General features: G+C 73.0%; 41 protein-coding genes and 1 pseudogene. 25 read left to right on the top strand and 17 right to left on the bottom strand.

Annotation, left to right across the window (positions count from 1 at the left end; all coding sequences use genetic code 11):
• Together BLT97_RS35300 and fdxA are read left to right on the top strand one after the other, a co-directional pair.
• A pseudogene (locus BLT97_RS35300) lies at window positions 1-640 on the top strand (2-oxoacid:ferredoxin oxidoreductase subunit beta); the annotation flags it as partial.
• Window positions 637-960 carry a ferredoxin gene (fdxA, locus tag BLT97_RS35295; RefSeq protein WP_093617811.1) on the top strand — a complete coding sequence of 108 codons (324 nt, stop codon included), beginning with the start codon at window positions 637-639 and terminating at the stop codon, window positions 958-960. The pseudogene BLT97_RS35300 and the gene fdxA, both read left to right, overlap by 4 nt.
• Before the next feature lie 647 nt (window positions 961-1,607).
• Here fdxA and BLT97_RS35290 read toward each other — a convergent pair.
• The gene (locus BLT97_RS35290) at window positions 1,608-2,768 is read right to left on the bottom strand and encodes a DegT/DnrJ/EryC1/StrS family aminotransferase (RefSeq protein WP_093617809.1); all 1,161 of its coding nucleotides are present in this window, start codon (window positions 2,766-2,768) and stop codon (window positions 1,608-1,610) included.
• Between the two features lie 390 nt (window positions 2,769-3,158).
• Between BLT97_RS35290 and BLT97_RS35285 the strand changes: the two genes are divergently transcribed.
• The 16 genes from BLT97_RS35285 to BLT97_RS35210 all read left to right on the top strand — a co-directional run bounded on the left by BLT97_RS35285 (window position 3,159) and on the right by BLT97_RS35210 (window position 19,209).
• Window positions 3,159-4,634, top strand: coding sequence for an MFS transporter (locus BLT97_RS35285; protein WP_093617806.1), 1,476 nt, complete (start codon window positions 3,159-3,161; stop codon window positions 4,632-4,634).
• A 56-nt stretch (window positions 4,635-4,690) separates the two neighbouring features.
• Window positions 4,691-5,233: an SRPBCC family protein gene (locus BLT97_RS35280; RefSeq protein ID WP_093617804.1), complete on the top strand. Its 543-nt coding sequence runs from the start codon at window positions 4,691-4,693 to the stop codon at window positions 5,231-5,233.
• The gene (locus BLT97_RS35275) at window positions 5,230-5,619 is read left to right on the top strand and encodes a YrdB family protein (RefSeq protein ID WP_093617802.1); all 390 of its coding nucleotides are present in this window, start codon (window positions 5,230-5,232) and stop codon (window positions 5,617-5,619) included. The genes BLT97_RS35280 and BLT97_RS35275 overlap by 4 nt, the downstream gene beginning before the upstream one ends.
• A gap of 143 nt (window positions 5,620-5,762) precedes the next feature.
• Window positions 5,763-6,434: a TetR/AcrR family transcriptional regulator gene (locus BLT97_RS35270; RefSeq protein WP_093617800.1), complete on the top strand. Its 672-nt coding sequence runs from the start codon at window positions 5,763-5,765 to the stop codon at window positions 6,432-6,434.
• 411 nt (window positions 6,435-6,845) lie between these two features.
• Complete coding sequence (locus BLT97_RS35265) at window positions 6,846-7,634, top strand: thioesterase II family protein (protein WP_245769725.1); 789 nt, start codon at window positions 6,846-6,848, stop codon at window positions 7,632-7,634.
• A gap of 15 nt (window positions 7,635-7,649) precedes the next feature.
• Window positions 7,650-9,452, top strand: coding sequence for a fatty acyl-AMP ligase (locus BLT97_RS35260; RefSeq protein WP_093617798.1), 1,803 nt, complete (start codon window positions 7,650-7,652; stop codon window positions 9,450-9,452).
• 363 nt (window positions 9,453-9,815) lie between these two features.
• Window positions 9,816-10,091 (top strand): acyl carrier protein, encoded by a 276-nt coding sequence (locus tag BLT97_RS37450; RefSeq protein WP_176954006.1) that lies wholly within the window; start codon window positions 9,816-9,818, stop codon window positions 10,089-10,091.
• Complete coding sequence (locus BLT97_RS35250; RefSeq protein ID WP_093617794.1) at window positions 10,088-11,278, top strand: acyl-CoA dehydrogenase family protein; 1,191 nt, start codon at window positions 10,088-10,090, stop codon at window positions 11,276-11,278. The genes BLT97_RS37450 and BLT97_RS35250 overlap by 4 nt, the downstream gene beginning before the upstream one ends.
• 5 nt (window positions 11,279-11,283) lie before the next feature.
• On the top strand, window positions 11,284-12,486 hold the full coding sequence (locus BLT97_RS35245) for an acyl-CoA dehydrogenase family protein (protein ID WP_093617792.1): 1,203 nt from the start codon (window positions 11,284-11,286) through the stop codon (window positions 12,484-12,486).
• On the top strand, window positions 12,486-13,247 hold the full coding sequence (ubiG, locus tag BLT97_RS35240; RefSeq protein ID WP_093617790.1) for a bifunctional 2-polyprenyl-6-hydroxyphenol methylase/3-demethylubiquinol 3-O-methyltransferase UbiG: 762 nt from the start codon (window positions 12,486-12,488) through the stop codon (window positions 13,245-13,247). Before BLT97_RS35245 ends, ubiG begins: the two co-directional genes overlap by 1 nt.
• Window positions 13,248-13,261: 14 nt before the next feature.
• The gene (locus BLT97_RS35235; RefSeq protein WP_093617788.1) at window positions 13,262-13,741 is read left to right on the top strand and encodes an SRPBCC family protein; all 480 of its coding nucleotides are present in this window, start codon (window positions 13,262-13,264) and stop codon (window positions 13,739-13,741) included.
• Window positions 13,738-14,850 (top strand): type III polyketide synthase, encoded by a 1,113-nt coding sequence (locus BLT97_RS35230; RefSeq protein ID WP_093617786.1) that lies wholly within the window; start codon window positions 13,738-13,740, stop codon window positions 14,848-14,850. The genes BLT97_RS35235 and BLT97_RS35230 overlap by 4 nt, the downstream gene beginning before the upstream one ends.
• 38 nt (window positions 14,851-14,888) lie before the next feature.
• Window positions 14,889-15,785, top strand: coding sequence for a methyltransferase domain-containing protein (locus BLT97_RS35225; protein ID WP_093617784.1), 897 nt, complete (start codon window positions 14,889-14,891; stop codon window positions 15,783-15,785).
• Between the two features lie 3 nt (window positions 15,786-15,788).
• Window positions 15,789-17,273: an aminotransferase class III-fold pyridoxal phosphate-dependent enzyme gene (locus tag BLT97_RS35220; RefSeq protein WP_093617782.1), complete on the top strand. Its 1,485-nt coding sequence runs from the start codon at window positions 15,789-15,791 to the stop codon at window positions 17,271-17,273.
• Window positions 17,270-18,544, top strand: a complete 1,275-nt coding sequence (locus BLT97_RS35215; RefSeq protein ID WP_093617780.1) for a phytoene desaturase family protein — start codon at window positions 17,270-17,272, stop codon at window positions 18,542-18,544. Before BLT97_RS35220 ends, BLT97_RS35215 begins: the two co-directional genes overlap by 4 nt.
• A gap of 62 nt (window positions 18,545-18,606) precedes the next feature.
• Window positions 18,607-19,209 carry an NADPH-dependent FMN reductase gene (locus BLT97_RS35210; RefSeq protein ID WP_093617778.1) on the top strand — a complete coding sequence of 201 codons (603 nt, stop codon included), beginning with the start codon at window positions 18,607-18,609 and terminating at the stop codon, window positions 19,207-19,209.
• Here the strand turns inward: BLT97_RS35210 and BLT97_RS35205 are convergent.
• On the bottom strand, window positions 19,171-19,380 hold the full coding sequence (locus BLT97_RS35205; RefSeq protein ID WP_093617776.1) for a DUF6059 family protein: 210 nt from the start codon (window positions 19,378-19,380) through the stop codon (window positions 19,171-19,173). The genes BLT97_RS35210 and BLT97_RS35205 overlap by 39 nt on opposite strands.
• A gap of 762 nt (window positions 19,381-20,142) precedes the next feature.
• Window positions 20,143-21,945, bottom strand: coding sequence for an acyl-CoA dehydrogenase family protein (locus BLT97_RS35200; RefSeq protein WP_245769724.1), 1,803 nt, complete (start codon window positions 21,943-21,945; stop codon window positions 20,143-20,145).
• Between the two features lie 527 nt (window positions 21,946-22,472).
• On the opposite strand from BLT97_RS35200, the gene BLT97_RS35195 reads away from it, so the two are divergent.
• From BLT97_RS35195 to BLT97_RS35175, 5 genes are all read left to right on the top strand, one after another.
• The gene (locus tag BLT97_RS35195; RefSeq protein WP_093617772.1) at window positions 22,473-23,153 is read left to right on the top strand and encodes a ScbR family autoregulator-binding transcription factor; all 681 of its coding nucleotides are present in this window, start codon (window positions 22,473-22,475) and stop codon (window positions 23,151-23,153) included.
• A 114-nt stretch (window positions 23,154-23,267) separates the two neighbouring features.
• Complete coding sequence (locus tag BLT97_RS35190) at window positions 23,268-24,506, top strand: cytochrome P450 family protein (RefSeq protein WP_093617770.1); 1,239 nt, start codon at window positions 23,268-23,270, stop codon at window positions 24,504-24,506.
• Window positions 24,507-24,959: 453 nt separating this feature from the next.
• The gene (locus tag BLT97_RS35185; protein WP_093617768.1) at window positions 24,960-25,616 is read left to right on the top strand and encodes a ScbR family autoregulator-binding transcription factor; all 657 of its coding nucleotides are present in this window, start codon (window positions 24,960-24,962) and stop codon (window positions 25,614-25,616) included.
• Between the two features lie 485 nt (window positions 25,617-26,101).
• The gene (locus tag BLT97_RS35180) at window positions 26,102-27,169 is read left to right on the top strand and encodes an AfsA-related hotdog domain-containing protein (RefSeq protein WP_093617766.1); all 1,068 of its coding nucleotides are present in this window, start codon (window positions 26,102-26,104) and stop codon (window positions 27,167-27,169) included.
• Between the two features lie 41 nt (window positions 27,170-27,210).
• A complete protein-coding gene (locus BLT97_RS35175; RefSeq protein ID WP_093617764.1) occupies window positions 27,211-29,901 on the top strand; it encodes an AfsR/SARP family transcriptional regulator in 2,691 nt (896 codons plus the stop codon).
• A gap of 69 nt (window positions 29,902-29,970) precedes the next feature.
• Here BLT97_RS35175 and BLT97_RS35170 read toward each other — a convergent pair whose 3' ends face one another.
• The 14 genes from BLT97_RS35170 to BLT97_RS35105 form a co-directional block, all read right to left on the bottom strand.
• Complete coding sequence (locus BLT97_RS35170) at window positions 29,971-30,984, bottom strand: alpha/beta fold hydrolase (RefSeq protein WP_093617762.1); 1,014 nt, start codon at window positions 30,982-30,984, stop codon at window positions 29,971-29,973.
• Complete coding sequence (locus BLT97_RS35165) at window positions 30,981-31,163, bottom strand: hypothetical protein (RefSeq protein WP_093617760.1); 183 nt, start codon at window positions 31,161-31,163, stop codon at window positions 30,981-30,983. The genes BLT97_RS35170 and BLT97_RS35165 overlap by 4 nt, the downstream gene beginning before the upstream one ends.
• 30 nt (window positions 31,164-31,193) lie before the next feature.
• The gene (locus BLT97_RS35160) at window positions 31,194-32,267 is read right to left on the bottom strand and encodes an alpha/beta fold hydrolase (RefSeq protein ID WP_093617758.1); all 1,074 of its coding nucleotides are present in this window, start codon (window positions 32,265-32,267) and stop codon (window positions 31,194-31,196) included.
• A 77-nt stretch (window positions 32,268-32,344) separates the two neighbouring features.
• Window positions 32,345-33,223 carry a 4'-phosphopantetheinyl transferase family protein gene (locus tag BLT97_RS35155; protein ID WP_176954005.1) on the bottom strand — a complete coding sequence of 293 codons (879 nt, stop codon included), beginning with the start codon at window positions 33,221-33,223 and terminating at the stop codon, window positions 32,345-32,347.
• Window positions 33,129-33,995 carry a 2-oxo acid dehydrogenase subunit E2 gene (locus BLT97_RS35150; protein WP_093617756.1) on the bottom strand — a complete coding sequence of 289 codons (867 nt, stop codon included), beginning with the start codon at window positions 33,993-33,995 and terminating at the stop codon, window positions 33,129-33,131. Before BLT97_RS35150 ends, BLT97_RS35155 begins: the two co-directional genes overlap by 95 nt.
• A complete protein-coding gene (locus tag BLT97_RS35145; RefSeq protein ID WP_093617754.1) occupies window positions 33,992-34,237 on the bottom strand; it encodes an acyl carrier protein in 246 nt (81 codons plus the stop codon). The genes BLT97_RS35150 and BLT97_RS35145 overlap by 4 nt, the downstream gene beginning before the upstream one ends.
• Window positions 34,234-35,268 (bottom strand): 3-oxoacyl-ACP synthase III family protein, encoded by a 1,035-nt coding sequence (locus tag BLT97_RS35140; protein WP_093617752.1) that lies wholly within the window; start codon window positions 35,266-35,268, stop codon window positions 34,234-34,236. Before BLT97_RS35140 ends, BLT97_RS35145 begins: the two co-directional genes overlap by 4 nt.
• On the bottom strand, window positions 35,265-38,273 hold the full coding sequence (locus tag BLT97_RS35135) for a type I polyketide synthase (protein ID WP_093617750.1): 3,009 nt from the start codon (window positions 38,271-38,273) through the stop codon (window positions 35,265-35,267). Before BLT97_RS35135 ends, BLT97_RS35140 begins: the two co-directional genes overlap by 4 nt.
• The gene (locus tag BLT97_RS35130) at window positions 38,273-38,548 is read right to left on the bottom strand and encodes an acyl carrier protein (RefSeq protein WP_093617748.1); all 276 of its coding nucleotides are present in this window, start codon (window positions 38,546-38,548) and stop codon (window positions 38,273-38,275) included. Before BLT97_RS35130 ends, BLT97_RS35135 begins: the two co-directional genes overlap by 1 nt.
• 57 nt (window positions 38,549-38,605) lie before the next feature.
• Window positions 38,606-40,390 (bottom strand): acyl-CoA dehydrogenase family protein, encoded by a 1,785-nt coding sequence (locus BLT97_RS35125; RefSeq protein WP_093617746.1) that lies wholly within the window; start codon window positions 40,388-40,390, stop codon window positions 38,606-38,608.
• A complete protein-coding gene (locus BLT97_RS39035; RefSeq protein WP_093617744.1) occupies window positions 40,384-42,174 on the bottom strand; it encodes an acyl-CoA dehydrogenase family protein in 1,791 nt (596 codons plus the stop codon). The genes BLT97_RS35125 and BLT97_RS39035 overlap by 7 nt, the downstream gene beginning before the upstream one ends.
• A 1-nt stretch (window position 42,175) precedes the next feature.
• On the bottom strand, window positions 42,176-43,960 hold the full coding sequence (locus tag BLT97_RS39030) for a fatty acyl-AMP ligase (RefSeq protein WP_093617742.1): 1,785 nt from the start codon (window positions 43,958-43,960) through the stop codon (window positions 42,176-42,178).
• Between the two features lie 362 nt (window positions 43,961-44,322).
• Window positions 44,323-46,260: an HAD-IIIC family phosphatase gene (locus BLT97_RS35110; RefSeq protein ID WP_245769723.1), complete on the bottom strand. Its 1,938-nt coding sequence runs from the start codon at window positions 46,258-46,260 to the stop codon at window positions 44,323-44,325.
• A gap of 56 nt (window positions 46,261-46,316) precedes the next feature.
• Window positions 46,317-47,006 (bottom strand): hemerythrin domain-containing protein, encoded by a 690-nt coding sequence (locus tag BLT97_RS35105; protein WP_093617740.1) that lies wholly within the window; start codon window positions 47,004-47,006, stop codon window positions 46,317-46,319.
• A 372-nt stretch (window positions 47,007-47,378) separates the two neighbouring features.
• On the opposite strand from BLT97_RS35105, the gene BLT97_RS35100 reads away from it, so the two are divergent.
• Together BLT97_RS35100 and BLT97_RS35095 are read left to right on the top strand one after the other, a co-directional pair.
• Window positions 47,379-48,638, top strand: coding sequence for an FAD-dependent oxidoreductase (locus BLT97_RS35100; protein ID WP_176954004.1), 1,260 nt, complete (start codon window positions 47,379-47,381; stop codon window positions 48,636-48,638).
• Between the two features lie 13 nt (window positions 48,639-48,651).
• Entirely contained in the window at window positions 48,652-49,926 is a 1,275-nt protein-coding gene (locus tag BLT97_RS35095; RefSeq protein WP_245769722.1) for a cytochrome P450, read from the top strand.
• The last annotated feature ends 104 nt before the right edge of the window (window positions 49,927-50,030 follow it).

The following is a 50,030-nucleotide window of genomic DNA, read 5'->3' as shown; positions in this document are numbered from 1 at the left end:
CCCCACCTCCGAAGTCGGCAAGATCACCAAGTCCACGCCGATGGGCTCACTCGACGCCCCCTTCAACCCGGTCTCCCTCGCCATCGGCGCGGAAGCCGGCTTCGTGGCCCGCACGGTCGACTCCGACCGCAAACACCTCACCGACGTCCTGCGCCAGGCCGCCGCCCACCCCGGCACCGCCCTGGTGGAGATCTACCAGAACTGCAACATCTTCAACGACGGCGCCTTCGAAGTCCTCAAGGACAAGCAGCAAGCCGAAGAAGCCGTGATCCGCCTCGAGCACGGGCAGCCGATCCGCTTCGGTGCCCCCCTGGACGACGGGCTGGGCCACAAGGGCGTCGTCCGCGACCCGGCCACCGGCGACCTCAAGGTCGTCGACGTCACGCCCGACAACGCATCGCACCTGCTCATCCACAACACCCGCACGGCGTCCCCCACCACGGCCTTCGCGCTCTCGCGGCTGGCCGACCCGGACACCCTGCACCACACCCCCATCGGCGTGCTGCGCAGCGTCGACCGCCCGGTCTACGACACCCTCATGGCCGGCCAACTCGACACGGCCATCGAGCAGAACGGCAAGGGCGACCTCGCCGCGCTGCTCGCCGGCAAGGACACCTGGACCGTGGAGACTTCCTCATGACCTACGTGATCGCTCAGCCCTGCGTCGACCTCAAGGACAAGGCGTGCATCGACGAGTGCCCCGTCGACTGCATCTACGAAGGACCACGCAAGATGTACATCAACCCCGACGAGTGCGTGGACTGCGGCGCCTGCGAACCGGTCTGCCCCGTCGAGGCCATCTTCTACGAGGACGCCGTGCCCGAGGAGTGGGCCGGCTACGGCTCAGCCGACCAGGAGGTGTTCGCCACAACCAAGGTGGCAGGCGGTGCGTCGGCGGCGGGGGTGCTGCCCGCCGACCACCCGGTGGTCCAGGCCGAACCGGTGAAGGAAGCCGGCTGAGCCTTGTCGCACACCGGCCGGGCCCTCCCCCGATACCGCGGAGGGCCCGGCCGGTGTGCGACGAGGCCGTGAGCACGGCACGGCCGCCGCTTTGCGGCAGCGGCGGCACAAGAGGGGGCCAGGGCGGCCCGCGCCGCCATCCGAAGGCTCGCGTCCGCCCTGCGCAGCGGGGGTGATGGGGCGTGCACCGGAGCTCCCACCCGGCAGCCGGCGCCGCATCACACCCCGCCGGGCAGTCGGCGCCGCATCGCGCCCCGCCGGGCAGTCGGCGCCGTATCACGCCCGGCCGGGGTGGGGAGGTCGCGGCCGCCGTCGGACTCGCCTCGCAGCGGGCGCGACTGCGGGGCGCGAACTCGCGCGGTACGGCGTGCACTTCGCTGTCGCTGCCGGCACCCGGGGCGGCACCGCAGCGTGCCGGCGACGGTGGAGTCGCCGCTCTCCACAGGGCATCGTGCCGGGCGGGTCGCGCGCGCCCGTCCGGCCTGGGGCGAGCGGGAGCCGCCGCGGCCGCGGGGCGCGGCGGCACGCGCTCCTCGCCGTCACCCGACGACGGCGAGGAGCAAACAAACGGCGCGCTGCGCGGTGGACAGCAAGCCCTTCTGCCGGAACCGCCGAGGAGGACGCCTCCTCTGCGCCCCCGCCGGTGGTCAGGGTGCGACGGGCGCGTCCGTCGCGTGCCGGTTCTCCACGACCTTGCGCACGGCCGCCGCGACCGTGTGCACGTCGCCGTCGCTCAGGCCGGGATGCAGGGGCAGGCACAGGGTGCGCTCCGCGGCCCAGTCCGAGTGGGGCAGCTGGAGGGCCTGGGACCCGAAGGCGGGCACCTTGTGCAGCGGTGCGTAACGGAAGGTCGTGTAGATGCCCTGCTTGTACAGGTCGCCGGCGAGGTCGTCCCGGATCTCCGGTGCCGTCTGCACCCAGTAGAAGTAGTGGGTGGACTCGTGGCCCTCCGGCAGGGCGGGGGGAAGCAACAGCCCGGGCACCTCGCCCAGTTCACGGTCGTAAAGTGCGCAGATCTCCTGGCGGCGGCGTACGAACTCGGGCAGCCGGCGCAGCTGTACGGCACCGATCGCGGCTGTGAGATCGTTGCCGATGACGCGGCGGCCGGGCTCGGGGATGTCCAACTCCCACCAGCGGGAGGAGACTTGCGCGTAGCCGAAGCCGCTGGGCTGGGCCAGCCCGTGGTAGGCCAGCCGCCTGGTCCGTGCGGCCCGCTGCGGGTCCTTGAGGTAGATCATTCCGCCGTCGCCGGTGACCATGACCTTCATGGCGTCGAAGCTCCACATGGCGATGTCGCCGAAGGACCCCGCAGCCCGGCCGTCCACCCGGGAGGCCACCGAGCAGGCCGCGTCCTCGATCAAGGTGAGGCCCAGCTCCCGGCACCGGTCCGCGATGCGCACGATGTCACCGGGCGAGCCCCCGTAGTGCAGGACGATGACCGCCTTGGTGCGAGGCGTGAGCGCCTGCTCGATGTCCTCGACCGTGGGGTTGAGGGTGCGGGGGTCGACGTCGCAGAAGACCGGCCGGGCGCCACAGCTGAGGACGGCGTTCGCGGCAGCGACGAAGCTGAGGGAGGGCAGTACCACCTCGTCGCCCTCCTGCAGGTCCATCGATTCCAGGGCGAGGAAGAGCCCTGAGGTACCCGAGTTGACGAAGATGACGTGTTCGGCGGGCACCTCGATGTGCTCCGCGAACGCGGCCTCGAAGGCCCGCGTACGAGGGCCGTGTCCCAGCCACTTGTCATCGAAGGTCTCGGCAACCGCGGCAAGTTCTTCCGCTCCGACTTGGGGCTGAAAGAGATTGATCATGACTACCTTTCGTGTCGCCGCCTGGCAGGTGGGGGCCGGCCGACGCCAGGACGATCCGCGTGGCTTCCCGGACGTGTTCACTCCTGACGAGCAGGGGACGGTGGCGGGGCTCCATCGTGTGCCCCGGCGCTAAAAGTTGGGCAAAGCGCCGGGGTGTGCCGGGCATCCGGGGCGAAGCGCAGGGACAGGTCCTGCGCGCCGGCGTCCGGCGGTGCGCGGGCGGCCGTCGCCCGGCGGCGGACCCAGGGCTCCCCCTCTCGCAGCCGTGTGCACGACGCGCGAGATGCGGAGGGCTGCTGCACAAGCGGGACTTCAGCGTGCGGGGGCACGCTCGCCCGGGGCGCGCACCGGCGCCGGCCCCTGCCCATGAGCGCGAGGAGAGGACCAGCGATGCAGCCGACGTACGACGAGGATGTGCGCACGTCCCGGCTCGCGGACCCGCCGGATCCGCGCCGTTGGGCGGTGCTCGCGGTCCTCTCCCTCGCCCTGTTCGTGATCATCCTCAACAACGGGCTGCTGAACGTCGCGTTGCCCAGTCTGATGCGGGACCTGGACATCGGCATCGGCACGACGCAGTGGATCGTCGACGGCTACGCGCTGGTCTTCGCGGCCTGCCTGCTCACCGCGGGCACCCTGTCCGACCGGTACGGCCGCAAGCGGGCCACGCTGCTCGGTGTCGTTCTGTTCGGTGCCGGCTCGCTGCTCGCCCTCACCGCTGACGGTGCGGGCCAGCTCATCGCCGCACGGGCCGTGATGGGGCTGGCCGCTTCCCTGGTCATGCCGGGCACCCTGTCCATCCTGGTGGACGTGTTCCCCGCGCACGAGCGGCCGCGGGCCCTCGCCATCTGGGGCAGCACGTCCGCACTGGGGGTGGCCGTGGGGCCGGCGCTCGGCGGGGCCCTGGCGGGCCACTTCTGGTGGGGCTCGGTGTTCCTGGTGAACCTGCTGCCGGTCGTGGTCGTCCTGGTCGCGGGGCTGCTGTTGCTGCCGGAGTCGGCGGCGCCCGTGCCCCGGCCGCTGGACCCGGTGGGTGCGCTGCTCGGCTCCGCGGTCATGGTGGGCCTGGTGTTCGGCGCCATCCACGCCTCGGGCGAGGGATGGACGTCGGCGGCCGTCCTGGGTGCGTTCGGCGCCGCCCTGGTGTGCGGCACCGGGTTCGTGGTGTGGGAACGGCGGCACCCCAGCCCGATGGTCGACTTCGCGCTGCTGCGCCATCCCGTCTTCCTCGGCGCGAGCGCCGGCATCATGCTGCTTTTCTGCGGCCTGGCCGGCACCCTGTTCGTCCTCACGCAGCACCTTCAATTCGGCTTCGGGTACGGGCCGTTGCAGGCCGGACTCGCTCTCGCCCCGATCGCGGTCGCGGTCGGGGCGGGATCGGCCGCCGCCCCGTGGCTGGCCCGCCGCCGCGGACCGCGCGGCGCGGTCGGCGCCGGTCTGGCGACGGCGGCGGCGGGCACCCTGGCACTCGCGGCGGCCGACGGCTACACGGGCGTGCTGGCCGGGCTCGCGGTGCTCGGCGTGGGCGTCGGCCTGGCCCTGGGGCCTGCGACGGACACCGCGCTGTCGCTGGTCGCACCCGAACGGTCGGGCAACGCGGCGGCCCTCAACGACACCATGATGGAACTCGGCAACGCCGTCGGTGTCGCCGTCATCGGCACCGTCCTCGCGCAGGGCGCGGCCGGCGCCCGTGTCGCGGCCGCCGCGCCGGCGGGTTTCGTCACCGCGGCCGTCATCGTCGCGGCCGGTGCGGTGCTCGCCGGGCTGCTGCTGCCCGGTCCCGCCGTGCGCGTGGCGCCCGTACACACGGGCGGGCCGGTCGTCCGTACCCCGCCCACGGCGCAGGATGTGCCCGCCCGGCCGACCTGACCCCCGGATCGAGATGACCGATGCACCGTTTCCGTCCCTCCCCACAAGGTGGCTCCATGCCCGTCGCCTCACGCTCATTACTCCGCCGCGTCTTCTACACCGGCCCGTCGCTGGCCGAGCTCCAGCAGCACTACGCCAAGGGGGGCCTCATCGACGACCGGGCGCCCGTGACCGCCCTCAGCCGGGTACGGATCGAGGCTCCCCCGGCCACCGTGTGGCGGCTGCTGCACGACCTGCCGGGCTGGCCCTCGTGGGTGCCGGGCGTCACCTCCGTGCGGCAGGGGCCCAAGGGCGCCGTGCCGGATGAGGAGTTCCGCTGGAAGCTGGGCGGGATGCCCATCAGGTCGACGCTGGCCGTGGTCGAGCCGCTGCGGGAACTGTGCTGGACCGGCGTGCTGGCCGGCACCCGCGCGGTGCACCGCTTCCGGCTCGCCTCCCTCGAGGACGGGCGCGCCACCGAGGTGTTGTCGGAGGAGTCCATCGGCGGCCCGTTCATCGCCCTGTACTTCCCCAGCGCCAAGCTGCGCACCGTCCTTGAGGACTGGCTGGCAGCCCTCAAGTCCACGGCTGAGACTGCTGAGAGGGAGGTTGTCCGGTGACGGGTACGACTGTGGCGCTCGCCAACAACGGCGTCCTGCTCGGCGTCCGCTTCCTGCTCGAGGTGGTCTCGCTGGTCTGCTTCGGCATCTGGGCCTGGCGCACCGTGCCACCGCCGTGGCGCTGGCTCGCGGTGGTCGCGCTGCCGGTGGCCGTCGGCTGGATGTGGGGCACCTTTGCCGTGCCGGACGATCCCTCGCGCTCGGGCGAGAGCGATGTCCACACGCCCGGCCCGCTGCGGCTGCTGCTCGAACTCGCTGTGTTCTTCGGCGCGGTGGCAGCCCTGTATGCGGCGGATCTGCGCCGGGCCGCCCGCTGGCTGCTGGCGGTCATGGTCCTCTACCAAATCCTCGCCTACGACCGCATCGGCTGGCTGCTCAGCCACTGAACGCCGGGCGGCGCGCCGGGCGTTCGCGCGTGCCGCTCCCGACGGGCGGCGGGACAAGGCCGCATCGTGGCCGGCCTCCGGCGCGGCGGGAGCGCACGCGCACCGGCCCGCAGCAGCTCGGACACATCAAGAGGGGGACGTCGATGCCCGGCCAGGAGCAGCCAAGCGGCGGCCCCGGCGCCCGCCGCCGCCAGGCCCGCGGCGAGCGCCGCGCGGCCCAGCTCCTGGACGCCGCGGCCGTGGTCTTCGCGCGGAGCGGATACGCGGGGGCCGGCACCAACGCGATCGCCCGCGAGGCCGGGGTGTCACCGGGCACGCTCTACCAGTTCTTCGCCAACAAGGAGGCCATCGCGATCAAGCTGGGCGACCGGCTGCTCGAGCAGTGGCGCACTTCGTACGGCCAGGCGCTGTCCTCCGCGCACCTCGGGCTGCCGCTCGCCGGCCTGCTGGACGCGGTGGTCGACCCGCTGCTCGACTTCAACGCCCGTAACCCGGCGTTCCACGTGCTCGTGCACGGCGCGGACAGCCCCGGCCACGTCACCGATGCCTTCGAGCACTTCCACGGCGTGGTGCTCGGCCGGATCGAGGAGATCCTCGCGCTCCACCTGCCCGGTGCAGCGCGGGCCGAGGTCACCCGCGTCGCCACCACCGTCCTCGCCCTGTTCACGGCGGGCCTCGACCTGATCGCGGCGCATCCCGGCGAACAGGACGTGTACCGGGCGGAGTTGAAGAAGGTGCTGTTGCGCTACCTGGAGCCGGTGCTCGGCGCCCGCCCGCCCGCTCGGGCCGGCCGTGCGCGGCGCCCCGGTGCCTGAGCCGCCGATCCGCCTCGTACACCCCGGGGGGCTTGCCCCTGCCGTGCCGGGGGTGGTCTCGGCGCAGCGCCAGAGCGCAGTCGGGGCACAAGACCCCCTTTTTTTGGGGGGGCCGTGTGCCCGCTGTGCCGCGCGACGTCGCTGCGGCCTCCGGCAGGTTCCCCCTTTGGTCTTCCACCGCATCCGATTTGGCTGTCTTTTAGCGGTCCACCGCATGCTCGCGGTGTGCCTGCCGGGAGCCGCGCCACCGTGCGTCGAGGTGTCCGGCCGGTCGGGCAGGTGCCCCGACGTGCGCGTCCGCACACCGGGACCCGGACGTCCGCCGCCCCACCGGTCCGTCCTCCTCGCCGCTCACGGTGACGCGGTCCCGGCGGGCATCCAGACAACCTGACGAGCCCGAGGCGGAACGGAATGACGCGTTACCTGTCCCACACCTTTCCGACGGACGACGCCCAGACCGGGGTGCGGCTGTTCTGCTTCCCCTACGCGGGCGGCGGGGCGTCGGCCTACCGGCGCTGGCAGCGCGGCCTCGACGTGCACGGAGCGGGCGCTCGGGTGCTGCCCGTCCAACTGCCCGGCCGCGAGGGCCGGATGACCGAACCGCGCTTCACCGACCTGCACGCGCTCGTCGCCGATCTCGACGAGCAGCTGGATGCGGAGCTGGAGCACCCGCACGTGTTCTACGGGCACAGCATGGGCGCCCTCGTGGCGTATGCGCTCACGGCCCGGCGCCAGCGCCGCGGTGCACCGCTGCCGCTGGCGCTGGCGCTGAGTTCGTACCGGGCGCCGCACCTTCCGGCGCCGAAGATCGCCGACCCGGGGGCCAGCGACGAGGAACTGGTGGCTTCGCTCGCCGCGTTGGGCGGTATCCCGCGGGTGATCCTCGAGCATCCCGACTTCCTGGCGGCGCTGCTGCCCGTCGCCCGCGATGACCTCCTGCTGTGCACGACGGCCTTCGCCCCGGACGAGGAGGCCGTGCGGGTGCCGCTGCACCTGTTCATCGGGGCCAGGGACCGGCTCGTGTCGGTGCCCGAGGTGGTGGCCTGGCGGCGCCACGCGGGCCGCGGCTGCGAGGTGCGGGTGGTGCCGGGCGGGCACTTCTTCATCCGCGCCCACGAGGACGTCTTCCTGCAGGAACTCGCGTCCGTGATCCGCCGGTACGACCGGGCCCCGGCGCTGGCCGGCGCGTTGTCCGCCTGAGCGACGGAGGTTGTGATGAGTCATCAGCAGACGTACACGGAACGGGTGCTGGCCCGGGTGCAGGAGCGGGGCGGGGCCGAGGCCTTCGCGTTCGTCCGTGACACGGGGGTGGAGCGGCTCGGCTACGCCGAGCTGGACGAGCGGGCCAGGGACATCGCCTCCTGGCTGTTGGATCGAGGCCTGTCCGGTCGGCAGGTGCTGCTGCTGTACCCGTCCGACCTGTCCTTCGTGACGGCCTTCGTGGGCTGTCTGTACGCGGGCGCGGTCGCGGTCCCGGCGCCGCTGCCCACCGACCGCACCCGTCACTTCGAGCGGCTCGCCCGGATCGCGGGCGACGCCCGGGTCGGCGCGGTGCTCACCACCGCGGCGGCCGCGCCGGACATCGAGGCCGGGCTGAGCGGCATCCGGTCCGTGCCCTGCGTGGCGACGGACGCCGGCCCCCTGGGCGACGCCGCCCAGTGGCGCGCCCCCGACCTGCGCCCGGACGACCTGGCCTTCCTGCAGTACACGTCGGGCTCGACCAGCACGCCCAAGGGGGTCATGGTCTCGCACCGCAACCTCATGGCCAACGAGGCGGCGATCCAGCGCTCGCTGGGCGCGACCGGCGACTCCGTCTTCGGCAGCTGGCTGCCGCTCTACCACGACATGGGGCTCATCGGGCATGTGCTGCAGCCGCTGTGGCTGGGGGCGCGGGCCGCGCTCATGGAGCCGGGCGCCTTCCTGCGCCGGCCGGTGGGCTGGCTGGAGATGATCGGGGAGCACGGGGTCACCATCGGCGGCGGCCCCAACTTCGCGTACGACATGTGCGTGCGGCGGGTCAAGGACGCCGATCTCGCCCGTCTGGACCTGTCCGGCTGGGAGTCCGCCTGCAACGGCGCCGAGCCGGTGCGCGCCGACACCCTGGCCGCGTTCGCGCACCGGTTCGCGCCGGCGGGTTTCCGGCCCGAGGCGTTCTTCCCGTGCTACGGCATGGCGGAGACCACGCTGTTGGTGTCGGGGGCTCCCCGCGGGGCCGCGCCCGTCACCCGCCGCGTCGATGCGGCCGCCCTGGAGCGCGGCGCAGTCGTCCCGGCGGTGGCGGACGCTCCCGAGCGCACGCTGGTGAGCAGCGGCACGGTCCGCGCCGAGGACTTCGAGGTGCGGATCGTCGAACCGGCGACGTCACGGGCCGTGCCGCAGGGGCGGGTCGGGGAGATCTGGGTGCGCGGAGCGAGTGTGGCCGGCGGCTACTGGGCGCAGACCCAGGCCACGGCGCAGACGTTCGGGGCCCGGCTCGCCGACGAGGCCGGGCCGGCGGCCGCGGGCTGGCTGCGCACCGGGGACCTGGGAGCCGTCGCGGACGGGCAGTTGTTCGTCACCGGCCGGCTGAAGGAGATGATGCTGGTCAACGGCCGCAACATCTACCCCCACGATGTGGAGGCCGCGGCGCGTGCCGTGGACCGGTCGCTGGGCACGGGTGCCGCGTTCACGGTACCGGCCGGCCCGGAGGGCCGGGAGCGGTTGGTGCTCGTGCTCGAGGCCACGGGTCTTGAGGCGGTGGCGGACATCGCCGAGGCGGGCCGTGAGCTGACCGGCCGGGTCCAGGCCGCACTCGCCCGGGAGTTCGGGATCGCGGTGGGCAGCGTCCTGCTCGTGGCGCCCGGCACGGTGCGCAGGACCACCAGCGGAAAGATCCAGCGGACTTTGATGCGCCGGCAGTTCCTCACCGGGCGCACCCCCGCGGTGCATGCCGTGGTGGAGCCGGAGGCCGAGCGGCTGGTGGACCGGTCCGGGGCGGACCCCGGTGAGCGGCTGGTCGGGCGGCCGACACGGTCGTAGGCCGGGATCCGGGACGCAGGTCGAGCCGGGCGGTTGCGTCGGCGCGGGTGCCGCCCGTGCTGCGCCGCGCGGGCGTCCGCGTCGGCTCGCCGGCTGCCGGCCCTCGGGGCCGGCGGCCGCTGGCCGGGGGAAGGGGTGGTGCCGAGGGGCGGGGCGGACGCGCACGGGGTCCGCCCCGCCCCTCGGTCTGCCCGCCCGTCGGTCTGCCCGCCCGGCCGCGCAACCGCCGCTACAGCCGGGGCCGCCACCATGGCCGAAAGGCACCCCACAGCCGGCGCACCACCAGGTTCTCCCGCGGTTTCGACCCAGTTTTCTCCCCGATATCCAGGAGCGGATGTGCAGGACGACCGGGCGCAAGCCTTCATGACGACCTTGACGCAACACCTCGCCGCCGTGCGCCCCGAGACGGCCCTGCGGCAGATCACCGAGCACTCCCGGCTCACCGGAGACCTGGGGCTGGACTCGGTGGAGCTGGCCGAACTCTTCGAGCGCATCCGGGAGACGTACGCGGGAGTCGAGATCTCCGCCTGGCTGGCGACGGCGACCCGGGCGGAGGGCGACACGGTCGGCAGCCTGGTGCGCTACCTGGCGCTGGCCGTGCCCGAGGAGCGGCCGCTGGTCACGGGGGTCGCCCGATGACCGTCACCCAGGACTCCCCCGCGCGCACCGACTTCGTCGCGCTGGCCCGAAAGCTGGCCGGGCGGTTCGCCGGCCGGGCCGCGGAGCACGACCGGGCGGGCGACTTCCCGCATGACAACATCGCCGAGCTGGTCTCCTCCGGCTACACCGCGATGACCGTGCCGCGCGAACACGGCGGCGGCGGGGCGGGGTTGGAGGAGCTGTGCCGGGCGCAGGAGGCCCTCGCGGCCGGCTGTGCGAGCACCGCCTTCGCGGTCAACATGCACGTCCACGGCATCGCGATGATCGCGGGGATCGGCGGCCCGGCCGCCGAGCGGGCCTACCGGGCCATCGTCGAGGACGGCGCGGTGATCGCCGGCGGGTTCAGCGAGCCGGGTGTGGGCGGCAACTGGTGGCATCCCACCACCAAGGCCCAGCCCGTCAAGGGCGGTTACCTGCTCAACGGGCGCAAGGGCTTCTTCACCGGGTTCCCGGCGGCCGACCTGCTGTTCCTGTCCGCTGCCCGCACCGACGACCGGGGGCTGCCGGAGCCGGTCGGTTTCCTGGTGCCCCGCCCGGAGCGCGGCGTGCGCGTCACGGCCGAGTGGGACGCGGCGGGCATGCGCGCCACGGGCAGCCACTCCCTGCTCCTGGAGGACCTGTTCGTGGCGGACGCGCACATGGTGGGGCAGCCCGGCACGCTGCCGCTGATGTTCATGCAGGGCGTGCACTGGGCGTGGTGCAGTTTCGCCTCCGTCTTCCTCGGGATCGCCCGCGGTGCTCTGGAGACGGTGGTCCGCGAACAGCGCAGCCGCACCCTGCATGTCCTGGACCGGACCGTCGCCCATCTGCCGGGCGTGCAGTTCCGGGTGGCCGAGATGCGCACCCGGCTCGCGGCCGCCGAGGCGCACCTGTACCAGGCGGTGCGCGCCGATCACGACGCCGCGATCGTCACGGACCCGCTCGGCCACTACATCGAGATGAGCGTCATGAAGAACAGCGTGTGCCGCCTCGCGCACGAGGTGGTCACGCTCGCGATGCAGGTCCAGGGCGGCTCCGCGCTGATGTCCGCGCACCCGCTGCAGCGCGCCTACCGGGACGTGGTGGCCGGGCTGCTCGTCCCGCCGAACTCCGACGTGACCGCCGAGTGGGCGGGCAAGCACGCGCTCGGAGTGCCGGTCTTCGCCGAACCCCGCTGGGAGGGCTGAACACCATGACGACCGCCACACCGGTCAAGGGCAGCGAACGGGCCCTGCGCTGGGCCGCGTTGCAAGACCGTGCCCGGGCCCTGGCCCGCCGGTTCGAGGAGCGTTCCGAGACGTCGTACGGGTCCGGCGAGTTCGTCGGCGAGAACATCCGCGATCTGATCGACGCCGGGCTCACCGCGGTCAACGTCCCCGCGGACCTGGGCGGGTTCGAGGCCACCTTGGAGGAGAACACCCGGCTGCTGCGGATCATCGCCGGGGGCTGTGGTTCCACCGCTTTCACGCTGGCCATCCACACGGTGCTGACCGGTTCGATGCGCAGTGATCTGAGCGTGGCCGTGCGCGAGCGCATGTTCGCAGCAGTGCGCGAGGGGGCGTTCGTCGTGGGCCCGTTCACCGACGAGGGCTCCGGCGGCAACTGGGTGCGGCCCTCGACGGTCGCCCGCCGGGTGCCTGACGGTTTCGTCCTGGACGGGCTCAAGCACTTCGCCACCGGCTTCGACGCGGCCACCCACCTGGTGGTCACCGCGGGCCTGGACGACGCCCATCTCGAGCCTCCCTTCAACCTGGCGGCGTTCTTCGTCGACAAGCCCGAGCAGGGCGTGGAGGTGGTCGCTCCCTGGAGCGGCTTCGCCCTGCCGATGACGGGCTCGCACTCCCTGAAGCTGGACGGTCTGCACGTCGACGCCGACGACTCGGTCTTCCCCGACGGGCTCACCCCGCTGTTCGTGATGGCCCGTCAGCAGTGGGGGCACTACTGCTTCGCCGCCGTCTTCCTCGGGCTCGCCGAGCGGGCCTGCGAGCTGGCCGTCGAACGCACCCGGGGCCGCGCCACGACGGCCGTCGCCGACCTGGCCCGGCTGCCCGGCATCCAGTTCGCGGTGGCCCGGATGCGCTCCTCGCTGGCGACCATGGACGCGCTGCTCACCGAGTACGCGACCCGGCATGTGGACCCGGGCGAGGACCTGCCGGCGTTCGTGGCCGACACCTGCATCCCGAAGTACCACATCACCAACGAGGCCGAGCACGTCGTCGCCACCGCCTTCGAGGTGATCGGCGGCTCCGGCATCCGGGACGGCTCCCGTATCGGGCAGATCTGGCGGGACGTCAAGGCGGGCCCGCTGCTGCCGTTCACCAACGACATGGCCCGCGAGTTCATCGGCAAGGCGACCCTGGGCATCAGCCCGGTCGAGACCCCGAGGTGGGTGTGATGTCCGGGGCGCCCACGATCGACAACGCGTACTACGAAGAGGTCGGCGACGACTGGTGGAACCCCCAGGGCCCGCTGCGCGCCCTGCACGAGATGAACCCGGCCCGCACCGCGTACTTCGACCGGATCATCAAGAAGCGCTACCCGGGCCGGCCCGCCGACACGATCCGCGTCGTCGACCTCGGCTGCGGCGGCGGGCTCGTCGCCGAGGAACTGGCCGGCCGCGGCTACCGCGTCACCGGCATCGACCTCTCCCCCGGCACCGTCGCCGCCGCCCGCCGGCACGCGGCGGCGGCGGGTGTCGAGGTGACCTATCAGGTCGGATCGGCGTACGGCACCGGTCTTGCGGACGGCTGCGCGGACGCGGTCGTCGCCTCCGACGTCCTGGAGCACTTCCACGACCTGCCGGCCGCGCTCGCCGAGATCGACCGGCTTCTCGCGCCCGGCGGTGTGCTGCTGTTCGACACGGTCAACCGCACGGTGCGCAGCTACCTGCTGCTCATCCTCGTCGCCGAGAAGCTCCTGGGCATCATCAAGCCCGGCACCCACAACTGGAAGATGTTCATCCGGCCCGCCGAGCTGCGGGTGCTGCTCGCGTCCGCCGGACTGCGGCTCGCCGACACCCACGGGCTGGGTCCGGCCCGGCCGCTGCCGCTGCTGCTGCCCGGTCTGCTGCGCCACCGCCGGCTGGGCGCATTCACCCTCACCGGCGATGTCTCGGCCAGCTACATCGGCCACGCCGTCAAACGAAGCACCTCGTGAAGGACAGGACAACCATGGTTTCCATACGCTCCGCCAGCGTCGTCGGCACCGAGGTGAAGGCCGATCCGGACACCGTGCGGGCGCTCCTGCTCGACGTCGTGGGCTGCGGCCTGCTGATGCCGGGCGTGGAGAGCCTCACGGCCGAGGACGACGACGTCTACCACTACGTGCTGGCGACCATCTCCAACGGGGCCGTCAGCCACACCCCCGACCACCGCACCCGCTTCGACACCAGCGATGCCGCCTGCATCCGGTGGGAGCCGGTCGGCAGCCACAACTTCCGTTCCTGGGGCGCGTTCCGCACCGTCCCCGGCAGCGGACCCGGCACCACCTTCCTGGAGATCGACACCCGCTCGGAGGCGGACGTCGACATCGCGCCCGTGGTGCTGCCGCTGGTCGAACCGTTCGCACGCCAGCAGAGCGACCAGGTCACCGAAGGATTCCTCACCGCCATCAAGGAGCGGGTCGAGTCGGGCGCCGGAGCCGCGTCATGACGACGCTCTCCGAGGCCCCCGCGACCGGCCGCACCCGCACCCGCGGCGTGGCGAAGCTGCTGGCCCTGCGCACCGCGGCGCCCGACACGGTCGTCCCGCAGCAGGATGCGTTCGAGACGTACTACCGCGCGCAGTACCGGGACGTGCCCAAGGCCGAGGCGATCTTCCGTGGTTCCGGGGTGCACACCCGCCACATGGCCTGGGACCCGCGCACCGCCTACGCGGACGGCCACCCGCCCATCAAGGCGCGCATGGCGGCCTGGGAGGAGAACGTGCTGGCGATGAGCCGCCGCACGGTGGGCGGCCTCCTGGACGCTGCAGGCCGCACGGGCGACCGGCTCACCGACCGGATCGGCTCGTTCGTGCTGGCCAGCTGCACCGGGTACGCGGGGCCCACGCCCGACATCCTGCTGGCCAAGGAGTTCGGGCTGCGCCGGGACCTGCGGCGCACCTTCATCGGGCACATGGGCTGCAATGCCGCGTTCAACGTCCTCAAGACCGCTTTCGACGCGCTGGCCGCCCGCCCCGGCGAACTGGTTCTGGCCGGCAGCGCCGAGGTCTGCTCCGTCCACCACCGGCCGGAGTTCAACGCCGAACAGGCCGTCGTCAACGCACTGTTCGGCGACGCCGGAGCCATGACGCTGCTCGCGGCGGACGACGGCGGGGCCACGCCGGGCCCGGTGTTCCTGGGCACCCACACCGAGACCCACCCCGAGACCACAGATGCCATGAGCTGGCACATCGAGGACCAGGCGTTCCGCATGACGCTCTCCCCGTACGTGCCGTTCTACATCGGCGAAAGCATCGAACCGTTCGTCGAACGGCTCATCGCCCCGCACGGTCTGGGCATCGGCGACGTCCAGCACTGGGGCATCCACCCGGGCGGCCCGAAGATCATCGACTTCGTGGGCGGCAAGCTGGACCTGACGCCCGATCAGCTCGCGCCGTCCCGGGCGGTCCTCGCCGAGCACGGCAACTGCTCCTCGGCGACGATCCTGCTGATCCTCGACCGGATCCTGCGCGAGGAGCGCCCCGCCCCCGGGGAGCATGCCGTGCTCATGGCCTTCGGGCCCGGTCTGACCATGGAGTCGGCGCTCGTCCGCTTCTGACCCCGAACCGAACCATTCGAACCGAGGGACATCCCACCATGACGATCACGACGACGAGCGCGCTCGAACCCCGCTGGACCACGCCCGACCTGCACGCCGCCATCCAGGACCACTACGACGGACTGATCGAACTCTACGAGGACCTGTGGGGGGAGCACATCCACCACGGGTACTGGGCCGACGGCGAGCCCGACCCCGGACGGCATGCCGCCCAGGTGCGCCTGGTCGAGGAGCTCGTCGCCTTCGGCCCGGTGGAGCCGATGGCCAAGGTCCTCGACGCCGGCTGCGGCATCGGCGCCTCCGCGATCCACCTCGCCGGCCGCCTGGGCTGCACCGTGGACGGCATCACCATCAGCACCGAGCAGATCGGCCGCGCCCAGGCGAAGGCGGTCCGGGCCGGCGTCGTCGACCGGACCACGTTCCGGCTGGTCGACGCGATGCACACCGACTACCCCGACAACAGCTTCGACGTGGTGTGGGCGTTGGAGAGCTGTGAACTGATGCCGGACAAGAAGGCGTTCCTGGCCGAGTGCATGCGTGTGCTCAAGCCGGGCGGCACCCTCCTGGTCGCCACCTGGTGCGCCCGCGACGAGGACCTGGACCCCGACGAGACCCGGCTGCTGCACCGTATCTACCGCGACTTCGTCGTCTCCCACGTGCTGCCCCTTGCACGCTACGCGGAGCTGGCCGGCGAAGTCGGCCTCACCGACGTGCGCACGGCCGACTGGTCGGAGCGGGTGTGGGACACCTGGAAGCTGTCCACCGACATCGTCAAGCCGGTGGTCCGCGACCCCTCGGTGATCTGGAAGCTGGTCCGCGCCAAGGGCATGGACATCTTCCGGTTCCTCAACTCCGTGCCGCTGATGAAGCAGGCCTACGAGCGCGGCGTCATGCGCTACGGCGTGCTGCGCGCCACCAAGCCGGCCGGGAGTTGAGCGATGACGACCACCGCCCCCGTCGAGTCGCTCGTCGCCGACCTGCTCACCCAGCCGTGGCTGATCGACCTGTTCGCCGAGCTCACCGAGCGCCAGAAGGCCTCGAGTGCCGCCACCGAGCAGCTGCGCGCCAAGGACGCGGCCACCCACGTGTTCTGGCCCTTCCACTCGCCGCAGTTCCCTTTGCTGGTGACCGAGGCGCACGGCAGCCGCATCACCGACGCCGACGGCAACACCTACACCGACTGCCACCTGGGCTTCGGCGCGCAGGCGCTGCACGGCCACAGCCCCCAGCCGGTCGTGGACTTCGTCCGGGACCATCTGGCGACCACCACCGGCAACGGCTACTGCACGCCGATCGAGGCCCAACTCGTGGACCTGCTGGGCGAGTTCGTCCCGCACTGCGAGAAGTTCGCGTTCCTCAACTCCGGCACCGACGCCACCGCGGCCGCCATCCGGCTCGCCCGGGCGCACACCGGCCGCCGGATGGTCGCCAAGTTCGAGGGCTCCCTGCACGGCGTGCACGACCTCGGCATGCACAACACGGCGTTCTGGTACCACGGCCATCCGACCCAGCCCTTCCCCGGCACCGCGCCGGACGGCGGCATCGAGCGCCAGTCCGCGCTCACCGGCGTGCCCGTCGCCGATCCGCGCGATCTGCTGGTGCTGCCCAACGACCCGGTCCGGGCGGTGGAGTTGATCGAACGGCACAAGGACGAGCTGGCCTGCGTCCTGACCGAGGCGGCGTCCTCGTCGTTCCCGTTCGTGGAGCACACCATCCCGCTGCTGAAAACGGTCTCCGAACGCTGCCGGGCGCTGCGCGTGCCGTTCGTCCTGGACGAGGTGCTCACCGGTTTCCGCTACGGGCCCGGCGGCGCCGCCGAGCACTTCGGCCTCGAGGCCGACCTGTACTGCTACGGCAAGGTCCTCAGCGGCCTGGGCATCCCGCTGTCCGCCGTCGGCGGCCGGGCCGCGCTGCTCGACCACACCCAGACCTCCGGCCTGCCGCTGACCGACATCGGCCGCAAGACCTGCGTGCAGACCACGCATGCGGGCAACCATCTGGCGTTGTGCGCCTCGTACGCGAGCCTGCGTCTGCTGCACGAGCAGCGCGACACGTACTACACCGAGACCCGCGCGAAGGTGGCCCGGGTACAGGAGCAGCTCGCCGCCTTCCGCGCCCAGACCGACATTCCGCTGCGGCTCGTCGGCTTCGGCGACTTCATCGGCTCGTTCGGCTTCCTGGAGCAGGACTCCTACGACGACTACCGCACGTTCGCCGGCTCGGTGAACCCCATCGCGTTCTTCCTGCTGACCCTGATGCTGCGCCGCCGCGGCTTCTACACGCTCAGCCTGCCGATGCTGTTCACCGGCGGCGCGCACCGCACCGAGGACCTGGACGCCCTGGTGACGGCGGTCACCGACTCCGCGCGTGAACTCGACCGCCACGGCTTCCCGTTCATCCTGCCCGGGGCCGGGCGGGCATGAGTGCCGGGGCCGATGAGCAGGCCGACGCGGTGGTCGTCGGGGCGGGGCTGACCGGCCTGGTGGCGGCCGTGCGGCTGGCCCAGGCCGCCCGGGGGCGCCGGGTGCTGCTGCTCGAGGCCGGCGCCGAGCCGGGCGGGCGGGCCCGCACCACCGAGCACCACGGCTTCCGCCTCGGCCTGGGCCCGCGCGCGCTGTACCGCACGACCCGGGACGGGCTGCGTGCTCTGGGCGTCCGCGTCCCGGGCCGCTCCCCCGACCTCGGCGGCGCCCGGGCCCTGCGGGACGGAGTGCTGCACCCGGGCTACGCGGCGGCCGGCCCGCTGCTGCGCACCCCCTTGCTCACCCTGCGCGAACGGGTCGCCGTGGCCCGCCTGTTGGGCCTGGCCCGGGGCCGGAGCGACCTGGCCGGTACGGACGCCGCGCAGTGGCTGGGCGACCGGCTGCCCACCGAGCGGGCCCGGCAGGCGGCCTTCGCCGTGCTGCGCATCAGCAGCTACACCGGCCGCCCCGACCTGATCGGCGCGGACGCGCTGTCGCTGCACTTCGCCGAGGTGCGGCGGGGGGTGGAGTACGTGGACGGCGGCTGGCGCACGCTGACCGACGCGCTGCTGGCGCGGGCCCGGGAGCTGGGTGTCGAACTGCGCACGGGGTGGCGGTGCGCCGTCGTGGAGGGCGGGCCTCGCCCGCGGATCGTGTCCGCGGACGGGCACGCGGTGCGGTCCCGCTCGGTCGTGCTGGCCGGCCTGCCCCAGCGCGCGGCAGGACAACTGCTGGGCCTGGCCGAGGCCGGCGCGGACTCCCCCGCCGCCCGCCCGCTGCACACCGCCTGCCTGGACGTCGCACTGAGCCGGCTGCCCGACCCCCGCAGCACCCTCGTCTTCGGCGTCGACGAGCCGCTGTACCTGTCGGTCTTCTCCCGAACGGCCCGCCTGGCACCGCAGGGCGGCGCCGTGGTCCATCTCGCTCGGTACGACGACGGCTCCGGGCTCGGCGCGAGCGAGGTCCGCAAGCGGTTGTACGAACTGCTCGACCTGAGCCAGCCCGGCTGGCGGGACGCCGTGGTCCACGAGCGTTTCCTGCCGCGCATCACCACCATGACGGCCCTGCCCGAGGCCCGCACCGGGGGCCTGACGGGCCGTCCCGGCGTACGCGTCCCCGGCCATCAAGGGGTCTTCGTGGCGGGCGACTGGGTCGGGCCGCACGGCCTGCTCGCCGACGCGTGCGTGCTCAGCGCGACCCGGGCGGCCGAGGCCGCGGCCGCCCGGCTGTGAGGGCGGCGGTGCCCGCTGTCCGTCATCCCCCCTTCTTCTCTTTTCGACACAACGGAGTTGCCATGCGTCCGATCCGTATCGCCGCCCTCGGGGGCTCGTTGCGCTCGGGTTCGGTCTCCGCGGCCGCGCTGCGGGCGTGCGCGGCGCGGGCGCGCCGGGCGGGAGCCGAGGTCACCGTGGTGTGCGGCACCGACCTTGTGCTGCCGCCCTACGATCCGCAGACGGCGGGCCGCTGTGCGGCCGAGCTGCGGCTGCTGTCCGCCCTGCGCGCCGCGGACGGTGTGCTGCTGGCCAGTCCGACGTATCACGGCGGCATGTCGGGGCTGTTGAAGAATGCCCTCGACCACACCGAGGCACTGGCCGGGGACGTCCCGAGCTACCTGGAGGGACGCTCCGTCGGCTGTCTGAGCGTGGCGTGGAACGAGGTGGCCGGCGCGTCCGCGCTGGCCGCGCTGCGCACCTGCGCGCAGTCGCTGCGCGGCTGGGCCGTCCCGATGGGTGTGGTGGTGCCGGCCGGCACGGAGTTCACCGCCTCCGGCGGCTGCGCCGATCCACGCACCGCACGCCGCCTGGACATCCTCACCGATCAGGTCCTGGAGTTCGCCGCGCTGCGCCGGGGCGGCGCCTCAGCCGAGCCGGTCCAGATCCCGCAGCTGTCGGTCTAGGGCCCGCTCGGCCGGGCTCAGCGGGATGTCGGGGCGCAGCCGCTCCAGCGGATGGGAGACGGTCGACCGCGGGTGCCCTTCGGGCAGGTAGAGCCACATCTGCCCGTACGCGACCAGGCAGCGGTACGCCTCGTTCAGGAGCCGGGCGACGAGCACCAGGGGCCGGACCATCGGGGGCTCCTCTCGACAGGCGCACCATCGGCGCGGAGCCCCGATGGTCGGCGTCGGCGCTAAACCCCGGCTTGGGCCCTGGGGCGCGGTCGGTGCGGTGCCCGCCCCTTTTTTTTTGCGGGTGGGGCAGGACCCTCGCGGGCGCGGCAGCAGGACTCCGCGCGGTCCCTGCACCGGGTGGCCGGGCGTGTGCCGAACGGTCCCGGCCGCCGCCGGGGGTGTGCCGCTGCGGCCGCCCCGGGGGGTGAGGCCCGGGCCGTGCATCGTGGGTCGTCGATCGGGGACGACGGTGTGCGGGCGACGGCCCCGCGCGGGTCTTCGGGCTGCGGCGCTCGCGCCGTGCGACGCGGCCGGCGCACGCGACCGGTGCCGTGTGCCGCACCGTGCCGGCCGGCATCGGTGCCCGGCCGCCGTTGCCGGGGGGAAGCCGCGGGTCCGGAGCCTGGTCCGCCCGGCGGGGCCGGTCGGGCGGGCCGGTCGGGCGGGGCCGGTCGGGCGGCGTGTGTGGCGGTGTGTGCGGCGGTGTGCCGAAGCTCCTGGCAGACGGTGCCGCGACGGCGATCCACCGTGCTGCACAGGAGCTTCGCGTGCTGTCCTCCGGTCGGGGATCGCTCCGTCCCCCGCCCTGGTGCGCTGTCCGGTCCGCGGATCGGCTTGCGCGGTGCGGGGATTCAGCCCCCGGCGGCGCCCGGCCGCGGGGCGCAGGCGGTGCCTGCCCCTTGCCGGCTCGGTCCGGGGTGCGGCCGGTTTCTGCCCGGCCCCTCAGGTGCGGCTCGGCTGAGGCAGCGCCGCAGCCGTGGGCCGGGGCCCCGCCAGTGCGGCGATGCGCCGGGTGTAGTCCTCGTGCGCGATCGGGACCGCGGCCAGGATTTCCTCCGGTATGTCGAAGGCGTCGACGAGCAGCAGGGTGTCCGGCGCCAGGCCTGTGACCGTCGCATGGACGAGCTCGGGCAGGGCCCGGACATCGTCCGCCGTGAGGTGTCCCTCGGCCAGCAGGTCCCCGGTGTGCTCATGGACCTCTTCGAGCAGGAACAAAAGCGCCAACTCGTGCATCAGCGCGCGGGCTTTGGGGCCGACCGCATGCCCCGCGGCGCGGAGGAACGCATCCGCGGCGTGCAGCCGCGCCGCCACGTCCACCATCTTCAGCACGGCGTCCGAGGCCTGGTTCCAGCGCTCGGAACGGGAACCGGAGGGGCCCTTGCGCAGCGCGGAACGGGCACGTTGCTGCCAGAGGGAAGCGGTCCGGGCCAGCAGATCGCGCAGGAACCTCGGATCCTTCATCGCCTCTTCGGCCGGCACCGGACGCTGGTGCAGGGCTTCGAGCCGCTCGCCGAAGAGCATTTCCGCACCGGCCTTGAGGGAGATGACGACGTTGTCGCCCTCGGCGGTGATCGTCCCTTCATTGCTGGTGATCAGATCGGCGAAACCGTTGACGGTGAACAACCCCTGGGCGCCGCACCGTTCACGGCATTCGAGGGTGATGGTGCGGGTCTGCCACGTGATCCAGCTCTTGGCGACCGCGATCAGTCTGGCGGCGTCGTCGGCGGTCTCGGGTGTGCGATCGGCCCAGCGCGTCACCGCGTCGCGGTGCAGGAACGTCATGGCGTACGCGGTGGAGATGTTCTTCAGGATGCTGCCGATGTGGCTGTGGTGGGCGGCCAGGGGCACGGTTTCGCCGGGGCGGGGCCCGCTGACGTGCCGGACGTGGGCGTAGCGCGCGGCGATGGTGAGGGCGGCCCGGGCTGCCCCCACAGCAGCCCCGCTCATCGAGAGCTTTCCGCAGGTGACGCGCTGGATGGAGTGCAGTACGCGCTTGTGCCGGTTGCCCAGGCTGCTGGTCAGCGTTCCGTCCGGTTCGAGCAGGCCGTGGGTGGACTCCAGCAGCGCCTCGCGCGGCAGTTCGCACTGTTCGAAGGAGGTGAGGCAGTGGTCCACGGAGGTTCCCATGCGCTCGGGCAGCATCCGGGTGCGCACGCCGGGTCGCAGCCCGTTCTCGTCCCGCAGCGGCACCAGAAAGAGGAAGACGCCCTCGTCACGGTCCTCGACGATCAGCCTGGCCGCCACCACAGCGGTCTTCGGGCCGCCCGCGGCGCTGGTGTTGGGCATGAACTTCTGCGCGCCCGTGGTGGGGGTGTGCAGCACGAACCCCCCGGACACCGGGTCCCACACGGCGCGGGTTTCCAGCGCCGAGACGTCGCTGCCGTGTTCCAGCTCCGTGCAGAGAAACGTTCCGGTACGCCGCAGGGACGTGAAGTCGGCAAGCGGACGCCCCGCGGAAGGGAAGTGATCGATGAGACTGCCCAGGAACAGGTTGTAGTGGATCGCGGAGAGCGTCGCGAGCGTCGGATCCACGAAACCGGTCCACTCGTGCAGGCTGGTCAGCAGGTACGGATCATCCGCCAGGTTCTCCGGGGACGGCAGCGTGTCGTTGATCAGCCGCAGCCTCCGGTAGGCGAGAGCCGTCCGCTCGCGCGGCGCGAGGCCGGGCACATGACGAAACTCGGGGCGGCCGACAAGGCTCCGCCAGCGTGCATGGATACGGGTGCGCTTGTCCTGATCGAACAACAGATGAGTGAGCTCGGTGACGGGATCCCCAGGAGACGCGCCTGGTCCGACTGGGGCGGAGTGCGCGCCAGTTGAACCGGAATTGGTCAATCCCCCGGGAACCTCCCCTGCATTCCTCTGGATTTCCACAAGAGTCATCGACTGCTCCGTGAAGCGTTGAGGCTGAATGAAGGAAGTTCAGGGCCATAAAATACGGACCCACCGGTTTTTTGCAAGAGCCCTCAGAAGCAAGCGGAAGCGCTCGGACATAGCCGTTCCGGTGCCGAACTGCGCAGGTTTTTGCCAGAGTTTGGGCCAGGTTGAGGGGCCGCGGGCGCGCCGGCGGCCCCCGCTCCCGGGCGGCACCCACCGCGAGCAACAGCCTTGTAAAACCGGACGGCTGGTTTTATTCTGGCGATGCTCACGTCCAGCCAGGTCACCGTCCCAGCAGCCGCGCAAGGGATCCGTGAAGACGTGAGCGAACGACTCGTCCGGCCGCGCGCGGAAGGTCGTGTGTGCCGGGCGCTGCGAGCACGGAGGTGGGAACGGTGGCGCGCCAGGAGCGAGCAACCCGGACAAGGCTGGCCATTCTGAACTCGGCTGCCGAGGTCTTCGACGAAGTCGGCTACGAAGCCGCGGCCATCTCGGAGATCCTCAGGAGATCGGAGACGACGAAGGGAGCCTTGTACTTCCACTTCCCGTCCAAGCGTGAGCTGGCCCAGGAGGTGCTGGCGAAACAGCTGTCGGTGGTGCCGCGTGTCGTGCCGCAGAACCTCGTCCTTCAGGAGGCGGTGGACGCGACGCTGATCCTCGCGCACATGCTCCGCTCCGGCGACGGCATCCTGCGCGGCAGCGTGCGGCTCACGGTGGAGGAAGGCACCCCCCAGGACGGCCTGGACCGCCGGATGCCCATGCACAACTGGGTGGAGCACAACAGGGAGTTGCTCAGCCGCGCGGACAAGGCGGGGGAAATCCTGCCGGATGTCGACATCGAGGCTGCCGCGCAGATGTTCGTCGCGGGCTTCACCGGCACCCAGCTGCTGTCGAAGCTCCTCACCGGATTCGACGACATGCTGGAGCGCTCCGCGGTGATGACCAAGCACCTGGTCACGTCCATCGCCGTGCCGTCGGTCCTGGTCCGGCTCGACTTCACACCCGAGCGCGGGCGACGGGTGTACGAACAGGCGGTGAAGTTGCGTTCCGACGCCGAGGTGCCGACGAACGTGTAGGGCGCAGGCCGCCGTGGGGGCGGCGGCCTGCGCCGGGCCTTTCGGGGGTGGGCCGTTCCCCGTGTGCGCGCGGAAATGCCGCGGATGTGGACAACCAACTGGGAGGGGCAACCGATGGCACAGGCTCAGACAGAAGCACTCAGCTGTCCGTACGCACTCGATGCGATGGGGCGCAACCTGGGGCGCGAAGCCGCGATGCTGCGCACCCAGGGGCCGGCGGTACAGGTCACGCTGCCCGGCGGGATCACCGCATGGGCGGTGGTCCAACAGCGGTACGTGGAGCGGATCCTGGCCGACGACCGGGTCTCGCGGTCGGCCAGGCTGCACTGGCCGGACTTCATCGACGGGCACATACAGGCGGACTGGCCGCTGTATCCCTGGGTTGCGAACGAGAACATGTTCAACTCCTACGGGGAGCAGCGCTCCCGTCTGCGGCGCCTGGTAGCGGGGGCGTTCACGGTGCGCCGCAGCGAGGCGATGCGGCCCAAGGTCGAGGCCATCACCGCGGAACTGCTCGCCGGCCTCGCCGACCAGGGGGCGCAGGCCCCCGTCGATCTGCGGGCCCGGTTCACCGCGCTGCTGCCCATGCGGGTGATCTGCGAGCTGTTCGGGGTCGAGCAGGGGGCGGCGACCGACGCCCTGTGTGCGGCCTTGCACACGGTGTTCACCTCCTCGGTGTCGGCCGAGGAGATGAACCAGGCGCTGCTGGAGGCGTTCCACCTGCTGACCGCGGTGGTGGAACGCAAGCGGGTCGAGCCCGGCGACGATCTGACCTCGGCCCTGATCGCGGCGCGCGACGCCGACGACCGGCTGACCGAGGAAGAACTCCTGGGCACCCTCTACCTGATGATCGCGGGCGGCATGGACAGCCCCACGACGCTCATGACCAACGCCATCGCGGCGCTGCTCACCCACCCGGAACAGCTGGAGCACGTGCGGGCGGGGCGGGCGGACTGGAACGACGTGATCGACGAGACGCTGCGGATGCACACCCCCGGCGCCTACTCGCCGCTGCGGTTTGCGGTGGAGGACATCGACCTGGACGGCGTACTGATCAAAAAGGGCGAGCCCATCCTGGTGTCCTTCGCGGCCGGCGGCCTCGATCCGGTGCGCTACGGCGCGAGCGTGGCCGAGTTCGACCTGCTGCGCACCGGGCGGGACACCCTCGGCTTCGGGCACGGGGCGCACCGGTGCCTGGGGGCGCCGCTGGCCAGGGTGGAGGCGCAGTCGGCGTTCGGTGAACTCTTCGACCGCTTCCCCGACATGCAGCTGGCCTGTCCCGCGGACGAGCTCGAGCCGATGCCGACCTTCCTGATGAACGGCTTCAAGTCCCTCCCCGTGCTGCTCGGTTAGCAGCGAAACGGCGCCGGGGGGCCGGCGCCGGAAGCGGGCCCCGCCGCGGGGCCGGCCGCCCTGCCCGGGTGCGGCCGGGCCCCGCAGCGGGGCCCTTTGTTCCGCTTGTTCCGCGCCGGCCGGTGCGGGGGCCGGTCCCCCGGCCGAAGGGGCGCGGCGGTGCGGGCGCCGCGCACCCCCGGGCGTGAGCGCGCCCCTCGCACCGGGTGCGGGCGGCTGAAGTGGCCGGCCGGCGCCGGGAGTTGACCCATCAGAAACCGCACGCGCGGTTTGTTACGATGGCGCCGAGAGAGGGACAGCGATGGCGCCTCCGGCCCGCTGCGCCGTGCGCGGGGGCCGGAGGCGCCACACGGGGCCAAAAACCGCCCTGCCGCGAACCGCAGACCCTGCGCAGACCCCTGACGGCCGCCGCCGGGGTCCCCGTCTCGCCGCCCCCGCCCGAGAGGCTCGCCGATGGTCAAACAGCAGCGCGCGGTCCGCACCCGCCGCGCCCTGATCCGGGCTGCGGCAGAGGCTTTCACACAGGACGGCTTCGCCTCCGCCTCCCTGGCGGCGATCAGCAGGCGGGCCGGCGTCAGCAGCGGCGCCCTGCACTTCCACTTCGAGAGCAAGAGCGCACTGGCGCAGGCCGTCGAGGACGAGGCGACCGACACCTTCGCACGGATCACCCGGGAGGTGGCGCCCGACGGCAAAAACCCGCTCCAGGGCCTGGTGGACGCGACGCACGTGCTGATGCACCACATCGCCGAGGATGCCGTGGTGCGGGCCGGCTTCGCCCTGTGCCGTGATGCGACCCGTGAGAACGACGCCGCGCTGCGGCGCGCCTGGGAGCGGTGGGTGGAGGACGCCCTGGGCCGCGCCGAGCGGGCCGGGCAACTGGCCGAAGGCGCCGCGGTGACGGAGGCGGTGACCGCCATCGTGGCGGCGACTGTGGGTTTCGAAGTGCTCGGCAGCGCGCAGGAGCGGTGGCTCTCCCGCGAGGCGGTCACCCGCCTGTGGGTGCTGCTGGTGCCCCGGATCGCCCGGCAGCACGCGCTGGACACCATCAGCTGCGGCCCGAGCGAACCCGGCAGCGCCCCGCGCCTCCCCGCCGCACCGCACCAGAAATAGACCGGACGGTCCGTCACGAGGGCGGATCCGGACGCTTCATGCGCCCACGGCCGGAGCAACTTGCCCGTAAAACCTGCGCTTTGTCGACTGTTCCCACTCGCAACGAAGCGTGGACAAAGGTTCGACCAAGTCCAAACAGCACGCACGGTTGGTTATTGACAAACCGACCGTGCCGTTTTTTACTCGCTCTGAAGCCTCGCGGTGTACCCAAGAAGCCGTGTCCCACAAGGCACGTCACGGGAGATCGCATGAGCGTCGATGCACCGGAGGCCGTCGCCGTCGGGCGTGATCACAGGGCCGCGACCGCGCCGGCCGGTCCTGCCGCCCGGTCCGGCCCGGTGCGCGGCCCAGGAATGGGCGCGGCCCCGGGGGCCGCCGGGTGCGGGGCGCACCGGGCGGCCGGTCGCGGCCGGCTGACCGAAGTGAGTTGATCGCCGACGCCCTCGCGCGTGCCACCGACCGCACTCCGTCACGGAGGACTCTCCATGAATCTCCCCGCCCCGCCATCCACCGGCGCGCTGTCCACCGGGCAGGCCGACGCGGTCCCGGACAGCGGACCGCTGCAGGTGCCCCCGCCCGCGGCGGCGTTCCTCGGCCCGCACCATCTGGTCCACCGGCCCGACACCCCGGAGGGCTTTTTGCACTCCGCCACGCCCCCCGGCCGGCACCGGTTCGGGTTCTCCGCCCAACTCCCCGACGACCACCCGCTGTTCGCCGACTCCACCGCCCCGTTCCACGACGTGCTCTACCCGATGGAGTCGCTGCGGCAGATGGCGGTCTTCGCGGCGGGCCGCTACTTCCGGGTGCCGGAGAACCGGCGGATCCTGCTGGCCGACTGCGCGTTCTCGCTCACGGCCCTGTCCTGCTGGCAGCGCGACGGCCTCGCCGGTGCCCGGCTCTCGCTCGACCTCGATCTGACGCCGGCCGACGTGGTCAAGGGTGTGCCCCGGTCGATGGAGTGCGGCGCGACGATCAGCATCGACGACGAGCCGTGCGGAACGGTGCGGGCGCGTCTGGTGTTCCTGTTGCCCGGTGTCTATCGCAAACACCGGGCGCACAGCCGCCGGGAGAGCGAGCGCACGGCGGGCGGGAACAGCGGCCTTCCGGCCGGGCACAGCGTGCCCGGCGCCGAACTCGTCGGCCGGCGGCACGCCCGCAACGTGCTGATCGGGCTGCCGCTGGAGGAGGACGGCACCTCCCTGACCTTCCCCGTGAACATTCCCGCCGCGCGCGAGGTGCTGCCCGATGCGGGCTCCGAGGTGCCGTCCGCGCTGTTCCTCGAAGTCTCCCGGCAGGCCGCCCTGTTCGGAGTGGGCGAGCTGTACGGGCTGGCCCCGGGGCACGCCGTGCTGACCCGGTGGGAGGCCACCTTCCGCGGGTTCGCCGAACCGGGGCTGCCGCTGCTGTGCTCCGTGCAGCCGCGTCACCCCAGCGCGCCCGGCGAGGTGGCGCGGGACTCCGCGGGGCGCCCGCTGGCCGAGCTCACACTCGTCTTCACGCAGGGCATCCGGGTCGTGGCGGAGATGACCGCCTGCGTCCTGCAGATCTGCTGACGCCCCGCCCACCGGCCCGGCGGCACACACGAGGAGCAACGATGCGCTTTCAGGTACTGGGCCCGGTGCGGATGTCCCCGCGCACCCCGACGGCGGCCAAACCCCGCGTGGTCCTGGCGACCCTGCTGGTGAAGAACAACAGCGTCGTCTCCGCGCACAGCCTGATCGACGAACTGTGGGGGACGACGCCGCCGCGCACCGCGTCGACGACGCTGCAGGTCTACGTGTCGCATCTGCGCAAGGCGCTCGCGGGCGCCGAGGACGGGCCGGGCGGCGGGCCGCTGGTGACGCAGCCGCCGGGCTATGTGATGCGGGTGGCGCCCGACGAACTCGACCTCCTCGTGTTCGAGTCGCTGCGCTCGCGGGGACGGGCCGCGTTCGACGAGCGGGACTACGCACGCGCGTCGCGTCTGCTGGGCCAGTCCCTGGGGCTGTGGCGGGGCCCGGCCCTGTCCGGCATCCCGCACGGGCCCTCGCTGCAGTCCACGGCGATCCGCCTGGACGAACTGCGCTCGGAGACACTGGAGCAGCGGATCGGCGCCGACCTGAAACTGGGCCGCCACCGCGAACTGATCGGCGAACTGATGGCGCTGGCCCATGAGTTCCCGATGCGCGAGAGCCTGCACGGCCTGCTCATGGTGGCCCTGTACCGGGCGGGGCGGCAGTCGGACGCCGTCCAGGCCTACCACCGGGTGCGGCGCACCCTGGTGGATGAGCTCGGCGTCGAGCCGGACGCCTCGCTCAAGCGCATCCTGGCCCGGGTGCTCGCCTCGGATCCGGCGCTGGCCTGGCGCCCGGCCGAAAGCGCGCCGAAGACGCCCGCGCCGGCGGACCGTTCGGCCCCCGGGCCCGCCGCTCCCCCGCCGGCCGACCCCCCGCCACCGTTGTGGCTGCCGCCGCCGCTGGCCGACTTCACAGGCCGCGCCGACGAGCTCGCCCACGGGGCCCAGCTGCTCACAGCGGCGTCGGCGCCGCGCATCCTGGCCATCTCCGGGCGGCCCGGTGTGGGCAAGACCGCCCTGGCGGTCCAACTGGCCCGTCAGGTCCAGGGCTTCGCCGCGGGCCGGATCCTGGTGCACCTGCGGGATGCGGCGGGGCGGGCGCTGACCGCCGAGGCCGCGGTGGCGGCGCTGCTGCGCCGTCTGCTGCCCGCGGGCCCCGCGGGGCCCGCGGTCCTCCCCTCGGACCTCGGCGAGCTGACCGATCTGCTCCAGCACGCCACGCGCAGCGGTGCGTTGCTGCTCGTCCTCGACGACGCGGTGTCGGAGGCCCAGATACGGCCGCTGCTGACCGCGGTGCCGGACGCGGCGGTCGTGGTCACCGGCCACCGTCCGCTGGCCGCCCTGGAACACGCGCGGCACCTCGTACTCGACGCGCTCGGCCAGCAGGAGGCCGAGTCGCTGCTGCTCGCCACCGGCGGGCCCCGGATGGCTCAGGACCCGGCGGCGGTGGCCCGCATCGCCCGGCTGTGCGGGCGCCTGCCGCTGGCGCTGCGGGTCGCGGCCGGCGGCACGGCGGTGCAGCCGCACTGGACCGCGGCCGGACTCGCGCGCCGCCTGGCCGACGAACGCACCCGGCTCTCCGCGCTCTGCCTCGGCGACCTCGACGTCCGCAGCAGCCTGCTCACGGCCTACCACGAGGTGTCGGAGGCGGGCCGGCGCGCGTTTCGCCGGCTGGGGCTCGCGCCGCTGCCCGACTTCCCGCCGTGGGCCGCGCAGTCGCTGCTGGGCACGTCGCCGAAGGCCACCGAGGAACTCCTGTACGCCCTGGTCCGCGCCCAACTCCTCGACGTACGGCAGGAGTCGCCCGCCGCCGACGGAGCCGTCCGGTACACGTATCACACGCTGCTGCGGTCGCTGGCCCTGGACATGCTGGACGAGGTCGACGGCGAGGACACCGTGACCGAGACCGTCGGCAGGCTCGGCCGCGCATACCTGCTGCGCGCCCGGGCGGCCGACGCCCGCCTGACGCCCGGACGGGACCGGCTGGCCGGGATGCTGGAGACCGCCCCCGCCGACCTGCCGGAAGGCGACCGGGCGGTGGCCACTCCCCTGCGCTGGTTCAAGGAGGAGTCGGCGGGTCTGCTGGAGATGGTGCGACGGCTGCACCGGGCCGGGCTGTGGGACCTGACCTGCGCACTGGCCTCGGCGACGAGCGGCTACTACGAGGCGTGCGGGGTGTGGGAGGACTGGCGGGCCGGTCATGAGCTGGCGGTCGACGCGGCCCGCCGCGCGGGCGACGCGCTGGCGGAGGCGACGCTGCTGCGTTCGCTGGGTGATCTGGCCTGGCAGCGCAGGGACGCCGCCCGGGCGGTGGACTGCCACCGGCACGCGGCCCGGCTGTTCGCGCTGAGCGACGACGGCGTCGGGGCAGCCCGCTGCGCCACCGGGGAGGCCGATGTGCTGCTCGAGCAGGGCGAGTTCCAGCGGGCCGACGCGCTGTACCGGCGGGCGTTGGACCTGGCGCGGGTGGAGGGCGACACCCGGGGGTGCGCGGAGGCCGAGCGCGGTCTGGCACTCACCGCGCTCCTGGCGGGCCGGCCCGCCGACTGCCTGGCCGCGCTGGCCGCGTGCGCGAGCGCGGCGAGCGCGCTGGGCGACGCCCGCTGGCACGGCTACGCCCGGCGCTTCGCCGAGCATGTCCGCGCCGCACGCGGTGCGGCCCCCGCCGGCTGGCCGCACCTGGAAGTGCGGCCCGGCGTATGGCTGATGAGCGAGGCCGGCGCCGGATGAGCCCATGCGGCGGCCCCGTCGCGTCCGCGGGGACGTGACGGGGCCGTGTGCCGCTGAGGTGTCCTGCGCTCAGGCCGGGCGCAGCGCGCGCAGCGTGGCCGGGTCGAGATCGGCGACGCCGGGGTGGCGGGGCGCGGGGCGGCGGTTGCGGAGCATCTGGCGCCACTGCTCGGGGCTGAAGCTGGCCGGTTCGGTCGTGCCGATGAAGTCGCGCAGCACCGACACGAACCGATCGGGGTCGCTGCGGAACGGGAAGTGCCCCGCCTTCTCGAAGATCTCCAGGCGGCTGCCCGGCATCGACACGTGCCCCAGGCCCCCGTGCAGGGCCGGGACGACCCGGTCGCGGCCGCCCCAGACCAGCATGGTGGGCATGCCCTGCGCCAGATAGCACCGGTCGAGCATGGTGCCGACCTGGCCCCGCCAGTCCACGACGGCCCGCAGGGTGCGCACGAAGGCGTTGCGGGAGGTGGCGTCGGGCAGGGCGTCCACCACCCGCAGCAGGTCGGGCGCGTCGACGGCGAGATCGGTGCCCAGCCACTGCAGGATTTTGACGGCGGCGCCCACCTGCCAGCGCATCGTGGGCAGGTGCAGCATCTGCAGGGCAAGTTCGGCGCCGGGCAGCGAGGCGGCCCGCAGCAGCGGGGTGACGTGCCGGCCGACGCCGCCGGTGCCGACCAGGACCAGGCGCTCGCACCGTTCGGGGAACTGGTAGGCGAACTGCATGGCGACCGCGCCGCCGAGCGAGTGCCCCACGATGGTGGCCCGTTCCACGCCGAGCACGCTGAGCAGGTCCCGCATGCCGTTGGCGTAGGCGGCCAGGGAGTAGTCGGCCCGCGGCTTGTCGGAGTGCCCGTGCCCGAGCAGGTCGGGGGCGATGACACGGTGGCTCCTGGCCAGGCCGGGCATGATGTCCCGCCAGGTGTCGGAGGAGTCCCCGATGCCGTGGATCAGCAGGACGGCGTCGCCCTTGCCGGCCATCCGAAAGGCCCGGCGGTAGCCGTGCACCGTGCGGTAGCGCAGCCGGATGCCCGGGCCGCTGGGGCCGCGGGGCACGTACTGAACGGACAGGGGCACCGACGTCATGCCCGCTCACGCCGCCCGTGACGGCTGGTGTGGCCCGGCCGGCCGTCGGTGGGATACGGCGCCGGCGCGGGCCGGTGCCGGGTGGTCGTCAGGTCGCTCTCGATCACACCGAGCGAGGCGAGCGACTGCCAGGGGGGCACGGTCTTGGTGGTGGCCCTGGGGGCGGGTCCATCGGTCATGGCTTGCGTCTCCTCGGCTCGTGTTCGGGGTCAGGGGTACGAAAGGGCCCTCGTGGGTCGGTGGCGGCGGCCGGCCAGCCGGGAGAGCAGCAGCTGGGACAACAGCCAGCGCCGCATCGCCCCGAGGTGGCCGGGCGAGCCGTGCACATCGTCGAACGTCTTCACCCGCACATCGGGCAGCACGGCCAGCAGCTCGCGCTCTGCGGCCGGGATGATCTCGTCGCGGGCGCTGGCGACGTACCGCACCGGCACGCGGACCTGCCGCAGCCGGTCCGCGTCCAGGGCGTGGGCGGGCAGCGCGGACCACAAAGCGTCGTGGTCGCGGGCCCCCGTCAGGCGGCACAGCGTGTCGAGCGTGATCCGCGGGATCCGGGGCCGCCAGCCGGTGTCGGTGAAGAAGGCGCCGACGGGGGCGCCCACGGTCAGCACGCGCCGGATGCGCGGGTCCTCGGCGGCGGCGCCCAGCGCGAGATGGCCGCTGAAGCTGAGGGCGAGCAGGGAGGTGTCGGCGACGTGCGCCCGGTCGGCCAGCCGGTCGAGCAGATGCGACAGCAGCTCCCCGGAGTCGGGCCGGTAGGTCAGGGTGTTCTCGCCGACGCCGGGGAACTCCGTGACCACGGCGGCGAATCCGAGCCGCCCCAGCAGCGGCAGCAGGGGCGCCCACTGTTCCTTGACGCTGACGATGCCCCCCATGACGATGAGCAGCGGGCGCCGCCCGGCCGGGCGCAGCCCGGTGGCCCAGCAGGCCAGCGTGCCGTCCTGGAAGGGGAGTTCGAGGCGTTCGATGCCGCGGCCGCGCCGCCACTTGTCGAAGCTCTCCACGCCGAGCCGGCCGGCGGCCGCACGCACCGGGTCCCCGTGGTAGGGGAAGCGGGCGAGGGCGAAGTGGGCGCAGGCCTGCAGGTGACGTCCGCGCAGCGCGGCGGCCTGACCGGCCCGGGTCCAGGTGAGGGCCCACGACTGGGCATCGCCGCGCCGGTCGTTGGTGATCCGGGACAGGACGCGGGCGGCCGTGTCCGGCGCCATGCCCTGCCCGCGGGCGTGCAGGAGGGCGAACTCCTTGAGCTCCGAGAGGCGATGTTCCGTCAGGTGCTGGTGATCCATGTCGGCTCCCCGCTGTGTGCGCTCAGTGTCCGGGCCGCCGCTTGCGGGCCGGTTGTACGGCCGGCCCCGGCGGCGGCTCACCACCAGTCGTCGCTGCCGCGGTGCACGTCCTCCTCGGCGCCGAGCGCCTCGGACAGGGCATCGACGATGCCCGCGTCGAGCATGGTGTGCGCCTGGGTGTCGGTGGTGACGCCGAAGCCGGAGTCCCCCACGGCCACGCTGACCGTGTACCGGTCGAGCAGGGCGTAGGTGCGAAAGGACCATTCGCTGCCGGTGCCCGGCGTCCCGTCCGGGCGGCGCACCTCGGTGGGTGTGCCGTCGGTCTCGAACCCGAAGTCGGTGAACCGGAACTGCAGGCCGAGGCCGATGGCCTTGCTGTAGGCCTCTTTGAGCGTCCACAGCCGCACCATCGCCGGGTCCCGGTCCGCGGCCGGCATCGCCTCGATCCGTTCGGCCTCGTGGGGGGTGCACAGGTGCCGTCCGAGCCCTGCGCCGTAGAGCGTGCGGTCGGCGCGTTCGGCGTCCACCCCGATGACCGCGCCGGTGGCCAGCCCGACGAGCAGCAGGTCCTCGGTGTGGCTGAGGCTGATCTGGACGCCGTCGTAGCCGTGCAGGTACGGACGGCCCGAGGGGGTGTAGCCCAACTCCACCGCCTGCGGCGGCACATGCAGCGCGGCGCCGGCGGCGAATTTCAGCAGCACCCGCGAGGAGGCGAAGCGGGTGCGCACCTGCGGGTGTGTCAGGTCCAGGTAGCGGGCCCAGTCCCGGCCCAGCAGCGCGCGCAGCCGCGGCCCGCCGGCCCGTTCGGGCCGCCAGTCGTCCAGGCGGGCGTAGAGCAGCGCGGTGGCGTGCGTGGCGAGGTCACGCCGGACGGCGTTCCAGTCCCCGCGTGGCCCGGTGATCAGGATCGGCTCGCCGAACGTCCGGCTCGGGGAGGGTTTCCCTGGAGCCGTCATCGAAGTCCTCCATGGTCTGCCGGAGATCGTCGAGCAGGTCGGCGGCGGCCGCCCCGTCGATCACCCGGTGGTCGAAAGTGAGCCCGAGTCGCATGATCGGCGCCGTCACGACGTGCCCGTCCCGCACGACGGCGCGGTCCAGGACCCGTCCCGCGCAGAGGGTGACCGCGGTGCCGCCTGCGGAGTGGAAGCCGTCGACGGAGCCGTGGCCCAGGGAGCTGACCGAGACGGTGCCGAAGACCTGCGGGCGGCGGCGCGGGATGCGCAGGGCCGCCGCGAAGACGGCCCGGCCCAGCGGGACGGGCAGCCGTCCGAGCATCCGCACCCCGTCGAACTCCGGCAGTACGGCGCTGTGCGGGCCCCGGTAGCGGTCCACCCGCTGCTGCACCTGGTCGAGGGAGAGCTGTTCCAGTCGGGCCACCAGGGCGGACAGCACGGTGCGTTCTCCGCCCACGGTGCGGTCCAGGGCCAGTTTCGCGGTCACCGAGTCGAACCGCAGGGTCCGGGGGCGGCGCAGGAGCGACGGCCAGCCGGGCGCCATGACCGCGTTGGCCTCGGGGTGGCGGGCCAGGGCGCGTCCGGTCGCGTGCAGCAGGTAGCTGACGACGGAGTAGCGGGTGCCGGCGGCGCGGGCGGCGGCCCGGTGTGCCTGGATCCGGGTCATGTCGATCTCGGTGTCCAGGTGTACGGGCCGCTGCGCGGCCGCCCACTCCAGGAAGTACAGGGTGTGGCGGCGGCGGTGTTCGGGGTGGGGCCGCGGCGCGGGCGTCATGCGGGGACCGCCAGTTCGTAGAACTGGCGCAGGCTGCGCGCTTCCAGGACGCGGCCGACGGGGACGGTGCGGCCGGTGGCCCCCTCCACCGCGGTGACGAGTTTGAGCAGGTGAAGCGAGTCCCACTCGGGCAGTTCGTCGAAGTCGGCGGCGACCTGCTGGTCGGTGACGGGCAGGCCCAGTTCGTCGCGGACGGTGGTGACGAAGTCGGCCAGGCTGTAGGCGGGGTGGGGGGTGGTCATATCTTCTCCAGGGCGAAGCCGGCTTTGATCCACTTGCTGGACTCGATGGCGACGGCGAGCGCCTTCTGGCCGTCCGACATCTTCTCCAGGAGCCGCTCGATCTGCAGGAAGGGCAGCGCGTTGCCGTTGTTGCCGGTGTCGGCGACGCAGGAGATCTCGACGGCCGTGGGCACGTTGAGCTGTTCGGTGATCTTGCGGGTCATGCGGCCGGACAGCTGCGGCGGCAGGATGTAGTCCACCTCCTGCCGGCTCCAGTCGAGTTCGCCGAGCAGCTCCCACAGGATCTCCACGGCCATCACCGGGACGTGTTCCTCGATGGCCTTGTAGTCCTCGGTGAGGGCCTGCCGGTCGTCGTGACGGTCGGCGAGACCGAACCATTCGATGACCTGGCCGGGCGTGCGGCCCAGGCCGGTGAAGCGGTTGAGGACGTGGCGCAGCACCACGCGGGCGCCGCGCGGCTCGTCGGTGAGGACGGCGGCGCCCGCGCCGTCGCCGAACAGCACGAAGTTGACCAGGTCGCTGGGGGCCGCCTTGGTGAGGTCCCGGTCGACGTCGAGGTGCTTGCTGCACACGTCGCCGCCGATGACCAGGCCGGTGCGGTACTCGCCGGACGCGATGAGGGTGCGGCCCAGGCTGAGTGCCTGCACCGCACCGGCGCAGCCGGACTGCAGCTGGAACGTGGGCACTTGGTCGAGGCCGAGCAGGTCGACGACGTTGTTGACGGTGGCGGGCATCAGGGTGTCCGGGGTGGCGGTGCCCAGGACGACGAAGTCGAGGTCGCCCGGGTCCACGTCGGCGGCGGCGAGGGCGCGTTCGGCCGCCTGCGCGCACAGGTCGGCCAGCGACCAGCGCACCGTGCCGGTCTTCAGGTCCCGGGCGAAGTGCCGGGTCCTGGTGCCGATGAACATCTCGATCCATTCCTCGTTCGCGCCCAGCACCCGGGCCAGCTCGGCATTGTCGACCGGGTCGCCGGGCAGGGCCGTGCCGACGGAGGCGAGGTGGACCTCGGGGGCGTGCGGATGGTCGCTCATGCTGTCCTCTCCTGGGTGCTGTCGGGCGCAGGCGCGCAGTACTCCCGCAAGAACGCCACGAGGTCACCGACCGACGCCAGGCGGGGCAGCAGGTCCTGCACCGTCAGGGCCGCGAGCGCGGGCAGGCGTTCCTCCAGGCGCTTTTTGAGCTCCATGACCATCACGGAGTCGAAGCCCAGGTCCTCATAGAGCCGCAGCAGCGGGCCGAGTTCGGAGACCTCGTAGCCGCCGACCTGTGCGAGGGCGGTGAGGGCGGTCTCGGTGACCGGGTCGGTCGGCGCGGGGCGTTCCAGGACGAGCACCGCGCTGTCCTGGGCGCTCGGGGCCGGCGGGGCGGGCGCGGCGGGCGCGGCGGGCGGCGCCGCGCCGGGGCGGCGGGCCGGGCCTTGGGTCCAGTACCGGTGCTCGTCGTTGAAGGCGTACGGGCCCAGCCGGTACGGCCTTTGGTCGCGGGCCGGGTAGAGGGTGTCCCAGCGCGGGTCCAGGCCGCCCCGGTACAGCTCGGCCACGGTGTCCGCCAGGTCCTGGCCGCCGGAGTCCGCTGCGCGCACCGGCGCGGTGGCCACCGGCCGAATCCCGCCGGCCGGCGGGGGCAGTCTGCGGGTCAGCGAGGACAGCAGCGGCGACGGTCCGACCTCCACGGTGTGGCTGGGCGCGGCCGCCCCCGCCGCGGTGAACGCGTCGGCGAACAGCACCGGGCGGCGGATGTGCGCCACCCAGTAGTCGGCGTCCATCGCCTCGCCGTCCAGGAGCCTGCCGTGCAGCGTGGAGTACAGCGGCAGCTGCGGCACTGCCCCGCCGACCTCGCGGGCGATCTCGGCGAAGTCGTCCAGCATGGGGTCCATCAGGGGCGAGTGGAAGGCGTGCGAGACGCGCAGCATCCGGGTGCGCAGGTGGTCTCGTTCGCAGCTCTGGGCCACCCGGTTAAGCGCCGTCGTGGTGCCGGACAACACCGTGGCGCGCGGCCCGTTGACGACGGCGACGGTGACCTCCGGCTCGTCCTGGAGGTGCGCGGCGAGTTCGTCGCGGCCGGCCAGGACCGCCAGCATGCCGCCGCCGTCGGGCAGTTGCTGCATCAGCGCGCCCCGGGCGGTGATCAGCCGCGCGGCCGCGTCCAGCGGGAAGACGCCGGCCAGGCAGGCCGCCGCGTACTCGCCGACGCTGTGGCCGAGCAGCAGACTGGGCTGCACGCCCAGTTCCTGCAGCGTGCGGCCCAGTGCATAGCCCACGGCGAACAGGGCGGGCTGGGCCCACCGCGTCAGGTGCACCGACTCCTCCCCGCTCAACACGAGGTCGCGCACCGAGCGCCCGGTGTGCGGCCGCAGCGCGCCGTCGGCCTCGTCGAGGAAGTGCCGGTACAGCGGTGCGTCCTGGTAGAGGCCGGCCGTCATCCGCGGGTACTGCGAGCCCTGCCCGGTGAACAGGAACGCGGTGCGCGGGGTGGTGCCGGCCTGTCCGGTGAGTGCGGCGCACAGCGCCGGGTCGGCGGCCGCGGCCCGCAGCCGCTGCACCAGCGTGGCGGTGTCCGGGGCGCTGATGGCGAAGCGGTGCCGGTGCCCGGACTTGACGCGGTGGGAGGTCCAGCCCACGGGCCCGACGGGGGCCCGTCGGGCGCCCAGCGCGTCGGCCTGGGCGTGCAGGTTGCGGCGCAGGGCCTGCGGGCTGGGGGCGGTCAGGGTGTACAGCGCATGGCCGATCCCCCGGGGCCGGTCGTCCTCGGCGGCCGTGGGGCGCGCGGCCGGCGCGGACTCCAGGACGGCGTGCGCGTTGGTGCCCCCCATGCCGAAGCTGCTGAGTCCGGCCACGCTGGTGCCGCGGGGCAGCCGCAGCGGGGCCTTGAGCAGCCGCAGCCCTTTGCCGCGCAGGTCGAGCCGCTCGTTCTCGTCGGCCGCGAACCGGCTCGCGGGCACGATGCGGTGGTGCAGGGACAGGGCCACCTTGATGAGTCCGGCGATGCCGGCCGCGCCCTCTGTGTGCCCGAAGTTGCCCTTGACCGAGCCGAGGGCCATGGGCCGTGCGGCGCGCCCGGCGTGGTGGTGGCCCAGGGCGGAGACCTCCATCATGTCGCCGAGCACGGTGCCGGTGCCGTGCCCTTCGGTGAAGTCCACTTGGTCCGGTGCGATGCCGGCCCTGCGGTAGGCGGCGCCGATGACCTCCTGCTGGGACCAGCGGTTGGGCGCGGTGATGCCGTTGCTGCGGCCGTCCTGGTTGACGGCGCTGCCCCGGATGACGGCATACACCTGCTGGCCGTCGGCGAGCGCGTCCTTGAGGCGGCGCAGTACGACGGCGCCGACGCCTTCGCCGCGGCCGATGCCGTCGGCGGCGGCGCTGAACGGCTTGCACCGGCCGTCCGGCGCGGACAGTCCGGCCTGGTTGTAGAAGATGGACAGGGCGGGGGTGAGTGCCACGTTGACGCCTGCCGCGATGGCGTAGTCGCACTCGCCGGACAGCAGGGCGTTGCCGGCCAGGTGCACGGCGACGAGCGAGGAGGAGCAGGCGGTGTCCACGGCGAGGCTCGGGCCCTTGAGGTCCAGGTGGTAGGAGACCCGGTTGGCCGTCATGCAGTAGCCGTTGCCGGAGCCGACCTGGGCGCTGACCCGGTCGTAGTCGGTGAGGTGCAGTTGGGCCCATTCGTTGCCCATGATGCCGACGTAGACGCCGGTGGAGGTGCCGGCGAGGTGCTTGGGGGCGATTCCCGCGTCCTCGACGGCGCGCCAGGCGCACTGCAGCAGCAGCCGCTGCTGGGGGTCCATGGCCGCCGCCTCGCGGGGTGAGATGGTGAAGAATTCGTTGTCGAAGGCGTCCGGGGCGTCGATGAATCCGCCCTCGGTGGTGTTGGCGCGTCCTTGCGCCGGGGTCGGCGAGTGGAAGTCCGCGGCGTCCCAGCGCTGTGCGGGCACGTTGCGGATCCCGTCGCCGGAGCGCATCAGCAGTTCCCAGTAGGCGTGCGCGTCGGGCGCCCCGGGGAACCTGCAGTCGAGGCCGACGATGGCGATCTGGTCCATCAGTTGCCCGCCGGCTCGGCCAGGCTCTGGGCCAGGTGGGCGGCCAGGGCCTGGACCGTCGGGTAGTCCCAGGCGACCGTCGGTTCCAGGATCAGGTCGAAGTCCTCCTCGATGTCGCCGCACAGGCTGAGGGCGGCGACGGAGTCGAGGCCGTACTCGGCCAGCGGCACGCTCGGGTCGATCTCCTGAGGCCTGCGCTTGAGGTAGAGGGCGATGCGGTCGGACAGCCACGCGGTCAGTTCTTCGGTGGTGCGTCCGGCGGTGGGAACGGACATTCTGCGCTCCTCGGAAGGGTTCCTCGGTCGGTCAACTCGGCTGGCCACAGGGGTGGTTCAACCCGCCAGCGGGGTGTTGTAGAGGTCGTAGCTGCGGGCGTTGCGGAAGCGGCGCAGCACCTCGTCGTGCAGCTGCGTCTCGCAGGTGTCCGGCAGCTCGGGCAGGGCGTGGCCAAGGCGTCGGCCCAGGCGGTGCAGGGCCGCGGCGAGCCAGGCCGAGTCGGCGAGAAAGTCGTCCTGGCCGCCCTGGGCCTGCTGCCATACGCCGATCACCGAGGCGGCGGCGAGCAGTACCGCGTAGCGGTCGGCGAGGGCGAAGGTGGCCGGGCTGGCCAGGGCGGTGCGGTCCTGCGGGGCAAGGTCCAGGCTCTGCTCCTGGATCTGGCGCAGTTCGTCCATGAGGTGCAGCGCGGCGCCGTGCGCCGCCCGCTCCTGGGGGCTGGAGCTGGGCAGTTGGTCGACGGCGGCGACCAGGGAGGCGCTCAGGCCGTCCCGGCCGCTGGCGAGGGTGAGCCGGTCGAAGGAGACCTCGGGCAGGTCCTCGCGCAGCCGGAACAGGCCGGCGGGTGCCGGGTCGTCCTTGAACCAGGACCGGCGGGCGAGCCGGGACAGCTGCGGGATGATGGTGGCCTGGCAGGCGGCGGAGCCTGCGTGCCCGAGGCTGAGCACCGGCAGATCGCGCACGTGCTTCTGGAAGATCCCGAACTCGCCCTCGCGGGTGTAGAACCGGGCCCCCAGCACGATCGAGAGGTCGTACATGGCGTCGGTGAGCATCTTGGGGACCAGGTACTTGACCACGGCCGCGTAGACGCTGGTCTCCTCGGGCAGGACGTGGACGGCGCGGGTCGCGGCCAGCGAGAGGCTGTCGCAGATCAGCAGGTCGACGAAGGTCGTCGACAGGGTCGCCTTGGCGTGCGGGATGTCCATCACCGACTTGCGGTACAGCTGCCGGCCCAGGGCGAAGCCGGTGACGGTGCGCAGGGCGGTGTCGGTGGCGCCCAGGGCCATGCCGGGCACCGCGCTGCGGGTCACCTGGAAGGCGCGCAGGGCCAGTTCGACGCCTTTGCCCTCCTCGCCGACGAGCGCCGAGGCGGGCACCGGGCAGTCCGTGAAGTCCAGGCCCGACAGGTGGCAGCCGCGCACACCGACCGCGTCGTAGCGGGGCAGGACCTGGAACCGGTCGGGGTCCAGGGTGTCGCGCTCGGCCAGGACGACGGAGTGGCTGCGGCTGCCGGGGGCCGGGCTGGTCCGGCTGAACAGCACCCAGGCCGCGGCCCGGTCGGCGTTGTTGATGACCTGCTTGGCGCCGCTGAGGAGGTAGCCGCCGTCCACCGGGCGGGCGTGGAACTCATTGCGCACGAAGTCGTTGCCGTGCGCGAGTTCGTGGTAGGCCACCGACACTTTCTTGCCGTCGAGCAGCAGTTCGGCGAGGCGTCGTTGCTGCTGTTCGGTACCGGAGCTCCACACGTTGACGGCCGCCATGAAGGAGGTGACGCCGTAGCCGAGGCCGAGGGCGATGTCGCGGCGGAAGACCTGGCGCATCACCCGCACCAGCGTGTCGATCCGCTCCAGGCGCCCGCCGTGGTTGACCGGCACGAACTCGGCGTTCAGGGCCAGCTCGTCGAGGGCGTGTTCGCCCGGTTCGGACAGCTGCGCGCGTTCGTCGTCGGCGAGCAGTGCCGCGTACGAGATCTCGCCGCGCGCGTCGGTGGGGTCTCCCAGGCGCTGTTCCAGCTCGGCGATGCGGGCGGCAACCCGGCCTTCCTGGCCGCCGGGCGGGCGGGGTGGCGGTGGTGGGGCGGACGCTCCGTGCGGCCCTGTGGCCGCGGTACCGATCAGCATGGCGTCCTCTCCGTTGCGTGCGGTGTCGCGTCGGCCACCGGCTCGGCCGGTGCCCCGGGCAGTCGGTGGGGGTACAGCGAGAACAGTTCGCCTGCACGCCGGGCGGTGATCATGTGCTCGAGCAGTGCGTCGTAGGCCGCGTCGGCTGTGCCGCCGCCTGCGCCGAGGCGGTCCAGGATCCGGTCGAGGGCCGCGTGCAGCCACAGCCCGTCCCGCCACAGCGGTGCGGTGGTGGTGTCGGCGAACTGCGGCGCGCTGTGCATCCACAGGCCGAGGCAGACGGACGCGGCATGGCACAGGGCGTAGCGGCGGGCTGTTTCGAAGGCGGCGGGCGGCACGTCCCCGACGAGTCCCTGCCACTGCTCCATCTCCTGGTGGACCCGGTCGGTGACGTCCGCGACGGCCCGGGCCGCCGCGGCGGCCGGGGCCAGCGCGGGCTGTGCGCGGGCCTGCTCCTCCAGGTGGGTCACGCACGGCCCGAGGCCGGCCAGGACGCCGCTGCCGCGGCGTGCCACCAGCGACAGCCGGAGCGGGTCGAGCCGGGGCAGCGGCGTGGACAGGTCGTAGGCGGCCGTGGCGGCGGATGCGTCTGCGGTGCCGCGCCGGTATCCGCGGACCAGGGAACGGAACTGGTTGACCAGGGAGTTGAGGTTCACCAGCGTGTTGCCGTCGAACATGCCGACGATGCGGTGATCACGCTCGATCTTCTGGAAGGTGCCGTGCGCGTGCACCCCTTTGAGGAAGGCGCGGGCGCCGAGCACCCGGGTGAGCCGGGAGAGCACGTCCTCGGTGCCGCTGGGCAGCAGGTACTTGGTGACGGCCGCGGTCACGCTCATCTCGTCGGTCTGGGTGTGCACCAGGCGGGCAGCGGCCGTGCCCAGCGCCTCGTGCAGCAGCACGTCGGCGGCAGCGGTGCCCAGGACCCGGCGGGCCTGGGGCAGTTCGACCAGGCGGCGGCCGTACAGCTCGCGCTCGCACGCGAAGTCCAGGGCGATGCGCAGGCCGTGGTCGGCGGCGCCCAGGGACAGTGCGGCGCACATGGTCCGGGTGAGCTGCAGCGCCTTGAGGACGATCTCCAGGCCCGCGCCCTGGGTGCCGACGAGTGCGGAGGCATCGACGGCCGCGCCGTGGAAGGCGATGCCGGAGATGTCCGCGCCGCGGATGCCGTGGGTGCGCACCTTGGGCAGATGGCGGTAGGTGGCCGGGTCCAGTGCGCGCTTGTCGACGAGCAGGACGCTGAAGCCGCGCGGTCCCCCGGCCGGGTCGGTGCGGGTGAGCAGGGACAGCAGGCTGCCTCGGGTCGCGTTGTTGATCAGCCATTTCTCGCCGTCGACCAGCCAGCCGTGCGCGCCGGGCGTGCCGCGTACCTCGCCGGCGAGCAGGTCGCTGCCGTGGGCGCGCTCGGTCAGGCCGAGCGAGACGGGCACCCCGGCGCGGATGTCCGCGCCGAGCGCGGCGGCCTGCTCGGGGCTGCCGGCCAGCCAGACGCAGATGCCGCCCAGGTAGGTCTTGCCGTGCCCGATGGCCACGGTCAGGTCGCGGCGGGCGAGGGTGCGCATGACCTGGAGCAGTGTCGCGTAGTCGGTGAGTTGGCCGCCGTGTTCGACCGGTACGTAGTGCGCGGGCAGTCCCCAGTCGTCCAGGCGGCGGCAGATGTCGGCCGGGAAGGCCTCCTCGTCGTCGAGGTCGACGCACCGCGCGTAGGAGAACCAGCCGCCGGGGTCTTCGGGGTCGCCGAGGAACGCGTCGAGTTCCTCGGCGGGGGTCCCTGTGGGCTCGGCCATGTCAGGCCGTCACGGCCAGGGCCGGGCCGGCGGCGTCGGCGACGATCTTTCGGACGGCCGGCTCCAGCACCTCGTACAGGGGGGTGAGTTCGCCTTGCAGGAACCGCTTGCGCATCAAGGTGCGCTGGATCTTCCCGCTGGTGGTCTTGCGGATGGTGCCGGGCCGGACCAGGAGCACGTTGCCGGCCGGGACGTTGAGCTGCTGTCCGATGCGGCTCTGGATGGTCGTGGCCAGGGTGCGCAGGTCGCCGTTGACGGCGCTGATCCTGACTTCCTGCACCACCACGAGGTGCTCGCGGTCGGTCTCGACGGTGAACACCGCGCCGGAGCCCACGCCCAGGGCCTTGTCGGTGGCCTGCACCGCCCGCTCGACGTCCTGCGGGTAGAGGTTGCGCCCGTTGAAGATGATCAGTTCCTTGAGGCGGCCGGTGACGTAGAGTTCGCCGCCGTCCAGGGCGCCGAGGTCGCCCGTGCGCAGCCAGCCGCCCGCGTCCTGGCCGCCGGCGCCGTCGGCGAGGTGTGCGTCGAAGATCTCCACGTTGGTCAGCGGGCGCTTCCAGTAGCCGCTGGCCACGCTGTCGCCCTTGACCCAGATCTCGCCCACCGAGCCCTCGGGGCGTTCGGTGCGGCTGTCGGGGTCGACGATCTTCACTGTGAAGTCGTGGATGATGCCGCTGCTGACCAGTTCCCGGCGCGGCTGGTGGGCCACCGGGTCGGTGAGCGTGCCCTGTTCGAGGGCGGCCGCGTCGATGGTGCGCACCGCGGGGCGGCGGCCCTTGGGGGTGCCGGAGACGAGCAGGGTGGTCTCGGCCATGCCGTAGCAGGGGAAGAACGACTCGGGCTTGAAGCCGGCGGGGGCGAAGCGCTGGGTGAACGCCTCGATGGTCTCGCGGCGAATCGGTTCTGCGCCGTTGGCGGCGCTCACCCAGGTGGACAAATCCAGTTCGGCCAGCTGCTCGTCGGTGACCCGCCGCACGCACAGGTCGAACGCGAAGTTGGGGCCGCCGCCGATGGTGACGCCGTAGTCGCCGATGGACTTCAGCCAGCGGTGCGGGCGGCGCAGGAAGGACGTCGGGGAGAGCAGTACGGCGGAGCCGCCGATGTACAGCGGGTGCAGGATGTGCCCGATGAGGCCCATGTCGTGGTAGAAGGGCAGCCACCCGCCGAACCGGGTCTGGTGGTCGGTTCCGGCGGCGTGGTGGATCGCGGCCTCGTTGGCGAGCAGGTTGCGGTGCGAGACCATGACGCCCTTGGGGTCGCTGGTCGAGCCGGAGGTGTACTGCAGGAACGCGAGGTGTTCGGGGGTGAGGTCGGGCACCCGGTAGGCGTCGGCGTCGGCGTAGTCTGTGCCGTCGGTCGCCAGGCAGCGCACGTCGGTGTGGCCTTCGGAGGCGAGCCAGGCGGCTATCTCGGGTGCGTTCGCCGCGTCGGTCAGCACCGCGCACACCTGGGCGTCGCGCAGGATGCCGGACACCCGGGTGAAGTGCTGGCCCTGCTCGGTCGGCAGCGGGGCGGGCACGGCCACGGATCCGGCGTACAGGCAGCCGGTGAACGCCTTGATGAAGTCGGTGCCGGAGGGGTACAGCAGCAGCACCTGGCCGCCCGCGGCGCCGTTGGCCTGCAGCCAGGAGGCGATCCGCCGGGCGTCCTGGTCGAGTCCGGCGTACGACAGGTGCTCGGGGACCGAGCCGTTGGCGTCGTCCGGCAGGAAGATGAAGGCGTCCTGGGCACTGCGTTCGGCCGCACGGTCCAACACCAGTTCCGTGAAGGTTCGGAAGCTTGTCAACGTCTTTGCCTGACCTCTCCGAGATCCGCAGGCGTGCTGCCGGCGAGGGCTGTCTGGGACGGGTTCGAGCCTCGCCCGCCGCGCTAAGGCGCCGCTTGTGCTGGCCGGCCGGGCGATCCGGCGCCGGCGCCCTCTCCTTCTTCGGGGGGGCAGGCGACTGCCGCCCGCCAAAGGGGGGGGTGGCGGGCGGCAGTCGGCGTGCGCCGCACGCCTTCGAAAGGGGTGCGGCTCCCGGCTCCGCCGGATCGGCCGGGCCCCTGGCGCGGCGGGGGATGGTGCCGCGCCGGGACGGTGCCGGCCCCGGGGCCGGAGCCGGGAGGTCTGCCGGGTAGGCGGGATACGACGGGGGGTGCCGGGCGGCGTCACCGCTGCGGTGCGGCGGGCGGGAAGGTGGCGTGGAGTGTGACGTGGCCGGGCGGCGGCGGCAGCCGGGTGAGGTCGTGGCGGAAGTCGAGGGCGCCGTCGTCGCCGGTGTGCACGGTCGCGAAGCCGAGCGCGGGGTACAGGTCGCGGACCTTGCCGTTCTTGGCGGTGGGCCGGTAGGCGGCGGTGACGGCCGGTGTCGCGGTGGCGTGGGCGTGGGCCAGCAGCGCGGCCAGGGCGGCCTGTTCGATGCCGCGGGCGAAGACACGGCAGCTGAGCAGGACGTTGTCCAGGTGCAGGGCGTGGGGGCCGTACTCGGCGAACACCGCGCCGACCAGTCCGTTGTCGCCGAAGCGGTCCGCGGAGCGGATGGTCAGGACCAGATGGTGCGGTGAGTCCACCCGGGCCCGCACCGCGTCGCCGTCCAGCCGGTGGGTGGTGAGGTTGAACTGGTTGGTGCGCAGGGTGAGCTGGGAGAGGCGGGGCACATCCGCCGCGGTCGCCGGGTGGAGGGTGACGTGCACGTCCAGGGCGTTGAGGTAGTCCTCCATCGAGGCGGCGCCGTCCAGCAGGTGCAGGCGGTCGGCGTCGGCCCGGTACTGGCCGGCCCGGCTGCGGTCCGCCTCGGTCAGTTCGGCCACGTCGAACCAGCCGTCGGCGAGCAGCCGGTCGATGTGCAGGGCGGGTTCCTCGTCGAGGCGGACCACGGCGATCTCGGGCAGGGAGGTGGTGACGAGGCCGCATTCGAAGGGCGAGTCGTCGACGAACACGAAACTGTCCGTGCCGAGGTTGAGCCGGGCGGCCATGTCCCGCAGGTTGCCGTCCTTGGGCTGCCAGTTGGCGGTGATCCGGACGAAGTCCTGCGGCCGCAGCACCATGTCGGGGTGGTCGGCCAGGACACGGTGCACGGGTTCCTGGTCGTTCTTGCTGCACACGCCGAGCAGCACGCCCTGGGAGCCCAGCTGGCGCACCACCTTCTGGAAGGCGCCGAAGGCCTCGCCGCGGTAGGTTCCGGCGACGGCGATGCCGTCGGGGCCGTCGTCGCCGAGGATGCCGTCCCACAGGGTGTGGTCCAGGTCGACGACGAGCACTTTCTTGGTGCGGCCGCGCAGCGTCCGGGCCAGGTGGGCGATCTCGCGGGCGTAGCGGGCGAGGAGTTCGGTGCCGAGGTGTTCCTTGGTGTAGAGGGCGAGCCTGCTGTCGCGGGCCGGGCCGGACTGCGCGATCAGCGGGTCGAGGTCGACCACGTGCACCCGGGGGTGGTCCAGTGCGATGCGCAGCAGCTGGGTGTTGAACTGACGCCACAGCAGCGACAGTTCGGTGCGCGAGCGGTGGTCGATGAGCTGGCGCAGGTGCCCGGGCAGCAGCGGCAGGGTGTTGAGCACGAGGGTGCCCGAGGCCTCGCGCAGGTAGCGCTCGACGAGCTGTTCGATCAGTTCCCCTGTGGCCGCGACCGCGTCGGCGACGTCCGAGACCCGCCAGGGCTGCGGGAGTTCGTCGAAGACGAGCTGGGCGTCGAGCACGACCAGCGACAGCTCGGTGTCGGCGGCGTACAGCGGCCCCGTGGTGTCCTGCAGTTCGCGGCGCCAGCCGTCGTAGTCGCCGTGGACGGCGCGCAGCGGGATGCCGTGGCGGGCCAGTTCGGCGGTGAGCGGGCCGGTGAGCGCGTCCAGCGTGCCATGTCCCGACACGGTGAGGTTCAGCGGCCGGGCCTCGGGGTGCGCGGCGTGGATGCGGTCCGGGTCGGTCCGGGCGAGCAGCCGGCCGGCGCGGGAAAGGTCGGCCACGGCCGTGGGCTGCTGGGCGAGGGCGGCCAACAGGGCGCCCAGCGCCGGGAATTCCTCGGCGAACCGTTGCTGGGCGTGCAGGGTGTGGATGCGCTCCAGCGCCTCGGCACGGTCGGCGGGAGCGGGCCTGGTCGTCGCGGGTGCGCTCACGGGCTCTTCCTCACTTTGCTGCTGGCTTGTCTGACGGTCGGCGAGCGCCGCGGCGCTCAGGCCGCGGCCCTGCGCCGGTGCCCGGGGGTGGTGCTGAGGCGGTGCCAGGTACGGCGGCGCAGTCGGCGGCCGGCCACCCGGTACAGCAGGCGGACGGGTGCGGGCAGGCGCCGCAGGAACTCCTGGCGGTGCTTGTTCCCGGCGGCCTCGCCCAGCGCGGCGAGCATGTACAGGCGGTGTGCTGGGGGCACGGCGGCCCGGCCGCGTGCGCTCAGCTGCGCCCACTGCGCCGCGGTGAACCGGCCCGGCACCAGCGGCAGGATGTGCCGTTCCTCGTCGCCCAGGTGTTCTTCCAGGGCGGGCAGCAGCACGGTGCAGGCGTGCGCCACCTGCGCGGTGAGGTCCGGTTCGGCCCCGGCGGCCCACTGCGGCAGGGCGCGGTGCAGGCGGGCGAGGGCGGCGGCGATGTGCTCGTGCTGTTCCTCCATGCGGGCCACCACTGCCGCATCGAGGGCCGGATCGGCCGCGAGCCGGGGCCACAGCAGCTCGTCCTCGGCGCGGTGATGCTCCGTCAGCATCTGGCCGAGCGCGCCCAGATGGCCGGCGACGACCGCGGCACGCGCGGTGTCGCCGGCACGGACGGCACGCACCAGCGCCACCGCGGCCGTGTACTCCTGGAGGAACAGGCGGTGCACGAGCACCATCTCCGCGGTGTCCGGCGCGCCCGGTGCGTGGTCGGCCGCCATCGTTCCCCCTGTGGCCTGCGTGGTCGGTCGGTTGCCGCCGGATCCTGTCCGGCCGGCCTTAAGCGGTTCTTGCGCCGGGCCCTGTGCCGCGCCGTCTGCCGGCGCGGCCGGGGCGCGGGGGGGCGGCCGGGGCGTGGGGGGGCGGCCGGCTCGTCTCCCGGGCGCCGGGGACGGGCCGGCCGCAAGGGCGGCGGGCTGCTGCGCCGTGGGACCGCCACCGTGCTGCTGCGCCGCGGGGGCGACGGCGGGCGCGGGGCTTTTTGGGTGCAGGCGTGCTGCCGGGTGAATCCCGGGGGGGGTGGGCGCAAGGGGTGCTTTAGGCGGGCTGCGCAGGCTCGCGGTGACCATCACGTCCGTGGAGAGGCAGTGGCGATGGCAGCGGCGGTGCAAGCACAGGTCTGTGTGGTGGGAGGGGGGCCCGCGGGACTCACCCTCGCGCTGGAGCTGGCGCGAAGGTCGGTGTCCGTGGTCGTGGTGGAGCAGAGCGGGCGCTTCGACCGGTCGTTTCGCGGCGAGTCCATCTCCCCCGATTCCGTCTGGCTCCTGGAGCGGATGGGGATCCTCAAGGGGCTGCGCGAGCAGACCCTCACGACCCGCCGGATGGAGATCACCGACCAGGGCCGTGTGGTGCTGCGTGCGGACTTCGCCGACTACGACCGGGCCTGCCCGTTCCCGATGGAGCTGCCGCAGCCGCCGCTGCTGGAGGCGCTGGCCGCCCAGGGCGCGCAGCTGCCCGGGTTCCGGCTGCTGCGCCGTACGACCGCCACGGCGCTGCTGCGCGAGGAATCGACCATCACCGGGGTGCGCTGCAAGGGCCCGGACGGCGAGTTCGAGATCGCGGCGGCGCTGACGGTGGCGGCCGACGGCCGGTTCAGCAAGATCCGTGAGATGTCGGGGCTGCGGTATGAAAAGCAGCCGCTGGAGCGGGACTTCGTCTGGTTCAAGGTGCCCCGGCCCGAGGTGTGGGACGGCCACACCTACCGTGTGCGGATCCGCGGCGCCCGGCACGGATTGTTCATCCCCACCGTCCCCGACCTCGTACGGGTCGGTTTCAACATCCCCAAGGGCGGCCTGAAGGAGCTGCGGGCGCAGGGCGTGGGCGCGCTGCACGCGCGGATGGACGAGCTGGCGCCGGAGCTCTCCGCGCAGGTGCGCGCGGCGGTCACCACATGGTCGGACACGTCCATGCTGGACATTTTCACCACGGTGGTGCCCCGCTGGTCACGGCCGGGCCTGGTGCTCATCGGGGATGCCGCACACACCCTGACGCCGGTGCTCGGCCAGGGCGTCAACCACGCCATCACGGACGCGGCGGTGCTGGCCCGTCTGGTGGCCCCGGCGCTGGGGGCGCAGGACCGGGCGGCCGCGCTGGGCCGGGCGACCCGCCGCTTCCAGCAGGAGCGCGAGGCGCCGGTGGCCCGGGCCAGGGCGCTGCAGCTGCGCCAGGAACGGGCGTTCGCGCTGTCCGCTCCGCTGCCGGTGCTGCTGCGCCGCTGCGCCTACCGCCTGGTCAATGCGAGCGCCCCGCTCAAGCGGCGGATTCTCGCCGGTATCTACTACCCGCTCCAGGACGCGGACCGCATCCGCCCCTTCGACGTCGCCCCGGTGCCGAGCACGCCGGCCGGTGTCTGAACCGTTGCGAGCCGTGCCCGCAGACCTCGACGAACGCGAAGGACAGGACTCCCCGATGACGATCAGCCCCGATGCGGCCGACACCGCGCAGCCGAGCGGCCCGGCCCCCCTCGCCTACCCCTTCGAGCAGCCGCCCGGGCTCGCCCAGTGCCCGATGTATGCGCACCTGCGCGCCACGGAACCGGTCGCGCGGGTGCTGATGCCCAGCGGCGACCAGGCGTTCCTGCTCACCCGCTATGAGGACGTGCGCACCGCCCTGTCGGATCCCCGGTTCAGCCGGGCGGCGACGCTGGAGCCCGGGGCGCCCCGGCTCGCCGCGGCGCCGCAGAACTTCAAAAGCCTGCTCAACATGGATCCGCCCGAGCACACCCGGGTGCGCAAGCTGGTCTCGCGCGAGTTCACCGCCCGCAGGGTGGCGGCGCTGCGCCCGCGGATCCAGGAGCACACCGACGCCCTGCTGGAGGCCATGGCGAAGCAGGAGCCGCCGGTGGACCTGGTGCCCGCGTTGGCCTTTCAGCTGCCGGTCACCGTCATCTGCGAGCTGCTCGGCGTCCCCTTTGAGGACCGGGACGAATTCGCGGCGTGGTCGCGGGTGTTCCTCGCCACCACCGCCGTGTCCAAGGAGGAGATGCTCGCCGCGCAGCTCGCCCTGCGCACGTATCTGGCGAACCTGGTGGCGGCCAAGCGCGAGCAGCCCGGCGATGACCTGCTGTCGGCGCTGGTCTCCATCCACGACGAGGACGGCGACCGGCTGCAGGAGGAGGAGCTGATCTTCCTGGGCATCAGTTTGCTGGTGGCCGGGCACGAGACCACGGTCAACCAGATCGCCAACAGTGTGGTGGCGCTGCTGACCCACCCCGAGCAGCTGCAGCAACTGCGCCGGCAGCCGGAGCTGATCAACGCCGCGGTGGAGGAGCTGCTGCGGCTGCACCCGCCGGGCAACGAGGCGCTGCTGCGCATCACTCTGGAGGACGTCGAGCTGAGCGGCGTGACGATTCCCCGGGGCAGCGCCGTGCTGCCGAGTCTGAGTTCCGCCAACCGCGATGTCCGCCAGTACGACCACCCCGACACGGTCGATTTCGACCGCCCGAGCAACCCGCACTTCGCCTTCAGCCACGGCACCCACTACTGCATCGGCTCGGGCCTGGCCCGCGCGGAGCTGCAGATCGCCATCGGCTCGCTGATCGCCCGCTTCCCGACGCTGCGCCTGGCCGTTGCGGAGGAGGAACTGCGGCGCCCCGAGGGCATGCTGGTACACGGCATCGCCTCCCTGCCCGTGACCTGGTGACCCCACACCGCCCGAGAGCCGGGTCACCGGCGGCCGGGCGATCTGATGGTCTGGCGGACCGCGGACCGCGGACCGCGGACTGCGGACTGCGGACTGCGGACTGC

The sequence above is a fragment of the Streptomyces indicus genome, from assembly GCF_900100315.1.
GTDB classification, from domain to species: Bacteria; Actinomycetota; Actinomycetes; order Streptomycetales; family Streptomycetaceae; genus Streptomyces; species Streptomyces indicus.
The sequence above is the reverse complement of the archived record's forward strand: the minus strand, read 5'-3'. Positions and strand labels throughout refer to the sequence as shown.

Bases quoted from the DNA above. Each gene is read 5' to 3' on its own strand.
- BLT97_RS35205 (WP_093617776.1), bottom strand. From the start codon at position 19,380: ATGGTCCGGCCCCTGGTGCTCGTCGCCCGGCTCCTGAACGAGGCGTAC.
- BLT97_RS35285 (WP_093617806.1), top strand. From the start codon at position 3,159: ATGCAGCCGACGTACGACGAGGATGTGCGCACGTCCCGGCTCGCGGAC.
- BLT97_RS39035 (WP_093617744.1), bottom strand. From the start codon at position 42,174: ATGGCCGAGCCCACAGGGACCCCCGCCGAGGAACTCGACGCGTTCCTC.
- BLT97_RS35155 (WP_176954005.1), bottom strand. From the start codon at position 33,223: ATGACGGCTCCAGGGAAACCCTCCCCGAGCCGGACGTTCGGCGAGCCG.
- BLT97_RS37450 (WP_176954006.1), top strand. From the start codon at position 9,816: ATGACGACCTTGACGCAACACCTCGCCGCCGTGCGCCCCGAGACGGCC.
- BLT97_RS35160 (WP_093617758.1), bottom strand. From the start codon at position 32,267: ATGGATCACCAGCACCTGACGGAACATCGCCTCTCGGAGCTCAAGGAG.
- BLT97_RS35190 (WP_093617770.1), top strand. From the start codon at position 23,268: ATGGCACAGGCTCAGACAGAAGCACTCAGCTGTCCGTACGCACTCGAT.
- BLT97_RS35245 (WP_093617792.1), top strand. From the start codon at position 11,284: ATGACGACCGCCACACCGGTCAAGGGCAGCGAACGGGCCCTGCGCTGG.
- fdxA (WP_093617811.1), top strand. From the start codon at position 637: ATGACCTACGTGATCGCTCAGCCCTGCGTCGACCTCAAGGACAAGGCG.
- BLT97_RS35260 (WP_093617798.1), top strand. From the start codon at position 7,650: ATGAGTCATCAGCAGACGTACACGGAACGGGTGCTGGCCCGGGTGCAG.
- BLT97_RS35265 (WP_245769725.1), top strand. From the start codon at position 6,846: ATGACGCGTTACCTGTCCCACACCTTTCCGACGGACGACGCCCAGACC.
- BLT97_RS35225 (WP_093617784.1), top strand. From the start codon at position 14,889: ATGACGATCACGACGACGAGCGCGCTCGAACCCCGCTGGACCACGCCC.
- BLT97_RS35230 (WP_093617786.1), top strand. From the start codon at position 13,738: ATGACGACGCTCTCCGAGGCCCCCGCGACCGGCCGCACCCGCACCCGC.
- BLT97_RS35145 (WP_093617754.1), bottom strand. From the start codon at position 34,237: ATGACCACCCCCCACCCCGCCTACAGCCTGGCCGACTTCGTCACCACC.
- BLT97_RS35270 (WP_093617800.1), top strand. From the start codon at position 5,763: ATGCCCGGCCAGGAGCAGCCAAGCGGCGGCCCCGGCGCCCGCCGCCGC.
- BLT97_RS35105 (WP_093617740.1), bottom strand. From the start codon at position 47,006: ATGGCGGCCGACCACGCACCGGGCGCGCCGGACACCGCGGAGATGGTG.
- BLT97_RS35140 (WP_093617752.1), bottom strand. From the start codon at position 35,268: ATGAGCGACCATCCGCACGCCCCCGAGGTCCACCTCGCCTCCGTCGGC.
- BLT97_RS35220 (WP_093617782.1), top strand. From the start codon at position 15,789: ATGACGACCACCGCCCCCGTCGAGTCGCTCGTCGCCGACCTGCTCACC.
- BLT97_RS35125 (WP_093617746.1), bottom strand. From the start codon at position 40,390: ATGCTGATCGGTACCGCGGCCACAGGGCCGCACGGAGCGTCCGCCCCA.
- BLT97_RS35250 (WP_093617794.1), top strand. From the start codon at position 10,088: ATGACCGTCACCCAGGACTCCCCCGCGCGCACCGACTTCGTCGCGCTG.
- ubiG (WP_093617790.1), top strand. From the start codon at position 12,486: ATGTCCGGGGCGCCCACGATCGACAACGCGTACTACGAAGAGGTCGGC.
- BLT97_RS35135 (WP_093617750.1), bottom strand. From the start codon at position 38,273: ATGGACCAGATCGCCATCGTCGGCCTCGACTGCAGGTTCCCCGGGGCG.
- BLT97_RS35165 (WP_093617760.1), bottom strand. From the start codon at position 31,163: ATGACCGATGGACCCGCCCCCAGGGCCACCACCAAGACCGTGCCCCCC.
- BLT97_RS35100 (WP_176954004.1), top strand. From the start codon at position 47,379: ATGGCAGCGGCGGTGCAAGCACAGGTCTGTGTGGTGGGAGGGGGGCCC.
- BLT97_RS35170 (WP_093617762.1), bottom strand. From the start codon at position 30,984: ATGACGTCGGTGCCCCTGTCCGTTCAGTACGTGCCCCGCGGCCCCAGC.
- BLT97_RS35150 (WP_093617756.1), bottom strand. From the start codon at position 33,995: ATGACGCCCGCGCCGCGGCCCCACCCCGAACACCGCCGCCGCCACACC.
- BLT97_RS35210 (WP_093617778.1), top strand. From the start codon at position 18,607: ATGCGTCCGATCCGTATCGCCGCCCTCGGGGGCTCGTTGCGCTCGGGT.
- BLT97_RS35180 (WP_093617766.1), top strand. From the start codon at position 26,102: ATGAATCTCCCCGCCCCGCCATCCACCGGCGCGCTGTCCACCGGGCAG.
- BLT97_RS35235 (WP_093617788.1), top strand. From the start codon at position 13,262: ATGGTTTCCATACGCTCCGCCAGCGTCGTCGGCACCGAGGTGAAGGCC.
- BLT97_RS35130 (WP_093617748.1), bottom strand. From the start codon at position 38,548: ATGTCCGTTCCCACCGCCGGACGCACCACCGAAGAACTGACCGCGTGG.
- BLT97_RS35185 (WP_093617768.1), top strand. From the start codon at position 24,960: ATGGTCAAACAGCAGCGCGCGGTCCGCACCCGCCGCGCCCTGATCCGG.
- BLT97_RS35175 (WP_093617764.1), top strand. From the start codon at position 27,211: ATGCGCTTTCAGGTACTGGGCCCGGTGCGGATGTCCCCGCGCACCCCG.
- BLT97_RS35215 (WP_093617780.1), top strand. From the start codon at position 17,270: ATGAGTGCCGGGGCCGATGAGCAGGCCGACGCGGTGGTCGTCGGGGCG.
- BLT97_RS35290 (WP_093617809.1), bottom strand. From the start codon at position 2,768: ATGATCAATCTCTTTCAGCCCCAAGTCGGAGCGGAAGAACTTGCCGCG.
- BLT97_RS35280 (WP_093617804.1), top strand. From the start codon at position 4,691: ATGCCCGTCGCCTCACGCTCATTACTCCGCCGCGTCTTCTACACCGGC.